Source organism: Flavobacterium sp. Arc3, from assembly GCF_041431375.1.
Lineage (GTDB): Bacteria > Bacteroidota > Bacteroidia > Flavobacteriales > Flavobacteriaceae > Flavobacterium.
On the sequence record NZ_JASMRI010000031.1, the window covers coordinates 1 to 44,836 of the forward strand.

Annotated in this window: 45 protein-coding genes, 3 tRNA genes and 1 pseudogene; 36 read left to right on the forward strand and 13 right to left on the reverse strand. The window is 33.4% G+C overall.

Annotation, left to right across the window (positions count from 1 at the left end; translation table 11 throughout):
* The first annotated feature begins 363 nt into the window (after nt 1-363).
* The gene (locus QO200_RS17285) at nt 364-906 is read left to right on the forward strand and encodes a hypothetical protein (protein WP_371542676.1); all 543 of its coding nucleotides are present in this window, start codon (nt 364-366) and stop codon (nt 904-906) included.
* Nucleotides 907-1,163: 257 nt separating this feature from the next.
* Nucleotides 1,164-4,487, forward strand: coding sequence for a reverse transcriptase domain-containing protein (locus QO200_RS17290; protein WP_371542678.1), 3,324 nt, complete (start codon nt 1,164-1,166; stop codon nt 4,485-4,487).
* A gap of 787 nt (nt 4,488-5,274) precedes the next feature.
* On the opposite strand, the pseudogene QO200_RS17295 reads toward QO200_RS17290, so the two are convergent.
* Nucleotides 5,275-5,655: pseudogene (locus QO200_RS17295) on the reverse strand (transposase); the annotation flags it as partial.
* A gap of 222 nt (nt 5,656-5,877) precedes the next feature.
* On the opposite strand from QO200_RS17295, the gene QO200_RS17300 reads away from it, so the two are divergent.
* Complete coding sequence (locus QO200_RS17300) at nt 5,878-6,951, forward strand: serine hydrolase domain-containing protein (protein ID WP_371542681.1); 1,074 nt, start codon at nt 5,878-5,880, stop codon at nt 6,949-6,951.
* 164 nt (nt 6,952-7,115) lie between these two features.
* Nucleotides 7,116-7,667: a peptide-methionine (S)-S-oxide reductase gene (locus QO200_RS17305; protein ID WP_371542684.1), complete on the forward strand. Its 552-nt coding sequence runs from the start codon at nt 7,116-7,118 to the stop codon at nt 7,665-7,667.
* Nucleotides 7,668-7,766: 99 nt separating this feature from the next.
* On the opposite strand, the gene QO200_RS17310 is transcribed toward QO200_RS17305, so the two are convergent.
* The gene (locus tag QO200_RS17310; RefSeq protein ID WP_371542687.1) at nt 7,767-8,642 is read right to left on the reverse strand and encodes an EamA family transporter; all 876 of its coding nucleotides are present in this window, start codon (nt 8,640-8,642) and stop codon (nt 7,767-7,769) included.
* A gap of 808 nt (nt 8,643-9,450) precedes the next feature.
* Between QO200_RS17310 and QO200_RS17315 the strand changes: the two genes are divergently transcribed.
* The 9 genes from QO200_RS17315 (at nt 9,451) to QO200_RS17355 (ending at nt 17,039) form a co-directional block, all read left to right on the forward strand.
* The gene (locus QO200_RS17315; RefSeq protein WP_371542689.1) at nt 9,451-9,831 is read left to right on the forward strand and encodes a hypothetical protein; all 381 of its coding nucleotides are present in this window, start codon (nt 9,451-9,453) and stop codon (nt 9,829-9,831) included.
* Between the two features lie 163 nt (nt 9,832-9,994).
* Nucleotides 9,995-10,465: a hypothetical protein gene (locus QO200_RS17320; protein WP_371542691.1), complete on the forward strand. Its 471-nt coding sequence runs from the start codon at nt 9,995-9,997 to the stop codon at nt 10,463-10,465.
* Nucleotides 10,466-10,818: 353 nt separating this feature from the next.
* Nucleotides 10,819-11,325: a hypothetical protein gene (locus tag QO200_RS17325; protein WP_371542694.1), complete on the forward strand. Its 507-nt coding sequence runs from the start codon at nt 10,819-10,821 to the stop codon at nt 11,323-11,325.
* 529 nt (nt 11,326-11,854) lie between these two features.
* Nucleotides 11,855-12,037, forward strand: coding sequence for a hypothetical protein (locus QO200_RS17330; protein ID WP_371542696.1), 183 nt, complete (start codon nt 11,855-11,857; stop codon nt 12,035-12,037).
* A gap of 408 nt (nt 12,038-12,445) precedes the next feature.
* On the forward strand, nt 12,446-13,546 hold the full coding sequence (locus tag QO200_RS17335) for a histidinol-phosphate transaminase (RefSeq protein ID WP_371542698.1): 1,101 nt from the start codon (nt 12,446-12,448) through the stop codon (nt 13,544-13,546).
* Between the two features lie 41 nt (nt 13,547-13,587).
* Nucleotides 13,588-14,562 carry an alpha/beta hydrolase family protein gene (locus QO200_RS17340; protein WP_371542701.1) on the forward strand — a complete coding sequence of 325 codons (975 nt, stop codon included), beginning with the start codon at nt 13,588-13,590 and terminating at the stop codon, nt 14,560-14,562.
* A gap of 809 nt (nt 14,563-15,371) precedes the next feature.
* Entirely contained in the window at nt 15,372-15,560 is a 189-nt protein-coding gene (locus QO200_RS17345; protein ID WP_371542703.1) for a hypothetical protein, read from the forward strand.
* Nucleotides 15,561-15,874: 314 nt separating this feature from the next.
* A complete protein-coding gene (locus QO200_RS17350; protein WP_371542706.1) occupies nt 15,875-16,555 on the forward strand; it encodes a hypothetical protein in 681 nt (226 codons plus the stop codon).
* Nucleotides 16,556-16,820: 265 nt separating this feature from the next.
* Complete coding sequence (locus QO200_RS17355) at nt 16,821-17,039, forward strand: hypothetical protein (protein WP_371542709.1); 219 nt, start codon at nt 16,821-16,823, stop codon at nt 17,037-17,039.
* A gap of 579 nt (nt 17,040-17,618) precedes the next feature.
* Here QO200_RS17355 and QO200_RS17360 read toward each other — a convergent pair.
* Nucleotides 17,619-18,230 (reverse strand): PAS domain-containing protein, encoded by a 612-nt coding sequence (locus tag QO200_RS17360; RefSeq protein ID WP_371542712.1) that lies wholly within the window; start codon nt 18,228-18,230, stop codon nt 17,619-17,621.
* 106 nt (nt 18,231-18,336) lie between these two features.
* Here QO200_RS17360 and QO200_RS17365 point away from each other — a divergent pair, with 106 nt between their 5' ends.
* A complete protein-coding gene (locus QO200_RS17365; protein ID WP_371542714.1) occupies nt 18,337-18,603 on the forward strand; it encodes a tyrosine-type recombinase/integrase in 267 nt (88 codons plus the stop codon).
* 250 nt (nt 18,604-18,853) lie between these two features.
* On the opposite strand, the gene QO200_RS17370 is transcribed toward QO200_RS17365, so the two are convergent.
* Nucleotides 18,854-19,078, reverse strand: a complete 225-nt coding sequence (locus tag QO200_RS17370; RefSeq protein ID WP_371542717.1) for a hypothetical protein — start codon at nt 19,076-19,078, stop codon at nt 18,854-18,856.
* A complete protein-coding gene (locus QO200_RS17375; protein ID WP_371542718.1) occupies nt 19,060-19,908 on the reverse strand; it encodes an IS110 family transposase in 849 nt (282 codons plus the stop codon). Before QO200_RS17375 ends, QO200_RS17370 begins: the two co-directional genes overlap by 19 nt.
* 978 nt (nt 19,909-20,886) lie before the next feature.
* Between QO200_RS17375 and katG the strand changes: the two genes are divergently transcribed.
* The 3 genes from katG to QO200_RS17390 all read left to right on the forward strand — a co-directional run bounded on the left by katG (nt 20,887) and on the right by QO200_RS17390 (nt 24,880).
* Nucleotides 20,887-23,184, forward strand: a complete 2,298-nt coding sequence (gene katG / locus QO200_RS17380; RefSeq protein ID WP_371542721.1) for a catalase/peroxidase HPI — start codon at nt 20,887-20,889, stop codon at nt 23,182-23,184.
* 314 nt (nt 23,185-23,498) lie between these two features.
* Nucleotides 23,499-24,110, forward strand: coding sequence for a class I SAM-dependent methyltransferase (locus QO200_RS17385; protein WP_371542724.1), 612 nt, complete (start codon nt 23,499-23,501; stop codon nt 24,108-24,110).
* Nucleotides 24,111-24,232: 122 nt separating this feature from the next.
* Nucleotides 24,233-24,880 carry a carboxymuconolactone decarboxylase family protein gene (locus QO200_RS17390; RefSeq protein ID WP_371542726.1) on the forward strand — a complete coding sequence of 216 codons (648 nt, stop codon included), beginning with the start codon at nt 24,233-24,235 and terminating at the stop codon, nt 24,878-24,880.
* Between the two features lie 194 nt (nt 24,881-25,074).
* Here QO200_RS17390 and QO200_RS17395 read toward each other — a convergent pair whose 3' ends face one another.
* On the reverse strand, nt 25,075-25,386 hold the full coding sequence (locus QO200_RS17395) for a winged helix-turn-helix transcriptional regulator (protein WP_371542729.1): 312 nt from the start codon (nt 25,384-25,386) through the stop codon (nt 25,075-25,077).
* A gap of 120 nt (nt 25,387-25,506) precedes the next feature.
* Between QO200_RS17395 and QO200_RS17400 the strand changes: the two genes are divergently transcribed.
* From QO200_RS17400 to QO200_RS17415, 4 genes are all read left to right on the forward strand, one after another.
* Nucleotides 25,507-26,019, forward strand: coding sequence for a VOC family protein (locus QO200_RS17400; RefSeq protein ID WP_371542731.1), 513 nt, complete (start codon nt 25,507-25,509; stop codon nt 26,017-26,019).
* Nucleotides 26,020-26,064: 45 nt separating this feature from the next.
* Nucleotides 26,065-27,150, forward strand: coding sequence for an L-dopachrome tautomerase-related protein (locus tag QO200_RS17405; protein ID WP_371542733.1), 1,086 nt, complete (start codon nt 26,065-26,067; stop codon nt 27,148-27,150).
* Between the two features lie 426 nt (nt 27,151-27,576).
* Complete coding sequence (locus tag QO200_RS17410) at nt 27,577-28,890, forward strand: M16 family metallopeptidase (RefSeq protein WP_371542736.1); 1,314 nt, start codon at nt 27,577-27,579, stop codon at nt 28,888-28,890.
* A 4-nt stretch (nt 28,891-28,894) separates the two neighbouring features.
* On the forward strand, nt 28,895-30,295 hold the full coding sequence (locus QO200_RS17415; protein WP_371542738.1) for a M16 family metallopeptidase: 1,401 nt from the start codon (nt 28,895-28,897) through the stop codon (nt 30,293-30,295).
* A gap of 237 nt (nt 30,296-30,532) precedes the next feature.
* Here QO200_RS17415 and QO200_RS17420 read toward each other — a convergent pair whose 3' ends face one another.
* Together QO200_RS17420 and QO200_RS17425 are read right to left on the reverse strand one after the other, a co-directional pair.
* The gene (locus QO200_RS17420) at nt 30,533-30,997 is read right to left on the reverse strand and encodes a hypothetical protein (protein WP_371542740.1); all 465 of its coding nucleotides are present in this window, start codon (nt 30,995-30,997) and stop codon (nt 30,533-30,535) included.
* A gap of 109 nt (nt 30,998-31,106) precedes the next feature.
* A complete protein-coding gene (locus QO200_RS17425; RefSeq protein WP_371542743.1) occupies nt 31,107-31,946 on the reverse strand; it encodes an alpha/beta hydrolase in 840 nt (279 codons plus the stop codon).
* 263 nt (nt 31,947-32,209) lie between these two features.
* Between QO200_RS17425 and QO200_RS17430 the strand changes: the two genes are divergently transcribed.
* From QO200_RS17430 to QO200_RS17465, 8 genes are all read left to right on the forward strand, one after another.
* Nucleotides 32,210-32,764, forward strand: coding sequence for an RBBP9/YdeN family alpha/beta hydrolase (locus QO200_RS17430; RefSeq protein WP_371542746.1), 555 nt, complete (start codon nt 32,210-32,212; stop codon nt 32,762-32,764).
* A 567-nt stretch (nt 32,765-33,331) separates the two neighbouring features.
* Nucleotides 33,332-34,075 (forward strand): hypothetical protein, encoded by a 744-nt coding sequence (locus QO200_RS17435; RefSeq protein ID WP_371542748.1) that lies wholly within the window; start codon nt 33,332-33,334, stop codon nt 34,073-34,075.
* A gap of 54 nt (nt 34,076-34,129) precedes the next feature.
* Nucleotides 34,130-34,477: a DUF1622 domain-containing protein gene (locus tag QO200_RS17440; protein ID WP_371542751.1), complete on the forward strand. Its 348-nt coding sequence runs from the start codon at nt 34,130-34,132 to the stop codon at nt 34,475-34,477.
* Nucleotides 34,478-34,499: 22 nt separating this feature from the next.
* Nucleotides 34,500-34,919, forward strand: a complete 420-nt coding sequence (locus tag QO200_RS17445) for a DUF1003 domain-containing protein (protein ID WP_371542754.1) — start codon at nt 34,500-34,502, stop codon at nt 34,917-34,919.
* A 375-nt stretch (nt 34,920-35,294) separates the two neighbouring features.
* Nucleotides 35,295-35,861, forward strand: coding sequence for a ferritin-like domain-containing protein (locus QO200_RS17450; protein ID WP_371542757.1), 567 nt, complete (start codon nt 35,295-35,297; stop codon nt 35,859-35,861).
* A gap of 227 nt (nt 35,862-36,088) precedes the next feature.
* Nucleotides 36,089-36,376, forward strand: a complete 288-nt coding sequence (locus QO200_RS17455) for a rhodanese-like domain-containing protein (RefSeq protein WP_371542760.1) — start codon at nt 36,089-36,091, stop codon at nt 36,374-36,376.
* Nucleotide 36,377: 1 nt separating this feature from the next.
* The gene (locus QO200_RS17460) at nt 36,378-36,689 is read left to right on the forward strand and encodes a rhodanese-like domain-containing protein (protein WP_371542763.1); all 312 of its coding nucleotides are present in this window, start codon (nt 36,378-36,380) and stop codon (nt 36,687-36,689) included.
* Complete coding sequence (locus tag QO200_RS17465) at nt 36,689-36,937, forward strand: hypothetical protein (protein WP_371542766.1); 249 nt, start codon at nt 36,689-36,691, stop codon at nt 36,935-36,937. The genes QO200_RS17460 and QO200_RS17465 overlap by 1 nt, the downstream gene beginning before the upstream one ends.
* 223 nt (nt 36,938-37,160) lie before the next feature.
* On the opposite strand, the gene QO200_RS17470 is transcribed toward QO200_RS17465, so the two are convergent.
* The 3 genes from QO200_RS17470 to QO200_RS17480 all read right to left on the reverse strand — a co-directional run bounded on the left by QO200_RS17470 (nt 37,161) and on the right by QO200_RS17480 (nt 39,464).
* Entirely contained in the window at nt 37,161-38,255 is a 1,095-nt protein-coding gene (locus tag QO200_RS17470; protein ID WP_371542768.1) for an alkene reductase, read from the reverse strand.
* A 21-nt stretch (nt 38,256-38,276) separates the two neighbouring features.
* Complete coding sequence (locus tag QO200_RS17475; RefSeq protein WP_371542771.1) at nt 38,277-38,792, reverse strand: hypothetical protein; 516 nt, start codon at nt 38,790-38,792, stop codon at nt 38,277-38,279.
* A gap of 90 nt (nt 38,793-38,882) precedes the next feature.
* Nucleotides 38,883-39,464 (reverse strand): Crp/Fnr family transcriptional regulator, encoded by a 582-nt coding sequence (locus tag QO200_RS17480; protein WP_371542774.1) that lies wholly within the window; start codon nt 39,462-39,464, stop codon nt 38,883-38,885.
* A gap of 205 nt (nt 39,465-39,669) precedes the next feature.
* Here QO200_RS17480 and QO200_RS17485 point away from each other — a divergent pair, with 205 nt between their 5' ends.
* A complete protein-coding gene (locus QO200_RS17485; protein WP_371542776.1) occupies nt 39,670-40,518 on the forward strand; it encodes a transketolase in 849 nt (282 codons plus the stop codon).
* A gap of 35 nt (nt 40,519-40,553) precedes the next feature.
* Complete coding sequence (locus QO200_RS17490) at nt 40,554-41,507, forward strand: transketolase family protein (RefSeq protein ID WP_371542779.1); 954 nt, start codon at nt 40,554-40,556, stop codon at nt 41,505-41,507.
* Nucleotides 41,508-41,582: 75 nt separating this feature from the next.
* Here QO200_RS17490 and QO200_RS17495 read toward each other — a convergent pair whose 3' ends face one another.
* A complete protein-coding gene (locus QO200_RS17495) occupies nt 41,583-42,602 on the reverse strand; it encodes an FKBP-type peptidyl-prolyl cis-trans isomerase (RefSeq protein ID WP_371542782.1) in 1,020 nt (339 codons plus the stop codon).
* 78 nt (nt 42,603-42,680) lie between these two features.
* On the opposite strand from QO200_RS17495, the gene QO200_RS17500 reads away from it, so the two are divergent.
* Nucleotides 42,681-43,073 (forward strand): RNA-binding S4 domain-containing protein, encoded by a 393-nt coding sequence (locus tag QO200_RS17500; protein ID WP_371542785.1) that lies wholly within the window; start codon nt 42,681-42,683, stop codon nt 43,071-43,073.
* A gap of 46 nt (nt 43,074-43,119) precedes the next feature.
* On the forward strand, nt 43,120-43,623 hold the full coding sequence (locus tag QO200_RS17505) for a phosphoribosyltransferase domain-containing protein (RefSeq protein WP_371542787.1): 504 nt from the start codon (nt 43,120-43,122) through the stop codon (nt 43,621-43,623).
* On the opposite strand, the gene QO200_RS17510 is transcribed toward QO200_RS17505, so the two are convergent.
* Nucleotides 43,615-44,133 carry a shikimate kinase gene (locus QO200_RS17510; protein ID WP_371542791.1) on the reverse strand — a complete coding sequence of 173 codons (519 nt, stop codon included), beginning with the start codon at nt 44,131-44,133 and terminating at the stop codon, nt 43,615-43,617. The two genes, QO200_RS17505 and QO200_RS17510, sit on opposite strands and share 9 nt — an antisense overlap.
* Nucleotides 44,134-44,262: 129 nt before the next feature.
* Here QO200_RS17510 and QO200_RS17515 point away from each other — a divergent pair.
* From QO200_RS17515 to QO200_RS17525, 3 genes are all read left to right on the forward strand, one after another.
* Nucleotides 44,263-44,335, forward strand: a tRNA-Lys gene (locus QO200_RS17515).
* A 43-nt stretch (nt 44,336-44,378) separates the two neighbouring features.
* Nucleotides 44,379-44,451: transfer RNA gene (locus tag QO200_RS17520), tRNA-Lys, on the forward strand.
* A 43-nt stretch (nt 44,452-44,494) separates the two neighbouring features.
* Nucleotides 44,495-44,577 (forward strand) — tRNA-Leu (locus QO200_RS17525).
* Nucleotides 44,578-44,836: the final 259 nt, after the last annotated feature.

Below are 44,836 nucleotides of genomic sequence, written 5' to 3' on the forward strand. Positions count from 1 at the left end.
ATAGAAAAGGCGTCTTGTAATTGCATAATCTTCGTTTTTAGTACTCTCAAAGTTATGCTTTTACATTGATGCTTTGAGCTAGCTGGAATTTAGTGGAATTATCGTTTCGCATCAAGTTTTCGTTAAACCGAAAATTGAGCGGTTACGATTTTCCAGCCATCTCAAAGTGGCATAACGTTACCAGACACCTTTGAAAAACGTTGCCTGAAAAAAGACCTGAAAAACTTTGATTTATCAAAGAAATGTAAGGAACAGTTAGTATTCTAACATTCGATAAAAAAAAATTGTAGCGGGGGAAATTAGCCGAACAGATACCCAAAAAAGATAGTAGGCAATCAAATTTATAACTCAAATTATATAAAAATGAAAATCAATAAAATTTTATTCATTGCAACTTTATTAGTTACGTTTGCTTCAAATGCTCAAATAGACAAAGGAAATTGGATGATGGGTGGTACTGCAGGATTTGGAAGTTATAAAACAATAGCCGGTGGAAGTAGCAGTGAATCTTCAACTTCTTTAGGAATTGCACCAAATATTGGATACTTTTTCATTGACAAACTTGCTATCGGAACGGCTGGGCAATTCACTTATCATTTTCCAAAGAAAGATGGTACCCGCACCATTAGTTCAAATAATATAGCCCCATTTATTAGATACTACTTTTTACAGAAAGAAAAGGAAATAAATATTTTTTCAGAAGTACGGTATGAAATTATGAGAATGAATCATAGTGATTATAAGGCAGATACATTTTTAATTAAAGCTGGGACTGTGTTTTTCGTGAATAGTAGTGTTGGTATTGAAGTTGCATTAAATTATTCAACTCAAAAAACTACTCAAAACTTTGACAATCGAGGCATATTTTTAAATGTAGGCTTTCAAATACATTTAGAGAGAGAATGAAAAAATTGAAAACGTAAAACATAAATTCTTATTATTTGGAAAAACTACCAAAAAAAAGAGAAAATTATCAACCTAAAAAGAAACCCATAAAAGGCATCTGGTAACAGCTGTTTTGATATAGCTGGAATTTAGTGGAATTACCGTTTCGCTTCAAGTTTTCATTAAGCCGAAAACTGAGCGGTTACGAACTTCCAGCCATCTCAAAGCAGCGGGGCGTTGGGCTTCATACAGAAATACTACCTTAAAAAAAGAAAAATATGAGTTTTGAATTAGGAGAAATTAAAGATGCTTACAAAAGATTAAAAACTTATATATACTACGACAATACTGATATTATATTAAGAAGAAAATTAGTCGAATTTGAAACTAATTTAACTAAAGATTTCAATTCAATTTTTCGAGCAAGCGAAAAACCTTACCGAACAGATGATGAATTTGATATATTTAAAAATGATTTTGGAATCCCTCAGTCAGTCGAAAGTAAATTACAAATTTTCACAAATGAATTAAATAGTTATAATAATTCAAGTGAATTTTTTGATTTTTTTTTGAACAAAATTGATGCAAATTTTTATCCAAAGAAGTATGATCAAATTGAAAAAACAGACAATTTCATCACCAATAAGAGAGTAGAAAAAGAGTATCCAATAAAAAGACTTACAGCATTTATAGATGCACCAATCGAAATACATCTAATATCTATTCTTTGGACTATCAAATATGGAGTTCATATAGATTCTAAACTTAGTAATAATTGTATAGGCAATAGATTACTATTAAGCAAAGACAAGAAAAATATTGTTCACGGTTCTGGTTTGTTCAAACCTTATTTTAAACAATACCAAAAATGGAGGGATGATTCTGTGAATGTTGCACAAGAATTAATAAAAAACGAAAGAGATGTTCTTTTTCTAAATTTAGATATTAAAGATTATTTTCATTCAGTTAGAGTTTCTAATGATCTGATTTACAAAGAAAGTAAAACTCATTATACTAATGGTCATACAAATTTAAATAGACTGTTCTTAAAAATTCATCATATTTACACAGAAAAACTATCCACGGAATATAAACAACCATATGATTTCTCAAAAGAATTAAAACGTAATGAAAACAATGAGCTTCTTGAGTTTATATTACCTATTGGTCTTTTATCTTCCTTTGTACTTGCAAATGATTATTTGAAAGATTTTGATAAAAGAATTATTGAAAAATACAAGCCTGCATATTATGGAAGATACGTAGATGATATATTGCTTGTTCTTGCAGACCCAAATCCAAATTCACATAAAGAAGAAGAAAATGAAGATTTTAAATTTTCGTTTAAAGAATATAAAGCGGGAATTAAAAAGAAATACAATGAACAAGAAAATATACATTACAAAATTTCATTTGAAGAAAAAGATTTAAATGAAATTGAAAAATATGTTATATCCAATCTTAGCCCATTAATTAATCTTGTTGATTCTCCTTTTTCAGATGACTTTAGTAATTCAAATGGAAGGATGTTTAAACTAAATGGCAAAAAATCTTTGTTTTGCCAAAGTGAAAAAACACTACTTTATTACTTTGATTCAGAGGAATCAGATATGGTAATAAATAAGCTAAAAAAAGAATTAGAAGAAAGGACAAGTGAGTTTAGAGATTTACCAAATCATAATAATTCTTTAAGTGAATTTGAATCTAGTGCTTATCATTTAGAATATAATGGAACGGAAGGCAAAATTAAAACGCTACAAGATTATAAAGAGAATAGATATGGTTTAACTTTATTTCTTTCAAATCAAATATTTAGTTCTTTAAATCACGAACGAAATATTTCTGAAAAAGAAAAAAATCAAGTACTAAAATTTTTTAAAGGTTCTACTTGCCTCGAGTTTTATCGATTATGGGAGCGTATTTTTACTTATTTCTTGGTTAACAAAGAACCACAATCCTATATTGATTTTTATATCCATTGTGCTGAACAAATAGATAATATTGGTAAAAAGGATATTGACTTTATAGAAAACACAAAAGTACAATATTTGAATGTTCAAGAATCAATGGCAGAATATTTAGATTGCGCACACGAATTGACAATATCACTAAACCCTATGTTTCTTAGCCAAAATAGAGATATAGAACGCCATTTTGAATTTAAAACTAATGAATTATCTAATTCTTTGTTGGTCTATTTTATGTCTAATAAGGAGGTAACGAAATCGAGTTCAGTATGGCGAAATAGATTTAGAGAGACAAATATGATAAGACATCAATATGTCTCTACTCCATTGTTAAATTATACAAAAAATTCCAAAAAAGGTTATAGTAATTTACTAAATCTTAAATTTGACGTTGAATCATTTGAATTAGATGATGAATTAATAAAAAACTCTCCTAGACCAATAAAATATTGGGAATGTTGCTTTGCATCAACTTTTACTGAATTATCTAAATTTAATAACTCAAAAACCAACAAACAAGACGAATATCATTACACAGATATATTAGGTCCCAAAATAACTAATGAAAAAGATGATTTAGAGCAAACCATAAAGTTAAAAGAAGAATATTATTTGGATTATGCTTTTGAAATATATTTGAAAGGTAATTCTAATCATTTGCCTCATTACGTTTTAGAAGATAAGAAATTAAAATCTAATTTTTTTAACATTGTAAATAGAGATAAAAATTTAGATAATAAAAATCAAATAAAGGAATTCCGATTTGATTCAAAGGATAAAATAAAAGAGCCTAGCATATCTTTTGCAAATACGGAAGTAATTGAAAGTAATATTGTCGGTGGAGTTAGAAATGAACCTAATTTATCAATAGAAAGATATCAACGTCTTGCATCAATTTTAAATCAAGCAAGAAAAGAGAATTCTGATATGATATTGTTTCCTGAATTTTTTATTCCCGTTAATTTGCTTTCAAGCTTAGTTAGATATTCACAAAGAAACCAAACATTAATCATAACTGGATTAGAGCACATAATTTCCAATAAAACTGCATTTAATTTTGTTGCAACTATAATTCCCATTGAGGTTAATGGTATTAAGGATGCAACAGTTGTATTTAGGCTTAAAAATCACTATGCTCCCGTAGAGGAATTTCTAATTACTCAGAATCATTTAACCGTTCCTAAACCTAGCATAAGTAGATACGATATTTTCAATTGGAAGAACTTTTATTTCTCAGTATTTTATTGCTTTGAATTAGCCGATTTAGAACATAGGAGTTTATTACGTAGCAAAATTGATTTATTAATTGCACTTGAATGGAATAAAGATACTCCGTACTTCTCAAACATAATCGAGGCTAGCTCAAGAGATTTACATTGTTATGTTGCTCAAGTCAATACAAGTCAGTTTGGCGATACTAGATTAACTCAGCCAACAGAAACTGCTAGAAAAGATTTATTAAGATTAAAAGGTGGGATGAATGATGCTATATTGGTTTCTAAATTAAATATCCCTCAACTAAGAGAATTTCAACGCAAAAGATTTAATGCATCAAATAAAAACTTTAAGCCTTTACCTCCAAATTTTTCAGTTGAAGAAGTATTAAAAAGGATTAGAAATGAAAATATAACATAAAGTACGAAAGCCCAACAGCTGTTTTGATATAGTGGGGTTTTAGTGGAATTTCCGTCTCGCATCAACTTTTCTGCAAAGCAGAAAGTTGAAAGGTTACGAATTCCCCACCATCTCAAAGCAGCGACACGTTGTGGTTCAATTTGGTATAAATCGAGAAAACGGAATCTGCTCCAATTGAAAACCAAATTTGCTTAATAATCGAAATGTTGAAACCAAAAATTTGTCGGTAATTAATAACGCTGAAACCAAACTTTGCGGAAGTTGGAAACGCTGAAAAGCCAAACTTTGCGTAATTTCAAAACGCTGAAAAAACCAAACTTTGCGGAAGTTGGAAACGCGGAAAAGCCAAACTTTGCGGAATTTCAAAACGCTGAAAAAACCAAACTTTGCGGAAGTTGGAAATGCTGAAAAGCCAAACTTTGTCGAAAATTCGAAATGCTGAAAAACCAAACTTTGCCGAATCTTGAAACGTTGAAAAGCCAAACTTTGTCGGAAAAGAGAAATGCTGAAAAAACGAACTTTGCGGAATTACGAAGCGCTTAAAATCATTGTTTGTGCAAAAAATCGAAACCACAACACTGGTTTTGTGTGATTGCGAGTTTAGTAGTAAATTCACGTTTACGTTTCGCAAGAAATTTTATCTTTAACAGAAAATAACCGGTTACGAACTTCCAGCCATCTCAAAGTGGCATAACGTCAGGCTGTGAAAAAACCTCCTTTTCCCTTAATTTCACAAATAATACATACTCATAAACGGCAATATAGTCGTTCTACTGCAAGCTGTTTTTTAGGCAGCAAATTGTAGCTCATTTTTAATAATGGCTTTATAAACCCTAAAATAGTTCGTTATACAGACAAAACAAGCTTTTGCTTTGTAGGGGTAGTTCCATTTTTTGAGTTTGGCAATTAAATCAGCCACGCCCAGTATATTGACCGAGCGTTTTATGTTGTATACCAGCATAATTAAACTGTGTTCCCCATTTACTTTTTCGAGTCCCGTTAAATTAGTGTGATTATAACCCCATTGTCTTTTTATAGTACCGAATATATGTTCGTTTATCTCTTGTCGTGTTCGGTATAACTGTGGGTTTTCCTGATAGCGTTTGTTATTTTCTTCGACACCTTGCGCGTACTCGCTCCGATCGATTTCTCTTCCTGCTGGTCTAGCGGTACAAAGGTGTTTTCCGGTAAAATAGTGACTTCTAAACTAGTAAAAAATAGCTGGTTGCGAGGAGTTCCTGTGATGTGTTGCATCATTAAATATACAACTTTTCTTGCTTTAATATTCTAAATATACATTATATTTGAAAGAACATAACGGCGGTTTTTTCACAGACTGACGTTGGCAGTAATTGTACCGCATAGTCAAGAACTTAACTAATAAAAAAACATGAAAAAAATAACGTTTTTACTTACCTTTTTTGCATTAAGTAATTTTACTTATTCACAAGTCGACAAAGTTGATGATGTAATAAAAAACATAATGCAAAAAAATAGAATTGTTGGTTTGCAATTAGCAGTAATTAAAGATAATGTGATTGTTAAAACAAGTTATTACGGACTAGCATCAGTTGAAGATTCGATTGCAGTTGATAGCCAAACTATTTTTAGCATCAATTCTATTACTAAATCATTTACAGGAGTAGCTATTATGCAATTAGTAGAAAATGGTAAATTAAATCTTGACGAACCTATTTCAAAATATTTGGATAAGCTCCCTAAAACTTGGCAAAATATTACTGTAAAACAAATAGTGACCCATAAATCGGGGCTTCCTGAAATTTGGGACTCACAAGGAAATTTGTTATCTGAAAATAGTGAAACTTTATTACAAAAAATAAAAGAATTGCCTCTTATTTTTAAACCTGGTAAAGAATTTAGAGACAGTCAAGCGAATTACCTACTGCTTGGAATGCTTATTGAAAAAATAAGTGGACAGTCATTTGAAAAATTCATTACTGAAAACCAGTATAAAAAAGCGGGAATGAAGAATTCCATCAAAGCTGGGATAGGCGATTTTTACAAGATAATTAAGCACTCCGCAAAGCCCTATTCTTATTTTAGAAATAATATTCTAACCAATGTGTATCAACCGATACCTTCAAATTTGTATCCAGCCGGTGGAATCTATTCAACGGCAACTGAAATGGCACAATGGGTAATCGCATTACAAAGTAATCAATTAATTAATGCCGAAAATCTAAATACGCTTTGGACTCCAATCCGATTAGATAATGGAGAAATATATCAAGAAAACGGTTTTCTGAATCAGAGTTCGATTGGTTTTTATTCCTCTTCAAGAGAAAAAAATCCTATAATTGCTTCGCTCGGTGGTAATAGAAATGCTTTATACATTTATCCAAAAAATAATATTTCAGTAGTGATTTTGACAAATTTAGTGGGTTCTCGTCCTGAAAATTTTATAGAAGAAATTGCGAATTTATATTTGGCGGAGAAAAAATAACGGCGGTTTTTTCACAGACTGACGTTAGCCGCAATTCCTCTCTTCTCCAAAAAAAATAATTACTTTAAGGAAACGCTTTTGCGGAAAAATTTGAATAATTTGAAAATCAATAAACAAAAAACTGATTTTCATAACATTAAAAAAAACGTTACTCAGAATTAAAAATGACAAAAAAAGAACAATTAATTGAACAAATAGTATCAATGGAAACGATATATATTGCAGGAGGCTGCCTTTGGGGTGTACAAGAGTTCTTAAAACACCTACCTGGCGTACTTGAGACCCAAGCCGGCAGAGCTAATGGCTTTACGAAATCTACTAAAACAGCCTATGATGGTTATGCCGAATGTGTCAAAACAACCTTTGACTCTAAGGTTGTTTCAATTGAAGATTTAATTCATTACTTTTTAGAAATCATTGACCCATATAGTATCAACCAACAAGGAAACGATATAGGAGAAAAATATCGCACAGGTGTCTACTGCGATAATCAAAATCACTTGCTAAAGGCAAAAAATTGCATTAGGAAAGTAGAACAGACACTAAATCATAAAAATAAAACAATAAAAGAGATAGCTATTGAAGTGCTTCCTTTAACAAATTTTATCCCAAGTGACGCAGAACATCAAGATAGATTAACCTTACACCCAAAAGACTACTCTTATTGCCACATTCCTTTAGACTTACTGTATAAGTATAAAAAAAGTAGCAACTAATATTTAGATAGGTGTCTAGAATTTCGTCAAGACTGTAATTTAAACTAAGAATAGAAAAGCCAATCTTAAGCAGCCTTCCTATTCCTAATTAACAAGAACTTAGCTATTCTTATATGTATTTCTTTTATTTACGTATTCATTAAGCGCAAGAGAAGCGAAAATAAGACTACCACCAATTAAAATCTTCTTAATATCTGCCTCTTTATTCCATATAACAAGGTTGACAATTAATCCTACTGGAATTAACGCATTATTCATAATCGCTAACGAGCCTGTATTTACCTTAGTAACACCTTTGTTCCAAAAAAAATAACCTGCACCTGAAGCCACAGCTCCCAGGTATATTATTATTGCCCACTGAACTGATGTAGTTGGCATCTTTTCTGTTGAGCCAAGAATGGAAAAAGCAATTAGTGCTACTAAAAACGCACCAATAAAGAACAATCCAAAAATAGTATGCTTAGGTGTACTTTCTAATTCAGGTGTAGATTTTAATAAATACTTGTAAGCAACTTGACCAACAGCAAAGCAAAGGTTAGCACCTTGCGTGATTAAAAAACCTAAAAATACGTTTTCACTAATGCTTGAGTATTGAATATAAGCAGCTCCTAAAACAGCTATTAAAGCAGTAAGTAGATGTCTTTTATGAAATCGCTTACTTAAAATGTCATTTAATAAAGTAATGTAAATTGGTGTTAATACACTAAAAAGTAACACTTCAGGCACAGTAAGAAATCTAAACGACTGAAAGTAAAAACAATACATCAAACCTAATTGAACCGAACCAATTGCGGTAAGTCTGAAAATTGTTTCTGCTTTAATTCCCTTCAGCCTTAAAAAAGGCAAAAATATCATTGTAGCGATACCTATACGCATCAATACTAAAAACCATGCATCAACATACCCAGAAAGATATACACCAATTAAGCTGAACGAAAAAGCCCAGATAATAGTAACGCCAAATAAATACCTCATAAATTAATCATACATCACTTAAAATAAAAATTCTTTACTTAAAAACGAATGTATAAAATTATCTAAATAAAGACAATGAACTTTAATTAATACTTTAGTTACAATTAACAAAGCGCTAAAAAAAGAGTCTCTATTGAATGTGATGATAGAACAAATAAAGTTTTTTTTCAAGGTACTAATAAGTACATTGCTCTATGGTTAATAAGTCACATTTTGACCAAATAACTAATTGTAGTAATACACCTAGCTGCGCTAAGTCTCTTGACTTTGAGCTCTTTTAAAAATCAACTTCTAAGATACAATCACAATTAAGTCTTCAGACTTTAAAACTATGTATTGCTGCTTTTACTTTACAAAACCATTCCAATATAAAACCTCTAAAAGTCAGGAGACTTTATATCGTTTCCACTTAAATCAAATTACAAAAATTACGCAAAGTCAGGAGACTTTGCGCAGCACTTTAGAGCACTCCCCTGCAGCCTGCTTCATCATTCCTCTTTGCCGCTGCAGGTCAAGCTGTCCGTTGCAATCTTTTATTCCGCTTCGCTTGGTAAAAGGATTTCCACTGCCGTCCTTCACGCGGAACGAAGTGCTCGGCAATATAAAGCTTTTTGACGATTTATAAGATAAATAGCATATATTTGATATTGACTAAAGTCTGACTCTAGTAAGACCTATCCGCCCTAAATTGGGGCAATAGGTCTGATTTTATAAGACCTATATAAGAGTTAGCAATAATATTAACTAAAAAAAATGAAAAAAAATACACTTCAATCAATTACCATTTAAAAACTGGACATCAATTTTAATGTTAATTTCATTGGTTTTTATCATTATCGGTAGTTTTGAAATTATTGACTTTGAATATAAAAAAACTAATAAAATTTTAGCTTCAATTGGTTTTCTTTCCCAAGCTATATACTACAGTAAAATGTTTTGGTATAAAAATTATGTCGAATGGAATAAAATCGGGATGAATCTAAAAATAAACAGAATAATTGCGGAATCGATTAAATTTACTGATGTCCAAAAATTAGAATTAGACAAAAATAATTTAATAATAATTCAGAAATCAGGACGCAACAAAATATTTGAAATAAATAATATCGAAATTAGTGATTTGGAAAAACTTCTGAAAATAATTAGACAAAATAGCGGAATTGAAAGCAGTGAATTCTCTACAAATTGAAAAAAACAATAAAATACTATTGCTAACCGCCATTTGAGCTAGCTCGAATTTAGTGGAATTACCGTTTCGCATCACGTTTTCGTTAAGCCGAAAATTGAGTGCTTACGAACGCCCCACCATTTCAAAGTGGCATAACTTTGTACGAAACCAGACACCAGAAACTATGAAAAGAAAATCGTTCCTCTTAATTTTATTAGTTGTTAGTTTACCTGGATGTAGTAAATCAAACAGTCTTGAAAAAAAATTCTTCAATAGTTCTCACGATTGTTGGGTTGTTTACAGTCAAAACCAACCTAGTTATACATTTTGGAAGTTTAACAACAATAAAACTTCAGATAACTTATCAAGAGATGAAAGTGGTACTTTGGAAACTTTTAATATTGATGGCGATTTAGTAATTGGGCCAAAAAAATGGCAAGTTAGCTCTGATAGTATACTTAGTTGGGGAATGCATAAATATGACGTAATAAATGCAAATAAAAATTTAATTGTTTTAATGTATGAGGAAAATGAAACCCATAAGCAAGAACATATTTTTTTAGTAAAAGAGAATAAGTCTACATTGCGAAAAGGCGCTTATTATTTCGAACAAAAAAGGCTGAAAAATCCGCAAAAATATATCTCTAGTAATTAACTGGCTACGTACATCACTTGCTACAATAGATTTGGGCATTTGGCTTAACGGGAAAATGATTTTGTATTTTAGAGTTTTGTGACAACCGAAAGACAAATCTTAATTTAACCCCTAATCACTTGTAGCAATGGAACGTTAGGGGTAATGGCAACAGAGAAATTCCGGTGGAATTTACGCTGGCTTTTTTCATAGGTTTATGACTAAAACTGTGATTTAGAAAAGTGAAGTCTTGCAAAATAGAAAACTAAAAGTTACATTTTCTAGCAGAAGGTGAAAAAGCAAAACCGACAAACGAACCTTGCGAACGCTTTAAAGTTAGCAGAAATTTTAACACAACATTACAAATAAAAACAATGAAACAAATTTTACTTTTTTCCTTATTATTTTTAGGAAATTTAATGTCTGCTCAAAAAAAATATGATCAATTTTATATAAATAATAAAAATGATACTATCAAATGTGAAATTATTAATTTCTCCAATAAAAGGGTAAATGTAATTGCAAACGGAGCAAAAATGCGTTTGAGTCCAAAGCTAATTAAATCTTTTTCATCATATACCTCTAATGGATATAGAACCTTTACTATTTTAAAAAATGATTTAAATAACTTCTATGAAGCAAATATTATAGGAAAAATATCATTTTATAAAGTTTATACAAGTAATGGCTATAATGGAATTTTACCCGTGATGGTTAAAAATGATAAAATTGTTTATTTAAATGTATTAAATCCAAGAAATAGAATTGCAGAATTAATAAGTGATTGCCCAAGTCTTTTAAAAGATTGGAATGAAACAGAAAATTATAAAACATCTGATAAGGAAAAAATTGTAAATGCATATAATCGTGATTGTGAATAAAAAAAATTCTGCTAACAGCCATTGAGCTAGCTGGAGTTTAGTGCAATTACCGTTTCGCCTCAAGTTTTCGTTAAGCCGAAAATTGAGCGGTTACGAACTTTCGGCCATCTCAAAGTGGCATAATGTCAGGCTTTGAAAAAACCTCCTTTTCTCACAATTTCACAAATAATACATACTCATAAACGGCAATATAGTCGTTCTACTGCTAGCTATTTTTTAGGCAGCAAATTATCGCTCATTTTTAATACTGTCTTTAGAAAGTCTAAAATAGTTCGTTATACAAACAAAACAAGCTTTTGCTTTGTAGGGTGAGTTCCGTTTTTTGAGTTTGGCAATTAAATCAGCCACGCCCAGTATATTGATCGAGCGATTGATGTTGTATACTTTAACCCCAAACCTCGCGAAGCCTGGGAGACGTTGCCATTCATTGCGGAACGCTTTTTAACTGAAACGTAAACATTTACATTTTGTAACATTTAACTATAATTAGTACACTAATAAAAAAACCATAATCTAATAAAGTAATAATATGAAAACTCAAGAAAGCGAATTTTTTATTGATAAAATGATTTTGAAGTACCAATCCCTGTCAAAAAAGGAAAAATCAATTATTAATTTATGTTTAGGTGTGTTATTAGTTTTATTCATAATCGGAAAAATCTACAATGGTGGAGAAGTTATCGGAGAGTTTTTATATAACATTAGTCATTAAATTTTACAGAATTTAAAGCTTGTTTAACAACTGAAATCTGAATTGAAAAACCAAAACCGAATTGAATACGGAAATTAAGCTGTTGCGGAATTACTCACTCAAACGGAATTGAAAATACTTGCTGATTCAAAAACGGACAAAACGCAATCAAAAGCAAATCTAAAATTGGAATTTGATTAAATAATTTTAACTCTGAAAAATCAACGAAATGGCAACAGCAATTTTGAGCTAGCTGAAGTTTAGTGCAATTACCGTTTCGCATCAAGTTTTCGATAAGCTGAAAAATGAGTGATTACGAATTTTCAGCCATCGTAAAGTGGCGAAACCTGTATGCTGCTTTGCCCAGCTACAAACGCAAATCAGTATTAAATAGAAACTTTAAATTTACAATATTTAAAAAAATACACTATGAGTAATAGACGAAATTGGTTAAAGCAAACAAGTTTAGGTATTGTAGGTTTAGGTATTATTCCGTTTGAGAGTTTTGCAATTCCAATAAACGAAAATAGCATTAACGAAAAAAATATAAGTCTAATTCAGTTAAGGTCAAACGAAAATCCTTATGGCCCATCAGTTTTGGCTAGTAAAGCAATGAGAGATAGTGTGAGTGTCAGCAATCGCTATGATTGGGATTTGTTAGACGAACTAATAAAAAAAATTGCCCAAAAACATCATTTAACTTATCAAAACATATTATTAGGTGCCGGCTCTTCTGAAATTTTAAATTTAGTTGCTTTGTTTTGCTCAAAAAAATCAGGAAATTTAATTATTGCAGAAACTACGTTTGATTATTGGACAATAACAGCGGAAAATGCAGGTCTTAAAAAAATTGCAATCCCATTAACAGCAGATAAAAAACATGATTTATCTGCAATGTTAAATGCAATTGACACTGATACGAAAATGATTTATATATGTAATCCTAATAATCCAACTGGGACTATTTGTGCAAGTGAAGAACTTCTAAATTTCATAAATGAAGCCACAAAAAGAACGAAAGTTTTAGTAGATGAGGCTTACCTAGATTTTACCGACCAACCCTCACTTGCAAATCTTGTAACGGAGAATAAAAACTTAATTATTGCCAAAACCTTTTCTAAAATATATGCCTTAGCAGGTTCACGTATTGGATATGCAATAGCACATCCTGATACCATTAAGGAAATAAGTCAATTGCAATTTACCGCAAATGGTAGTGTAAGTGTTGTCTCGGCTTCAGGAGCTTTAGCATCATTAAAGGATGATAAATTTGTAACAGATACGATTACATTTAACAATGAAGTAAGAAAATATACGGTTGATCAATTAGAGAATTTAAAAATACGTTGTATTCCGTCGCACGCAAACTTTGTCTATTTTTCATTAGAGAATTACAACAAAGACTTTTTTGAGCAATTAAAAAAGAATAATATTCAAGGAACTAAAATTTATGAAGAAAAGGGGAAATGGTCGAGAATTACAATTGGCACAATGAAAGAAATGAAACAATTTATTAAAGCATTAGAGTAAATATAAAAAACAGCATACAAACGCCGTTTAGCAATAAAACTATGAAATACATTAAAACATTAATCATTTTATTAGTCTTCACTAACTGTAAGGCTCAAGAAACTAAGATTCTTCTCAAACAAAAATTAATTTCTAATTTATCTAATACACCAATATATCAACATCTAACAGAAAATGTAGACGGTCAAATTAAATGGAAAGAAAATTTTAAATATTTAGATAGTATTGAAATTTTCAGCATAACATATTTAAGTGATGGCTTGAAAATAAATGGTCTTTTAGTAAAACCTAAAAAAGATGGGAAATATCCTTGTATAATTTATAATCGTGGCGGTAATAGTGATTTTGGAGCTTTAGTAATTGCCAACGGAGCAATTACTCTTGGTCAAATTGCAAAAGAAGGTTATGTTGTAATCGCAAGTCAATATAGAGGAAATGCAGGAAGTGAAGGAAAAGAAGAATTTGGAGGCAAAGATGTAAATGATATTACTATACTTCCAAAAGTATTAAAAGAAATAAAAGAAGCTGATACTGAAAAAATTGGAATGTATGGCTGGAGTCGTGGAGGAATGATGACATATATTGCTTTAACAAAAATGAAAGAGATAAAAGTAGCTGTCGTTGGAGGAGCAGTTTCAGATATTTTTAGCTCAATTAAAGACAGACCCGAAATGGAAACTGATGTTCTATCAGAATTAATTCCCAATTATGCAGAAAACAAAGAAATAGAATTAGAGAAAAGGTCTGCTATCAAATGGGCAGACAAATTCCCAAAAAATATTCCGATTTTAATGATGCATGGAAATTCTGATTGGAGAGTTAAACCAACACAAAGTTTAAACCTTTCTTTAGAATTTGAAAAAAACAGAATTCCTTATAGACTAATAATGTTTGAAGGTGGTGATCATGGAGTTTCGGAACACGAAAAAGAAGTAAATGAACAAGTAATAAATTGGTTTGATAGGTATTTAAAGAATAATGAACCATTGCCAAATATGGAATATCACGGAAGATAAAAACGGCGTACAACAGCTGCGTTGATATCATGTGTGATTTTGTGGAATTACCTATTCGCATCCTATTTTCTGCAAAGCTAAAAAATGAAAGGTTACGAACCACATACCATCTCAAAGCAGCAAGACGTCAAACTGTCTAAAAACTTAAAACAAGTCTCTGAGATTTTTATATTTGAGATTTTTCATAGATAGGATTCCAAATACAAAATGTAAAAGCATAGGTTATTAGACAAACTGAAGTTGCAGTAATATTCACCAATCCTGCATAAATTCTAAACAGTTATATATCAAAACGACAAAGTAATTAAACGTTACAGCAAACCCTTAAAATTAAAAATTTCAGTCGAGTCGAATACTGATAAATACGCCACTAACTTTAGACCTAAATAGTGACTACCATTTTAGTAGTGCCATTGGTACTAAAAATGTTGCCAACCGAAGATGAGAACGCTCAACTCGTTTTAATAATGGGATTACAGATACCTCTACAATTAGAATTTTAACACCCGAAAAACGCTGTCTTTTATAAACTTTGTGATTCCCATAACCATAACACACAAATACAACCATAAACTCAGCCAAAACCTTAATAAAAAAAGAATTTGCCTAGGAGAGGTATTTATAACAACAATATTAATGTTACATGTATCTATGTTACCATCTTTAAACCTTTTGAAGTAGTGTTTATTTAAGAAAAAGCTTAACAAGGTATGAAAGTGTTAAAGTTAATATCTTGATTTTAAGACAGTATTAATAAAGTCCCCGCATTTAAATTGTAAACTGCGGATTAATAATTAAAACACTTATATATGAGTACAACATATTTGAATACCAAGTCAAGAGGATTAACCAAAACAGTAGCTGAATTCTCCAAACAAGATGGTCAGAGCAACAGTGAGTACCGTCAATTTATCAAAGAACAAGTGCTGGAGCATAGAAAAGAAGGAATGGACGTATTCAAATCCCCAAGACCAGGAGATGACCGAAACAACGAATAACTTCCTATCCTCAATGGAAAATGGAGTAAATAAAAAAGAAGTAAAAGGCTATTTAGGAAATCTAAATAGCCTTTTATCAATTTATTTAAAAAAGCAATAAAAACCATAAAGTATGACAATTAAATACCTACGAAACTAAAGCTAACACAGTATATAATTTATTGCTAGTCCTCACCTACTTGCGAATCCTGAAGCGAGGGGATGCTGGAATTTACTATCTGTGATTTATTTACTAAATTAGTTGCTTCAATGCGTAACAAAAAATATACCTAACGTTGTACTTCATTATGAAAACACTTAAAAATTAATAAATCATGAAACATCTTATTACAGCATTTGTTTTTGCAGGAATTTTGATTTCTTGTAATTCATCAGACAAAACAAAAAAGGAAAAACAGGAATCCTCTGCAATGGAATCTGAAACAAAAAGTACATCAAATGATATCAATAAACAATTAAAGAATATTGATACTGATGAAGCTTTAATTGCAACAGCATTAATGGCTGCTCCCAAAGAAAGCAGATCCAAATGTAAAGTTATTGGATATAATATGGCAGGTGAATTTGTTACGCTCAAAGAAGGAGATAATGAATTTATTATTCTTGCAGATAATCCCAATCAGGATGGATTTAGTGCCGCATGTTATCATAAAGACCTCGAACCCTTTATGGCGAGAGGAAGAGCTTTAAGGGCAGAAGGAAAGACAGAACAAGAAGTCTTTGCTATCCGTGAAGCAGAGATGAAATCAGGTCAACTTAAAATAACACCTGGGTTGACGCTACAAATCTACTACGGGGCAAAGACAGTGTATGACCCTGCAGCCTCAAAAGTTGAAGGTGCGCAACTTCGCTATGTGGTATATTTACCTTGGGCCACATCAAAATCTACTGGTTTGCCAGAGGTCCCAATGGCTTCAAATCATCCTTGGATTATGAATTCCGGAACACATAAAGCGCACATTATGATTTCACCTTTACCAGAAGGTAGAGAGTAGTCTTGATGAGGAACTATAAGTAATGATATCGCTGATAAAAACAGAACTAAAAAAGAGGAGATAAGCCCCCCCCCCCAAGATAATTTATTGCAAGTTCTAGCTTACTTACTCTACAAGCCAAGCGAAATGGTTGACAGCAATGCGGTCCCGGGAGCTATCTGGCCTATTCGGTCTGTATTTACTAAATTAGGTACTTAAAACACGTAAAAAACCATATACCAAACGTTGGCAACAATTAAAGAAATTTAAACTAAAAATTCAACAGATGGAAAAAATATGGATAATAGCACTATCCCTTTTTTTAATAATCACTTTTGTTTTTTGGAGGGGTACTAGTGCTCATTTCAAAAAAGAATATGGTAAAAAGAGTTGGGAACTATGGGGGACGAGGACTTTTTATTGGCAAGGTGCATTATTAATCAGTGGAAGTATTACAATTCTACTACTGTTTGTTTTTAAATGGGCAAATGTATTGTCTTTTTAGAAGCCTAAAAAACAACTAAGCCGCCAAGACCGTGTTCCTACCTTCGCCGCCTTACGAATCCTTTTGTTCAGCTATAGCTAGCACTAATTTTCTATATTTACTTAGTACTCTTTTTTTTTAAAAGTAATGAGTAGCAATTATAAATTCCACAATGCAGAGTGTTTGTACGTTAAGAGCGCTACAGTTGTAGCATTATCATTAGATGTATTTACCCATAATGATTACCAAAATTTATTAATTGAGTAAATGATGTATCTGATCAAAAAAATAAAGGATTAGAAATTCATACTTGGTGTATTTGCGTTTTAGTGAAATTAAAAAAATTATCGTGTTTTAGTCAATCGCAAATACACTGCTTTAAATTCCCCAACCTAGCAAATTGCCAGACCGTCAAACTGTCTAAAGACCCTTTTAAGAATTATGAGTTACTGCGTTTAATAATAAATGAGTTGAAAAAAAGAACATTGAATCAATCATTACACTCAACCCAATACAGGATGTTTCATAATAACTCAGTTATCAATCCATACAGTTTAATGGTAATTCTACCTAAGAGCCAGAATTATTAAGAAGATTCAATTAGGATCTGCCAATCTTTATAATACTTCTAATAACGTCATCAAGTTGGTTGCAGCTTGCCAATATCATGTCACAAATATTACTGTTATTACTATCTAATAGCGTTTTGTCTAAAAGACCGGTAAGTCCGATTATATTACTTAGCGGCGCCCTAATAAGATGTGATTGTTGAAAAATGATTGTTGCCAAGATATTACTGTTTTTTTCAATCTCTTCTTTTGCCTTTTTTAAATGTAATTCTTCAGCAATATATTTTGTTATATTATATCCTATGCAGTATATCCCGACAGGTTTTTTTTGGTCATCAAACATGGCTTTATATTCCCACTGAGTATATACATAACCCCCATTTCCATCGTGTTTCCTAATTGTCGCCGGAAATAATTTGGTCGGGTTCTCAAAACATTTAGCAGCAACTTCGACGCAAGTATTCATATCGTCGGGATGCATTGTGATATGATAGGGTTGTCCTACAAAATTGCTGTTCACATGTAAAAATGCGTTAGCGTAATTTTCGTTTACATAAGAGTAATTACCATCCATAGCAGTAGTTACCAAATAAAATAAAGCCGAATCATTCAGTAATCCTCTAGTTTCTTCGAAATGTTTCATAACCCATTTTTCTATGCCATAAATATAACAATAAATCCTACAAAGAGCCTCTTTTTAATTCAAAATTAGGCTATCAGCCGATGAGGGCTATTTGCGGGAGAACCATATGGCACTCGGCAGTGTGAAGACAGTGATACGTGATGCCCTAAAAAAGTCAGGTTTAACTAAAAAAGCCACCATTCATACTTTACAGTATAGTTTTACTACCTATTTATTAGAGAGCGACACTGATATATATTACATTGAGGAATTACTAGCACATAGCAGCAGTAAAACGACTGAAATATGCACCGTTGTAAGTACCAAAAGCCTACAACAAATAAAAAGTCCATCTGATGATTCTTACTATTTTATTTATACATTAGTACAATAATTAGCAGCAACTATTATGGCACAAAGCCAACCTAAATTGGATGCATTGGAGATTCTGTGTTGATTTACAATTAAAATATTAATTTATTTTTGTTTTTTCAAAAAAAAGACTCCGAGCAATCTTTAAAATTATTGTTTTATTTATTCTTATAACCCAATATTTTTTATTTTGGGTTTATTACACTTAAAGTTGCTTTTCTTTCTTAATTTTGCCGTTCTAAGGCGGTCAAGAGCCAGCCTGTATAGCGTGTTTATGCCATCTGTGCAGGCACGCTATTTTTTTGCTCCATTCTCTTGGTTTCATATTCTTTGTCATAAGGACGCTTATTCTTGAATATAGTATAAACCATTTCCAAAAGCTTTCTCTGAACCGCTATCAAAGCTTTCATTTTGATTCCTTGCCTAGAGACTATCCTTGTGTATAAATCTCTGAAATTATCATCCCATTTTACTGCAGCTAGTGCTGGTAAATGCATTGCATTGCTTTGCGCAAGTATCTATTTCCGCTTTTTGATATTCGAGGTTTTCCTTTTACCGATGTTCCGGATTGTTTTTCTTTAACATCAAGTCCTGCATAACTTGTCAATTGTCTCTTGCTTCGTATGAGTTCAAAACCATTAGTTTCCGCCAAAATAATAACAGCGGTTAGCTCACCTATACCAGGTATTGTACAGATATTCTCGATCTCGCTTTTTAAAACTACGTCCTTATTTACCCAGTTTTCAATCTCTTTTTTTATCTCTTTCTCTTGTCCACTTAAGAACTTAATTCGAGTGCTAATCCGCAATATACTACTCTCATTAGGCTCAGCTTCTGATTGTTCTGCATGAAGGTGATTTTTCACCATTGTTCTTTCAAACACTATCTGATCACGTTCACGAGTAAGCTGTTGCAGATTCCTATAGATATTCTTTGGACGATGCCATAAATCTAATTTTCTTTCTAACCCAAATTGTGCAATGGCTTCAGAGCAGGTTTTGTCTGTAACGGTTTTATTATCTAAAGTCCGCATATAGTTGCTGATTTTATTGGGTAAAACAACGCAAACTTCACACTCTTTTTCATCTAAAAAATAAGCGAATTTTTGATGGTAAACACCTGTAGCTTCCATGACAAATCGAACCTTTATTTTGTCATTTGTTAACTTTTTTACCCATTCTAAAAGTCCTAAAAAGCCTTTCTCATTATTTCTAAAAACTTTAAAGGCATACAATTCAATTGATAAATCTTCGACCATTCTACCTAGAGTAACTACCAATTCTTTCTGAGCTACATCAATTCCCAATACTTGTTTTAATACTTTCATTCTTAAACTTTAAGGTTGTTTATAAAGTAAAGAATCTCCCTTCGCCTTTTCTCCTGGTTGGATATTCTGGATATTAAGTCTTGCTTAATTCCTTACATTCTGTTCAGACTCTAAAAGATAAAAAAGAATGAGGTGCTATCTATCGGACAATATACTTCTTGAGTTATTTAGCCATCGGTGTACTCTCATTCTTCTTACTCTAAGATTACAAATTTAACGATTCCTTTTCTGAAAGTTATGACTTTACAAACATAGGAGCTATCGGGAGAGTTTTGGCTAATGCCACGATACCAAGCAGATGGACCATACTGATCAAAAAACATAAACCGGTATAAATGAGCTTTTAACCCTATTGTAATACGCATAGATATAGATTGTAAGAATGATATTGATGTAAAGTCAATAGCCTTGAAGTTAACTATTTTCTGTAGCGGCATCGGCGGACAGAACTCGTCTTTCTAATAAAAAAAACATTGTAAACTACTAAAAAACAATATGTTGTATTAAATTAAGCGGATATATCTTCCTGTTAAAAACCCAACTTTCTTAACGTTTGTTCAACTATTTTCGCTACTTTTGAGAGTAATAAAACGCAGATTTTTCACGGACTGAAATTGACAGTCAGTCAAAAAATAAAGCTGATTTCAATACTGCTGTTTTATTAAATGATTTGTTTTTATTACATCTCTTTTTTAATTCTTGAAGCAATTGCTGTTTTATCAAATGATGATCAACAAATGATCCGCTTATTCTCCCTGAAATTGCGCTATGGAATACTGTAAGTAATACTAATCGATTTCTTAAAATGAAACCTATTTCACATCTATAAATATTATTGAATAAATAAATTATATAGATTTTACTTATAATTAAATCAGATATGAAAATTAAAGATTGTAATTTAGTAATGCGATTTAGGCTAACTTTGGTAACGCAAGAAGACAACAACGAAAATATAAATCTATAAAACTTTTAAACATGGAAAATAATAATAATAATAATAATAATAATAATAATAATCCAGACCCATCCAACGGTCAAGGTAAATGCCCTGTAAATCATGAACAGCTTCCATTAAATGAAGGCGCTACTATTGTTGAAACAAACCATGATGCATCAGCAGGTAAATGCCCAGTAATGCATGGCGGAAATACCTCTACCAAATCAAATGTTATGGATTGGTGGCCTAATGCACTTAATCTTGATATATTGAGTCAACATGATACTAAAACAAATCCTTTAGGACAAGAATTTAATTATCACGAAGAACTTAAGAAATTAGATATTGAAGCCTTAAAAAAAGATATGCATGCTTTAATGACGGATAGTCAAGAATGGTGGCCTGCAGATTGGGGACACTATGGAGGTTTGATGATACGTCTTTCTTGGCATTCTACTGGATCGTACCGTATTTCTGATGGTCGCGGAGGTGGTGGCGCAGGAAATCAACGTTTTGCACCTTTAAACTCTTGGCCAGACAATGTTAGTTTAGACAAAGCAAGAAGATTGCTATGGCCTATTAAGAAAAAATACGGTAATAAAGTGAGTTGGGCCGATTTAATTGTTTTGGCTGGTACAATTGCTTATGCTGATATGGGATTAACAACCTTTGGTTTTGCATTTGGACGTGAAGATATTTGGCACCCAGAAATAGATACGTATTGGGGAGCTGAAAAAGAATGGTTAGCGCCTAGTGATGAGCGTTATACTAATGTAGAGGATCCAAAGACAATGGAAAACCCTTTAGCTTCTGTACAAATGGGACTAATTTATGTGAATCCAGAAGGAGTTAACGGAAAACCAGATCCTCTAAAAACTGCTGCTCAAATACGTGAAACGTTTGAACGTATGGCGATGAATGATGAAGAAACAGTTGCTTTAACTGCAGGTGGACATACAGTAGGTAAATGTCACGGTAATGGTGATGCCAGTATTTTAGGACCAAATCCTGAAGCTGCTGGTGTAGAAGAACAAGGATTAGGATGGCACAACCCCAATAAATCAGGTAAAGGTCGCTATACGGTAACGAGTGGAATTGAGGGAGCATGGACTACAAACCCTACTAAATGGGACAATGGTTATTTTGAGATGTTATTCAAACATGAATGGCAGTCTGTTAAAAGTCCTGCAGGCGCATTTCAATGGGAACCCGTAACTATTAACGAAGAAGACAGACCGGTAGATGTTGAAGATCCAAGTATTCGACAAAACCCGATAATGACTGACGCTGATATGGCTATGAAAGTAGATCCTATTTATAAAGAGATCTCATTGAAGTTCATGAACGACCAAGCTTATTTCTCAGAAACTTTTGCTCGCGCTTGGTTTAAGTTAACGCATAGAGATATGGGACCAAAAGTAAGATACTTTGGTACAGACGTACCACAAGAAGATTTAATATGGCAAGATCCTATTCCAGCAGGAACGACAGGGTATGACGTAGCCGCAGTAAAAGCCAAAATTGCTGCATCAGGATTATCTATTCCTGAAATGGTAAATACCGCTTGGGATAGCGCGCGTACTTTCCGTGGATCTGATATGCGTGGTGGTGCTAATGGTGCCCGTATTCGTTTAGCTCCTCAAAAAGATTGGGAAGGAAATGAACCACAACGTTTAGCCTATGTTTTATCTGTTCTTGAACCTATTGCAGCTGAGTTTGGTATTAGTATAGCAGATACAATTGTTTTAGCGGGTAATCTAGGTATTGAGCAAGCTGCAAAAGCCGCAGGTGTTGCCGTATCTGTTCCTTTTTCACCAGGTCGTGGAGACGCTACTGATGAAATGACTGATGCTGATTCTTTTGATCCATTAGAGCCTTTAGCTGATGGCTACCGTAACTATAGTAAAAAAGATTACATTGTAAGTTCAGAAGAATTAATGCTGGATCGCACACAATTAATGGGATTAACAGCTCCAGAAATGACCGTACTTGTTGGTGGTATGAGAATGTTAGGTACGAATTATGGCAATACAAAACATGGCGTTTTTACCAATACAATAGGTGCTTTGACTAATGATTTCTTTATCAACCTAACTGATATGCGCAACACTTGGAAACCAACAGAAAAAGGACTTTATGAAATTTGCGATCGCAAAACAGGATTAGTAAAATGGACCGCTACCAGTATGGATTTAGTATTTGGATCCAATTCTATTTTACGTTCTTACTCTGAAGTTTATGCACAAGACGACAACAAAGAAAAATTTGTACACGACTTTGTAAAAGCTTGGGCAAAAGTTATGGATGCTGATCGTTTCGATATAAAATTAAAATAGAATACTTATAGCTAATACTATAATCAATAGCGGTTTCGGTTCTATATCGAAACCGCTATTTTATTTATTTAGATACCTTTATTTGGAAATACAAAAGACATAAATAATATACAGAAAGAAAAATAAGAGTTTATTGCCGTTTTAAAAATAGATTCAACCGAATAAAGCGTATTGTCAATAATAAAAATTAGCTAAATAATTGCAAGTATAAAGTCTACAACACTAAAATTCATTAATTTTAAACATCTGAAAAGTGCGATTTTAAATCTGCCACTTTCATAGCCTAAGACGACACCAACAAATATAAAATAAAGATGGAATCGAAACAAAAAGATTACTTTGCTAATAAAGCAGAAGGGTTTGACGGAGAAAAATCCGTAACTCAAAATGTAGATAATATTGCTCAAACGATCATAGATAGCCTATCCTTTTCAAAAGAGATGCACATTATGGATTTTGGCTCTGGTACTGGATTGCTTTTGTCTCAAATTGCTCCATACGTAGGTGAAATTACAGCAATCGATATATCTGCCTCTATGACTGCAGTTTTAAAATCAAAAATCAGCGAAATAGACTGCAAGCTTCAAATAATGGAGCTGGATTTAACAAAGGAAACTCTTGACACAAAATTTGACGCTATCATTTCGTCTATGACTATTCACCATATAGAGAATGTGCAAGAGATATTCAATAAATTTTATTCACTACTTAATGAAAATGGAACCATTGCCATTGCCGACCTTGACAAAGAGGATGGTTCTTTCCATACAGAGGATACTGGGGTATTTCATACTGGATTTGATAGAAACGAATTTTTAAGTTTTGCAAAAAATGCTGGTTTTAGAGACTTGCAGATTCAAACTGCTAGCGTAATGGATAAACCAACAGGCCAGTATCCGGTTTTCTTACTAACCGCTAAAAAATAAATAGCATTAAAAATTTATTGCTACACGACAACAACTATGCTTCATGCTAAAGAGTATTATATTCGAAAGCGTAGCGTTCATGCAAAGAAAGCGAGAAGCAAATGAACAATAGAAATAAGAAAATGAAAAGTGAGCTAACATTACCGCAATCCATTAGTTCAAGAACTGAATTTAAACGTAAATTCAGTTTACGGGAAATGTACCTTGCTGCTGTTTATGCTCCTAGGGCAATGCTAACGCTAAATAAAAACAACAAAACTAAATTAGTAGACAAAAACTTTATCAAACGTTTACAGTTGGCCGTAACCGAAGTAAGTGGATGCGCCATATGCTCCTATGGTCATGCTAAAATGGCTTTGCGCCAAGGCATGGGTAACGAAGAGATCAACAGCTTTTTAAGTGGCGGAGATGGTTTCATTAAGATTGAAGAAGCAAAAGCAATCATGTTTGCCCAATATTTTGCCGAAGCAAAAGGCTATCCAAAGAAATACGCTTACGATTCTATTGTAGAAGAATACGGAAAAGAAAAAGCCCAAATTATACTTTCGGCCGCTCAAATGATGCTTGCAGGAAATATGTACGGAATTCCCCTGAGTGCACTTCAATCCAGATTCAAAGGAAAACCATACAAAGACAGTTCATTATTTTACGAATTAAAAATGCTAATTCTAGGCCTCCTTCTCTTGCCTATAGCAATTATTCATGGATTCCTTAGATATCTCAGTGGTTTACCGAACGAACGGTTTGACAAAAGTACTGATGATGAATAGGATAAAATTTTAATGATTAAGAATAAAGAGGTACTTAAAATATTCAAGTAGAAGGTAACTGAATTCTATCGACTTTATAAGTACAACTATATTCCTGAAGTGTAAAACATGAAGTAGTAATTACAGAGCCGTACCAAGTGGAATTATAAGGCAATCTATGTACATTATTTCATCACTAAAAATAAACTTCTAAATCAATTGGCATTATCTTCAATACCCCAGGTATCCAAGCTTCGTAGAATATTTTCAAGGGATCGTCCTCTCTCGCTCAATTTATATTCCACTTTTGGAGGAACTACTGGAAAAACTTTTCTGGAAATAAGGCCGTCCGATTCTAATTCTCTTACGGTTTGGGTAAACATTTTATTTGAAATACCGGATATTTTCTTTTGTAACAATCCAGAACGTAAACCGCCATCCAATAAATGAAATAAAATCAAAGGTTTCCATTTAGTCCCTATTAAACTCATTGTATAATTCAGAGGACAATATTTTTTTTCGCTCATTTTAAAATATAAAACATTGATAATCCATATTTTACTCTTTTTAGTAACTATAATACTTTATGGTTAGTACTTGCTGTTTATGCAAATATAGCCTAAATTTGTAATCTAATACTATAACATATGACAACTAATACAAATTATCCAAAATCATTTTCTCATATCGGGATTACTGTTCCTAATATAAAAGAGGCTGTTAAATTCTACTCAGAAGTAATGGGCTGGTACATAATTATGGAACCATCTACAGTAAAGAAAGAAAAGGAAACGGCTATTGGCCAAATGTGTATTGACGTTTTTGGCGAAGATTGGGAAGAATTTGAAATTGCACATTTAGCAACTTCAGACGGCATTGGAATCGAATTATTCTCTTTCCCTCACGGAGTCAAGGAAGCGCCTGAATTCAATCCTTTCAATACGGGGCTATTTCATTTTTGTGTACAAGATCCAAATATTGAAGACCTCATCGAAAAAATTGTATCTTACGGTGGTAAACAAAGAATGCCTATTAGAGAATATTATCCAAATGAGAAGCCTTTTAAAATGTGTTACGTACAAGATCCTTTTGGAATTGTTTTCGAAATATACACGCACAGTTATGAACTGACTTATTCTTCTGGAGCCTACACGAAATAAAAAGGTTTAATAAGCTTATATTTGACCTTTAAAAACGCAACTAAAATGAAAAAAAGCCTTTATCTACTCTCTCTTTTTATAGTAGTAATTTCCTGTAAAGAGACGACAATCAAGAAAACAGAAACTGAAGTCCCACAACATACAGATAGTCTTACAACACAAGTGCAACAAGTCGCTGAATTCGTAGGGCAGCAAGTTACGGGTGTTACTGTGAGCAATACGGGGAAAATTTTCGTAAACTTTCCTAGATGGAGAAAAGGGGTTAAGAATTCGGTTGTTGAAATTACTAAAGACAATCAGCAAAATGCCTATCCGAATAAAGAATGGAATTCATGGGAAATTGGTGATGCAGTTGAAGAGCAAAAATTTATTGGCGTACAATCTGTTGTTGCTTTCGAAAATAAACTATATGTCTTAGACACCCGTAGTCCTCTATTTGGAAACGTTTTAGACGCACCCAGAATTTTTGTATTTAATCTTGATGATAACAAATTAGAGAAAACCTATCTATTACAAAAAGACAGCTACTATCCTAATTCTTACATTAACGATTTACGCGTTGATATAAAAAACAATAAAATCTATTGTACTGATTCTGGCAGAGCCGGATTGATTGTATTAGATATAACTTCTGGAAAATCTACTAGAGTTTTAGACAATCATTTTTCAACAAAAGCGGAGCAATCCTATTTGACTTTCGATAATAAAAAATGGGAGAATACGATTAATTCTGACGGAATTGCATTAGACACCAAGAATGACCTACTCTACTTTCATACACTAACAGGCTATAGTTTATACTCAGTACCTACAAAGGTATTAGCTAATGGAACTAATAAAGAAATAGAAAAATCAGTAAAATTAGTAGCTAAAACCTCAGCTCCAGACGGAATGATACTTGACGAAAATGGCACATTATATTTTGCTGATTTAGAAAATAACAAAATTATGTACCGAAAAAAAGATGGCAGCATTCATACCCTAGTTGAAGGAGATGAAATTAGATGGGCTGATACGTTTAGTATTTATAACAACTACTTGTATTTCACAAACTCAAGGATTAATGAGGTTACAGCCGATATTTCCAACATGACTTTTACTTTGAATAAAATCGAATTGTCTAACAATTAAGAAAAGGAAAAAGCGACTTTCTGCTAAAAAAACTCCAAAAGAAGACTGTATTTAAGGTAACTTAAATACAGTCTTCTTTGTTTGTTAATTACTTGATTGCTGTGTATTCGACACTCCAATTGCATTAGAAAATACCAATAACATCGCTGTCAATAAACTGCCTGATGATGATCCCGAAGATAATTTAAAACTCAATCTATTCGAAGCTAATCAAAGATGAGGTAAATTAGCATCCTAATTTTACTACAAAGCAACTTTTTTCATCATATAAATGTAACAAATAATTAAACCGGCCGACTTATTACTATTAATTAAATTCCATTTTGAAAACTGAAATCAGCATTGTTCTAAAAGGATAACTCGCAATTTTCAATATAAAAAGGGAGGAAACTAATTTAATTTTAATCAAATATTAATTTACACCGTATGAAAAAGATAATGCTACCGCTTTTTCTTTTGCTCTCCTTAGCAGGACAAGCACAAATAAAAGCAGACGACGTAAACACTTTTACCCTGAAAAATGGAATGAAAATACTGGTAGTGGAAGACTTCTCAATCCCAAATGCAAATATGTATTTGTTTTACAAGGTAGGAAGCCGGAACGAATACCAAGGAATTACTGGTCTATCCCATTTTTTTGAACATATGATGTTTAATGGTGCAAAAAAATATGGTCCAAAATTATTTGACCAAACAATGGAATTTAATGGCGGGGCAAATAATGCCTATACTACTGAAAATGTTACGGTATACACGAACTGGTTTCCTACATCTGCTGCATCGGTTATATTTGATCTTGAAGGAGATCGAATATCCAGTTTGAGTATTGATCCTACGATGGTAGAAAGTGAAAGAGACGTAGTATTAAGCGAGCGTCGTACTGGTCTTGAAAATTCTCCTTGGCGTTTGTTGTCGCAATCCCTTCAGGCAACCGCTTTTCAAGAACACCCCTACCACTGGCCTGTTATGGGATATGAAGATGATATGAAGAATTGGACGCAACAAGACTTAGAACGGTATTTTAAAACATATTATGCGCCAAATAACTGCGTTGTTGTAGTAAGTGGCGCGATCAAAACTGAAGCGGTAAAACTATTAGCAGAGAAATACCTGGAACCAATTCCTGCTCAACCAGCTCCTCCAAAAGTTCATATTGTAGAACCTGCACAAACTGGAGAACGAAGAATAACTGTTCAAAAAGAAGTTGCTACCCCCTATCTTATGATTGGTTATCATACTCCTGAAACCAAACACGATGATTATTATGCTTTAAATATTCTTAGCTCAGTTCTTTCAAGCGGCAAATCATCCCGATTATATGCTTCGCTTGTAGACAAAAAACAACTGGCTACCCAAGTTTTTACTGATTATGGCGATAGCTTTGATCCTGGTCTTTTCAATGTATATGCTGTAGCCAATAAAAATGTGGATGAAGTAGATTTGGAAAATGCAATATATGCTGAGATTGAAAAAATAAAAAAGGATGGAATTACCGAAACGGAACTGCAAAAAATAAAAAACCAAAAACTAATGGAATTTTACGACCAAGTAGAAACCATAGACGGAAAATCAAATAATATAGGTACTTATGAAGTATTTTTTGGTGACTATCGAAAAATGTTTGATGCTCCAGCTAATTACAATAAAATAAAAATCGCTGATGTGCAGCGTGTTGCCAATGCCTATTTTACAAAAAGTAACCGAACAGTAGGAGTATTAAAAACAAATGTAGAAAACTAATCGTATGGAAAGTATTAACCAAAAAGTCATAATGATCTGTTTGCTTGTGATAACACAAATAAGCCTGTCAGCACAAAGTTATAAATTACCTAGTTACTCTACATTTAAATTACCAAATGGCCTCACTGTTTTTCTAATGGAACAACATGATGTACCCGTAATCAGTCTATCTACCATTATCCCCGCAGGTGCAATTTATGACAAAGACAAAGCAGGACTTGCATCATTGACTGCGACAGCTTTGAAACATGGTACTAAAAATTTCACAAAAGCAAAGTTAGATGAAGAACTCGATTTCATTGGCGCAGCCGTAAATACCTATTCTTCAAAAGAATACTCCGGAATTTCCTCCCATTTTGCAGCCAAGGACAAAGACAAGGTTCTCTCTATAATTAAAGAAATATTGCTCAATCCTGTTTTTGACCCTGCTGAATTTGAAAAAGAAAAAAGTAGGCTATTGGTAAAGCTTGAACAACAAAAAGAAAGCCCGCAATCTGTGATAGGATCGTACTTTGAATCAATGCTTTACGGAGATCACGTTTATGGGAATATAATAACGGGCACTACGTCAACTGTAAGTAAATTAACCGTAAATGATCTCAGTACTTTTTATAAAACGAAATACAAACCTGACCATGCTGCCATAAGCGTAGTGGGTGATTTTTCTAGCAAGGAAATGAAAACCGCATTAACTGCTATGTTCTTAAAATGGGAAAAGACGCTAAAAGAAGAAGAAAGTCCTGCATCAAAAGCAATTAGCATTCCAAAAGAAAACAAAGTATTGCTAGTCAATAAGGACGATGCTAGAGAAACCACATTTTTCATTGGCTCTCCCGGTATAAGTAGAAACAATCCGGATTATGTTGCTATTGAAGTAGTCAACACTCTTTTTGGTGGGAGATTTACATCGATGTTAAATGATGAGTTGCGTGTAAACTCTGGTTTGACCTATGGAGCCAGTAGTCAATTTAAGGCATTAAAAAATGGTGGTTCCTTTGTTATCAGCACTTTTACAGACGTAAAAACTACAGAAGCAGCCATTGATAAGGCTCTCGAAGTCCTCACTAAATTACATGAAAATGGTATTAATGAAAAAGCGTTGAGCTCTGCCAAAAATTACGTCAAAGGACAGTTTCCCCCACAATACGAAACGACCTCACAACAAGCCTATTTATTGACTCAAATGTTCTGGTATGATTTTGATAAAAGTTTCATTGACGATTTTGAAAAAAATGTTGACAACTTAGACTTGGCGAAAGCCAACCAAATCATTGCTAAATATTTCCCCAAAGACAAGCTACAGTTTGTGCTGATAGGAAAAGCAGATGAGATTAAAAACATTGCAAAAAAATATGGTACAGTAACCCAAGTAGAAATAAAGGACGACCCTAAGGAAAATCTTTAATTACTATCCAAGCGGAAATTTTATTTCCGCTTTTATTATTTTTAATAACTACTTAATAAAACTCAAAACGGCAATTCCTGATAAATAAATGCACTATTATTAAAAGTGTTTTTTTGTCAAAATTACCGGAGTATAGTTTAATAAATAATTACAAAAAGACCGCTCTTAAATTAATTTAATAGCGGTCTTTTTTATCGAATTGATTGCTATTCCTTTTAGTCCAATATTCAAATTGCATTAAAAAATCCCCAATCTTACCTTTGGAGTAGTCACTCCTATTTGCGTATTTACTCTCGTTCTGTTGGATCTGTTTTCATAACGTGGCTCACTATATCCATAGTAATAATGGCCTGCATATTGATACCAATAGTCACTGTGATGACAATGATTATCACAATGATCATGGTGCGCTGCATACCCTTCTTTTTTACCTTGAAGGTAAGCTCGGTGCGCTCTTCTGTCGTTTTTCTTTAATTCCTTTTCGTACTTTTTTTGTTCCTCCCAGAAAGCACGTTCTTCCGTTTTGCTTTTTGCTTCAAACTGTTGTTCGTATAGCGCGTCTTCTAAACCTCTGTGTTCATAATAGGATACACTATGTTTTGTTTCTACTTCGGTATCATTAGTAACTCTAGCCTTTTGCGCATTCGCATTGGGTAAGAAAGAAAAAATAATTAGTATTAATAGGGCTTTAACTGTTTTCATAATTTTAAAATTAGTGTTATTACAATAGTATCTCATTGGTAACTTCAATAGTAAGACAACTGCAAACTAGTTTACCCTACCTTACTATTCACTAATTATTAAAAAATATTTATTTCATCTCACTTTTAATAAAGCCAATAACCTCATCAAAACGATCACTCCACGGATAAAAGTACTGCGTAACCATAGGAACATGTTTTTTATCCAATCGTACCGATTGAACTCCTGGCTGAAAGGTATGCAAGGCATCAATAAAACGCTTATTGGTTGTTTTTATGGATGTGTACGTTTTATCACCAACATAAATTAAGAAAGGAGGTGTGTTTTTATTCAAAAAATAAATGGGCGAGGCATCTTGCCATTTAGTGGGCGAAGTACCCCATGTCGCTATATAATTGTGATCCATAGTAGGTGGATTTTCCTCTAAATAATGTTTCATATCTAATCCAGCGGCATCGTTCAAGATTATTCCGGAAATACTTTTAGGATCAATTCCGTACTTCGGATTCATAACGGCTAATGCGCCCAAATGACCTCCTGCTGAATGTCCAGTTACAAAGACTGCGTTAGGGTTACCCTTGTATTTACTGATACTGTCTTTCGTCCATTGAATCACGGAAGCAATTTGCTTGGTCATCCCGTCATAATCCATATCTGGACTCAAAGTATAATCTGGAATAACAGTTACTACTCCTTTCCGTGCAAAGTTCCTGCCTAACAAATCATACGTCCCCTTTCGCCCACTATTCCAGTAACCTCCATGTACAAATATCAGCACGGGAAGTTGTTTTGCTTTTGAATTTCTGGGAACAAAAACATTCAATCTCGGTGTGGCTATTGTGCTTTCTTTTGAAGTTTCTAAATAAGAAGCATCTTTTATTTTTTTTGAGGCACAACTCCCCAACAAAACACTATTAAGGAGAATTAGAATCGCAATTTTATAACGCATGTTTTTTTTTTACAAATATATAAATTAAAGAAAAAGCAGCCGCAATTATTACTAAAAGCTATCGTGCCATTTTCCTACCAATGAAATTAAACAATATCATAACAGAAGGAAGTGGAATTGATTAGCTTTGTAACGGCACGTAATAATTTAAAATGAATGATAGATTCGCAGTTACTATTGCGAACACCATTAGCAAAGTGAATCAGAAATGAGAAAATAATTTTTCTTCAATTCAAACTTGCACTTTAATAAAAAAGAAAAACATGAAGCACACTATATTAATCGTTCCCGGATTAGGAGACTCAGGAGAGACACATTGGCAAAACTATTGGTTACAGCATTTTGAAAATTCCAAAAAAGTGATTCAGAATGATTGGGACAACCCCATTTTAAAAGATTGGTTGGAGAGCCTCAACACTTCAATCGAATCTACGGAAGGCGAAATTATTATTGTTGCGCATAGTCTTGCCTGCTCACTGATTAGTCATTGGTCAAAAGAAAATAAAGTACATAAAATAGTGGGAGCCCTACTTGTTGCACCAGCAGATGTAGATTGTCCCGAACATACACCCGAGGAAACCCGTAATTTCTCACCAATCCCTTTAGTAAAACTAGATTATCCTTCGATTGTAATTACAAGTTCTAATGATCCTTATATTTCAGTAGAAAGAGCCGCATTTCTAGCGGAAAAATGGGGAAGTTCTTTTTTAAATATTGGCGAGAAAGGACATCTCAATTCAGAGTCAAAATTAGAATACTGGGAGGAAGGACAAGAAATCCTACAATCGCTATTGGAGAGAATAAAAGGAAATCATTAATTTTATAACGCATTTTCCTTTTTTCGAAAATTAAAATAACGAGAAAATTATCTACGTATTCTTGAATTGTATTTTTAACCATCAGTTGTTTTACCTATGTTGAGAATACTAAAAACAGCACAATCACTAGAAAATAGAATTGGGTTAAATCCTCGGGCGGCATTGATAGAAGTACAGCAACGCCATAGTCAAACGTAAAATCAATTCGATTAGAAATCTCAAACACAAAAATAAAAAAGTATGTAAATGAGTTTTTAGTTCTTGTATCCTCCTACTCTATTCAAATTGGCACTGCCATTTTTGCACGAGAAAGAGAGTTAGTTGTATACTAAAATGATTCAAAATAATCTGTTGCAAGAAATTATAATCAATTGCCCCTTACCGACGAATGTTACGACTCCTACCTTAATAGAAAAAAGAATAAAGCTGTTTTCTATACTTATTCCAACCAATAAAACGACTCAAACATTATTTACTCCTCTGTGCAAGCAAACGAAGTTTACTATATATTTACCTGTCAAATAGATTCATTTTGTCTCTGCTTTCAAGCGCAACATTATTTAGCATATGGAAAGAATAAATAAAGTAGCACAAGTCACGCTACTGTTTTGGTTAATGAAAATTATCGCAACAACCTTAGGCGAAACTCTAGGTGATTATATTGCTCAAACACTAGATCTTGGCTATACAGTTGCTTTAGTTGTTACGCTACTTTTCTTTGTTGTAGCCCTGTCCGTTCAATTGTTTACAAAAAAATACATTCCTGTTTTCTATTGGCTCGTCATCATTGCGACAACAACGCTGGGAACAGAAATATCTGATTTCATTGATCGAAGTTTACACTTAGGTTATACTGTTGGTAGTTTGATTTTGTTTTGTTGTTTAGCGCTAACATTACTACTCTGGCATAAAAAGTTCAAAAATTTAAATGTCTATCCTATTATAGACAGAGACAAGGAAATTTATTATTGGTTGGCCATCCTTTTTTCGAACAGCTTAGGAACTGCTTTTGGAGATTATTTAAGTGATGTAGTTGGGCTGACTTATTTAAACGGAGCACTTGTTACAGCAGCTGTAATTCTGATTGTGGTAGCCTTACATTATGCTACAAAAATAAACCATATTCTGCTCTTTTGGGTTGCTTTCATTTTCACAAGACCTTTTGGAGCCACCTTCGGAGACTTTTTGACGAAACCAATTGCAAAAGGAGGATTAGACTTAGGGACTTTAGCAGCCTCAATAGTTTCGCTTTTATTAATGACAACACTTATAATTATTGCTCATAGAAAAGGAAATACTGAAAGTACTTAGCCAAAGATAAATTACTCAAACCTTTTTGATAACAGAATTTAATTAGTAAGCAAAATGGAAAATATCAAAATATTTATAAACTACATCGCAGCAGCTATTGAAATCATAGGATGTATTACTATTTTTATAGGCGTTCTTTATTCCCTGGGAAAATCACTTTTATTATTTTTCAAAAAAGAACCGGAACCCTTTATTGAATTGAGACAAACTCTGGGAAAATCAATACTTTTGGGACTAGAAATACTGATTGCCGCAGATATAATTGCCACAGTAGTTGCAGAGCCTACACTCGAATCCGTATCTATTTTAGGCCTAATTGTATTTATCAGAACCATCATGAGTTTATCGTTGCAAGTCGAACTTGAAGGTAAATTTCCATGGCAAAAAAATTTAAATAAATAACCCTTAAGCAAATGAACATAACATGTTAGCAAAAAAAAATTGGCACCAAAAACATTTTGACAACTTAGGATTTGGGAGCCGCCTAGCCGATTCTGTGGCTAAAAGTATGGGGTCTTGGAAATTCATAATTATACAAACCGTTTTAGTCGTTCTATGGATGACCTTAAACTTAGTTGCTTTTATGAAGCATTGGGATGTCTATCCTTTTATTTTGCTTAATCTGCTGTTCTCTACACAAGCGGCTTATGCAGCTCCGATTATCATGATGTCTCAAAACAGACAAAACGAAAGAGACCGGGCTCAAGCACAAGCAGATTATCAGACTAATCTTGATGCCAAACTAGAAATAGAAGCACTGACATCTAAACTGAATAGCATTGAAGTCGACAAATTAGATAAAATAATAAGATTGTTAGAACAAATGGAAAGACAGCCTAAATAAAGGATGAAATCATACATCTCAATTTAAGTTTTTCTTGATTTTCACTTTATAAAACTAAATTAATAATAAGTTCATTTAGCCCGAAACAATTAGGGTATAAATGAGCTTATTATTTTTACAATATTTAAAACCAAAGCCTTCCTTTTAATAACTCAAGCTGTTTGTTACTCTTTTCACTCTGGTAGTAACCAAAAAAGAGTGCTAAAATTTACCTCTAAAAAAATCCCTATTGTTATTATTAAGTAACCCCTTATTATTTTTAGTTAAAAACATCCATTTAAATGATATTTAGTTTATTAACTGTTTTTTACCAATTATTTTTTTTAATTTTAATATAAGCAAAAAGCAAATTATTAATATTTAAAATCAATTATTATGGCAACTACAACAGGAAAAAAAGTAGAAACTACAAAGGTAAAAGCAAATTCAGCTCATGGATTGAGAGATTTATTTGAAGTAGGATTGAAAGATATTTATTATGCAGAAAAAATTTTGAGTAAAACACTTCCTAAAATGGCAAAAAATGCCTCAACTCCAGAATTAGCTACTACTCTAAATAAACACTTGACCGAAACGAACGAACACATTTCCCGATTGAAAAAAATATTTGAAGTTACCGGCATTAAACCCGAGGCTAAAAAATGTGCAGCGATGGAAGGAATTCTAAAAGAGAGTGATGAGATGATTAAGAAAACAGATTTAGGTAACGTTCGTGACGCTAGTTTAATTGCCTCTGAACAAAAGGTGAAACATTATGAAATTGCAACTTATGGTACTTTACATGCCTTTGCAAAAACAATGGGAGAAAACAAAGCAGCAGATTTGTTAGCTATGACGCTTGATGAAGAGAAAAAAGCGGATGCTGGATTAACTAAGCTTGCAATGGCTTCCATTAACAACAATGCTTTTAAGGCAGATGCACTTACCAATCCAAGGATGTAATTATATTAAATGAATTATCTAAGAAGCCTGTTCCGTACAGGCTTTTTTTATGAATACGATCTTAGCGATAGTCAATTGAACGTTAAATATTTGCTTGTGTAACAAAAGTTACTGACAAACCTTTTCCTTTGTGTTACTTTTGTTTTATCAAGTAGGAGCACACGATACATACGATTGAATAAAAGTGCTCTTTTTGAGCGTAATTTTAACTTTATAAATTAAACAAGATGAGCGTAGAAAAAATAATCAAAGAAAACGAAGGAACTATTGTAGATGTTCGTTCATATGGTGAATTTATGGGAGGTAATGTAGTTGATTCCATCAACATTCCGCTTAATGAGATACCAGAAAGAGTAGAAGAATTAAAAAAACTGAAAGCCCCTTTAGTGTTATGTTGCGCCTCAGGAAATAGAAGCGGACAAGCACAACATTTTCTTTCCCAACTTGGAGTAGAGTGTTACAATGGAGGATCTTGGTTAGACGTAAATTTTTATAAATCACAAGCAACAAAATAAGATGATAAACACATTAAAAAAAATATTTGGCATCGGACCAAAAGTAGATTACGCCGATTTAGTAAAACAAGGAGCTGTAATTCTAGATGTTCGTAGTCCGGGAGAATACAAACAGGGACATATCAAAGGTTCAATCAATGCTCCATTGAATGATCTTTCGAGACATATTCCAAAATTAAAAAAGGATGCTACTATCATTACTTGCTGTGCATCAGGGATGCGAAGTGCTTCGGCAAAAAGTATTTTAAAATCGAGTGGTTTTGCGCAAGTACATAACGGCGGAGGCTGGAGTAGTTTACAAAACAAAATATAATGAATTTACAAAACCTATTAACTGATTGGCATTTTATGCGTTTTGTCCGTCTTGCTCTTGGCGTTTATATCGGTGTACAAGCGTTTCAAACCCAAAGCATTCTTTCAGGACTTTTAGCTAGTTTTCTATTATACCAAGTTGTTACAAATTCTGGCTGTGGTGGAGTTAATGGCTGCTCAGTACCCATGAAGAAAAAGAATAACGACGCCGTTGAAGATGTCGAATATGAAGAAATAACAGCAAAATAAATTAGCTGCATGAAAAAAGCCGGCTACTCCCGAAAAAAACAATCGTGAGAGGCCAACTAAAATTACAGCATATAAAATATATGCATATAAAAAGCCCCAAATAGGGGCTTTTTAAATTATTAGGGTTCAACAATTTATATTGAAACAATACCTCTATTGCATCATTAGCATTGAATAATAAAAACGGCTATCCCATTCACAAATTAAATTCTATTCAATTAGATTAAGCGTCCATTTTTGGATAATCATTGTATCCCTTAGCTGTAAAAGTATAAAAAGTACTTTGGTCAGCAGCATTTAGCGGAGCGTCTTTCTCGAAGCGTGCAACTAAATCAGGATTGGCAATAAATGGAACTCCATAGGCTACCATATCTGCATAGCCATCTTCGATTACTTGGTTTCCAGATTCTTTAGTAAACCCTTTGTTAATCATTAATAACCCTTTGTATATAGGTCTGAAATGTTTAGCAATTTCAGTCACGGCATAAGGCACTTCGCTTACATCCGTAAATGGTTCCGAAAAATGCACATAGGCTAATCCATAATCATTTAAGCGGTTTACAATATATTCGTGGGTAGGAATCGTGTCTTGATCAACCGTCATTCCCTGCACTCCATGCATAGAAGGGTTTAGACGAACACCTACTCTAGAATACTCTATAACACCTTTTAAAGCATCTAGAGTTTCGAATAAAATACGGGCTTTATTTTCGATACTACCACCGTATTCATCAGTACGTGTGTTAGATGTTCCATTAAAAAATTGGTGAAACAAGTATCCGTTTGACGCATGTAATTCTACTCCGTCAAAACCGGCTTCAACCGCATTTGCTGTGCTATTTTTAAAATCTAAAATAGTCTCTTTAATTTCTTTTACCGTCATCTCTTTTGGAGTTACAGTATCAATAAAACCACTTTCTACATATGCTTTTGCCTCTGGATTAATTGCTGAAGGTGCATGAGGTAACTCACCATTATGCAAGTCAGGATGTGACAATCTTCCAGTATGCCACAGTTGCACAAATATTTTTCCGCCTTTGTCATGAACCGCTTGAGTCACTTGTTTCCAACTTTCTGTTTGTTCGGCACTGTATATACCAGGAACATTGATAAAACCCACAGCTTTTGTACTCACCACAGTACCTTCAGTAATTAGTAAACCTGCATCAGCACGATCAGCGTAATAAATAGCCATCTGCTGTGTTGCTAAATTACCTACATTACCTGCACGGCTTCTAGTCATAGGCGCCATCGCCATACGATTATTAAAAGTAGTTGTATTAAATTTATAGGGACGTAATAAAAGGGAATTACTCATATTGTTATTATTTATATTGTATTAATTTAGTTGAGATAAGTAAGTAGTAAAGCCACATCCTTCAAAAATACCTGAAACGACATCCAAAGCTTTTGAGTTATGGCCTTCCAAAAGAAATTCTTTCTCTGCATCTTCATCTGTAGAGATATTGATGATTTCTACTATTTTAGAATGAGGAAAAATCAAATCAAAGTTTAATTGGTTTTTTATTGAGGTCGTAAACTCATCTTCATTTTCTATAACAATGATGATTTTTGCAGTAGCGACTTCTTTTATTTTTTCAACAACAGCATGGTCGTGGATACAAAAACCAGAAAGAATAATAAGATCTGCTTCCCAACTGGCATTTACAGCACAATCCATTTTCTCAATATAAGCGTGGCGATTTTGTACCAATAGGCTTTCATGAAGATCTGAAAGTGCTTGTTGATTTTTATCAAATAATAAAAGCTGATACTGTTCCGACAACTCTTTAAGTAGCGAAAAATTTCTTTTCTCAGCAGCACCAATAACGGCGATAGTTCTTATGTTTTGCATCCTTCTTGTTTTTACTGTTGCAAAATTACAGTAAGAGACTGCTTGGTTCCATTGAGGTAGAACAAGAAATGCCATTGATCTAAATCAATTTTATTTTCGAAGAGTAATTTGTTTTCGCACTCGGCTTAGTGTTTCTGGGGTGAGACCAAGGTAGGAAGCAATCATATGTTGGGGTACGCGCGCTATAATATTAGGGTGTGCAATGGTGAGTTTAGTGTATTTTTCTTCGGCAGTTGCAGTTAAGGCAGAGTTTACTCTTCCCTGCAAAGCAATATAGGCGTTTTGCAATAAAAGTCTTTGGTAGCGTTCAAATGCCGGTAGCGCATCCATTAATTCCTGTCTTGCAGTCGCAGTTAACAACAACAGTTCTGAATCTTCGATAGCTTCTATCGTATAGGTTGAATGTCCTCCCATTAAAAAGCTCGATAAATCTGTAATCCACCAGCCTTCAAAAGCAAACTGCACGATGTGTTCATGTCCTTTTGCATCAGTAGTATACGAACGTAAAATTCCTTTTTCAATAAAAGCATTGTAGGTACACACATCCCCTTCTAACAGTAAAGTTTGTTTTTTTCTTATTTTTTTTGGAATAAAAAAAGTCTTACACAAATCAAACTCTGCTGCGGTCAGTGTCACTTTATCACCAATACTTTTTGCTAATTGTTCATACATATCCGCAAGGTAATAATTACAGCATCAATTTAAAAAACCAACTGTTAAAAAGGAATAAATAGTAAAAACTAAATTCACAAAAAAGAACGTTGCGACCTTAAATTGCTGCCAATTGTATTACAAAGAGCTCTAACAAAATCAAAAATCATTTGTCTTACGGCAAAATAAAAATTACCTTTGGCTCAGTTTAACTTTTACACACAAAATGAAGCCTAACACACAACAATTAAGCGATTTAACTATCCAAGTCAGAAGAGACATTCTTCGAATGGTACATGCCGTAAACTCTGGTCACCCAGGAGGATCTCTTGGCTGTACTGAATTTCTGGTAACTTTATACCAAAACCTAATGGAACGCAAAGAAGGTTTTGATATGGACGGAATAGGAGAAGATCTTTTCTTCCTTTCAAACGGTCATATCTCTCCAGTTTTTTACAGCGTTTTGGCAAGAAGCGGTTATTTTCCAGTTTCGGAATTAGCTACTTTCCGTCTAATTAACTCAAGACTACAAGGACACCCAACTACTCACGATGGTTTACCTGGAGTTAGAATCGCATCTGGTTCACTTGGACAAGGTTTATCTGTAGGGATTGGAGCTGCACAAGCAAAAAAACTAAACAATGACAACCATTTAATCTACACTTTACATGGTGATGGTGAATTGCAAGAAGGTCAAAACTGGGAAGCAATCATGTATGCATCTGCTAAAAAAGTAGATAACCTTATTGCTACTATTGACCTTAACGGAAAACAAATTGACGGAACTACTGATGAAGTTCTAGCAATGGGAAGTATCCGCGCTAAATTTGAAGCTTTTGATTGGGTAGTGATTGACATAGTAAAAGGAAATGACATCGAAGCTATTATTGCAGGTATGACAGATGCTAAATCAAGAACAGGAAAAGGAAAGCCAGTTTGTGTATTATTGCATACTGAAATGGGTAACGGAGTTGACTTTATGATGCATACTCATGCATGGCACGGGAAAGCACCTAATGATGCACAACTACAAACTGCATTTGCTCAAAATCCAGAAACCTTAGGTGATTACTAATAAGTAAAAAGATACTGAAATAAATTCAGCATAAAATGAAAAAATATACAAATACAGGAAGTAAAGATACTCGTTCAGGTTTTGGAGCGGGAATGACTGAATTAGGTCAAAAAAATGAAAATGTGGTTGCCCTTTGTGCTGATTTAATTGGATCATTAAAATTTGATGATTTCAAGAAAAATTATCCAGAGCGTTTTTTCCAAATCGGAATTGCTGAAGCAAACATGATTGGTATTGCAGCCGGATTAACTATTGGAGGTAAAATTCCTTTTACAGGAACATTTGCTAACTTTTCTACAGGAAGAGTATATGACCAAATTCGTCAATCAGTTGCTTACTCTGAGAAAAATGTAAAAATCTGTGCTTCACACGCTGGTTTGACATTAGGCGAAGATGGTGCAACACACCAAATTCTTGAAGATATTGGTTTAATGAAAATGTTACCAGGAATGACTGTAATCAATACTTGTGATTACAACCAAACAAAAGCAGCTACTTTAGCGCTTGCTGACCTTCACGGCCCAGCTTATTTGCGTTTTGGACGTCCTGTTGTACCTAACTTTATGCCAGCTGACGAACCATTTGTAATAGGGAAAGCAATCCTACTAAGCGAAGGAACTGATGTAACAATTGTAGCTACTGGACACTTAGTTTGGGAAGCACTTGTTGCTGCTGAAGCATTAGAAGCAAAAGGAATCTCTGCAGAAGTAATTAACATACATACTATCAAACCATTAGACGAAGAAGCTATTCTAAAATCTTTGGCTAAAACAAAATGTATCGTTACTGCCGAAGAGCACAACATACTTGGAGGACTTGGAGAAAGTATCTCAAGAGTACTAGCATTGAACCAGCCTGCTCCACAAGAGTTTGTTGCAGTTAACGATAGCTTTGGAGAATCTGGAACACCTGAACAATTAATGGAAAAATACAAATTAAACAATCAAGCAATTGTTGAAGCTGTAGAAAGAGTTATTAAAAGAAAATAATTCCCAAACATATATCCAAAAAAAAATCCCATTCGCTTAGCGAATGGGATTTTTTTGTTTTCAGTCTATACTTAATTAATGACAGCTTTTATCTAAATATTTTTTGATTCTTGCTGGATTAGTAGTGTTACCATCACAACTAGGGATAGAAGCAAAAGGATAAACGACACCATTATTTGTAATTTCAATTTTTGTACCGTAACCGTCACCATCGTCATCAACATCTAGAAAGTTTGGGATACCGTCGCCGTCTGTATCATCAGGATTTACTGCATTGGTCGGTAACTCGCTTGTAGTCCACATATAACCATCTCCGTCTAAATCTTCTAAGTAAGACTTGATACCATCTGGATCAGCTACAGCAACACCGTTAACCAATTTATATTCTTGATCCAATCTTTCTAATGCATATAATTTAAAGCTAAAAATTAAAGGCGAATAAGCAGGAATACCACTCACAGAGTTAAAATATGCTAATCCAGAAGGAATAAACATAATTCCCGCTCCAAAATTATTATATGATACTGTACCATCATCTTTTGCAGTATAGCTACCCATTCTAAATTGTGGAAATATTTCTTTCCAACCTCTAATTGTACTAAACAGACTTAACATTTGTTGTGGGTACTTCACTTCTTCGAACATTGTTGCACTTAAAGTAGTAACACTTGATGCTACGGTCTCTTCTAAATAATCTCCTCTATATGAGGTTAAAACTCCATCTACATTTGTAGGTTTTTCTCCCACACCTTCTCGCAATACTAAATAATACAGTTTATAAGTAATATCATGAAGTTTAACATCTCTACTCAACAATTTAGGAAAGGTTGCTTTGTCTTTATAAGACATAATCGAAGGTTGACTTCCGCCATCAGGAATCTTAGTAAAAACGACATCTTGATCATCAGGAGAACCAGGATTATTCGTAACCGTAATGTAATAGGTATTCAAATATTCTTCAATATTAGTAATATCACTAGCATATTGTACTGAATACTCTCTAGCAGGAGTTATTTCAGTACTATCATTCTTCGAACATGAAAATAATGAGAGGGTTGTAATTGATAAAATAAAATAATACTTAAATTTGTTCATTATAGCTGATTTTTAAGTGCGCAAGATACAATATTGATTGATTTTTGTAAACTATTTAACTCTGATTTTAGAATTTTTATGAGAATAGATAAATATTTATGGTGTGTCCGATATTACAAGACTAGAAATATGGTAACAGAAGCATGTAAAAAAAATCATGTTACTGTAAATGGTCATGTTGCGAAACCATCAAAGGAGGTTTTTCCTACTGATAAAATCACCTTCAGAAAAGACCAAATAACACAAATTATTACGGTTTTAGACATTCCAGAAAGCCGTTTAGGAGCAAAACTGGTTGATATGTACAGAAGGAATGATACTCCTGCGGAGTCATATCAGCATCTCGAACTATTAAAACTATCAAAAGAACACTATCGAAAAAATGGTACTGGAAGACCTACCAAAAAAGACAGAAGAGATATTGATGAGTTTGGAAACGAGATAAAAACCGACGAAGAGGAAGAGCACTAGTTTTAAAGCTATTACTCTTCATAAACTAAACTTTAAACTAAAAAAAATGAGCAAAAATATCATTTTAACGAATCAAGAAATTGAACATAAAATAAAGAGAATAGCCTACCAGATCTACGAGACATTTGTAGAGGAAGAGGAAGTTATTCTTGCAGGAATAGCAAGTAACGGATTTGTTTTTGCCGAAAAAATCGCTCAAGAACTGCAAAAAATTTCCACTTTAAAAGTTTCGCTATGCGAAGTTAAAATCAACAAACTCAACCCAGAGTTGCCAATTCAGACTTCTCTAACAAAAGAAAAGTATGCAAACAAGGGTTTAATACTTGTCGATGACGTTCTAAACTCTGGTACAACCTTAATCTACGCTATAAGACACTTTCTAGACGTTCCTTTGAAAAAATTCAAAACAGCGGTTCTTGTTGATCGAAATCACAAGAAGTATCCAGTAAAGGCTGATTTCAAAGGAATCTCTCTGTCCACCTCCTTGCTGGAGCACGTTCAGGTAGTTTTTGATGAAAACGGAAACAACAGTTATGCGTACCTAAGCTAAAACGGCTAGAATATCCAAAACTGTCTCGTCAATAGTTCGATTATCCACACTAACTACATGTTGTGCCTGATTGTAATAAAAGCTTCTTTCAAAAAGATGCATCGCAATAAACTCCTTCATCTCCTCTTCATTTTTATTGGCGATAAGGGGTCTTTTGCTTTTATTAGCAACCAATCTATTAAATAAGGTCCCAATAGAAGCTTTTAGATAAATAGATTGTACATCGTCACCTTTTAACAATTCGTGATTATTGGCATAGCAAGGAGTTCCTCCGCCTAGACCAATTATCATTTCCCCGGGAGCATTTAATAATTCGACAAATGCTTCATGCTCCATCTTCCTAAATTTGATTTCTCCGTACTGTTCAAAAATAGCATTTATAGACAAACCCGCTTTTTTCTCTATATATGAATCCAAATCGATAAATGGTTGCCCATTGATTTTTGCCAGTGTTTTAGCGATTGTCGACTTACCGCAACCCATATAACCTAATAATATAATTTTCTTCATAGAATAAAACCTTGTAAACTAACACGTTAAAATTTATTGATAAAAAAAGACAAATTTAAAGCAAAAAACTTTGGAAAACATCAAATAAAGTCCTTATATTTGCACCCGCATTCAAGCAATGAAATACAAGACTCGATAGCTCAGTTGGTAGAGCACATCACTTTTAATGATGGGGTCCTGGGTTCGAGCCCCAGTCGGGTCACAAGTTAAGTGATCAACACCTAATATTTCAAATTGAATGCAATGACTCGATAGCTCAGTTGGTAGAGCACATCACTTTTAATGATGGGGTCCTGGGTTCGAGCCCCAGTCGGGTCACTAAAAGGTCGAGTAATTTATTACTTGACCTTTTTTATTTTTAGGCCACGTGGAGAAACGGTAGACTTGCCAGCTTGAGGGGCTGGTGCTCGCAAGGGCGTGTGGGTTCAAATCCCACCGTGGTCACGAATAAATAAAATGCCGGAATTAAATAGTAAAGCTCGCTTTGACTATTTAATTCCGGCATTTTGTTTTCAAAGCGGAGCTTTGTTGGGAACGACGAAGTCAATCCCGACGTTTAGGATATTGATAAGTTCCTGGATCAAGTCGAAAACGGATCAAGTCGAAAACCTGTGGAGCGATAAAAATGGATCAAGTCGAAAACCTGTGGAGCGATAAAAATTAGGCATAAATATTAGTTAGCCTAAAAAGAAAGAATTCCACA

Coding starts and splice junctions, on each gene's coding strand:
- QO200_RS17285 (WP_371542676.1), top strand. CDS start 364: ATGAAAATCAATAAAATTTTATTCATTGCAACTTTATTAGTTACGTTT.
- QO200_RS17290 (WP_371542678.1), top strand. CDS start 1,164: ATGAGTTTTGAATTAGGAGAAATTAAAGATGCTTACAAAAGATTAAAA.
- QO200_RS17300 (WP_371542681.1), top strand. CDS start 5,878: ATGAAAAAAATAACGTTTTTACTTACCTTTTTTGCATTAAGTAATTTT.
- QO200_RS17305 (WP_371542684.1), top strand. CDS start 7,116: ATGACAAAAAAAGAACAATTAATTGAACAAATAGTATCAATGGAAACG.
- QO200_RS17310 (WP_371542687.1), bottom strand. CDS start 8,642: ATGAGGTATTTATTTGGCGTTACTATTATCTGGGCTTTTTCGTTCAGC.
- QO200_RS17315 (WP_371542689.1), top strand. CDS start 9,451: ATGTTAATTTCATTGGTTTTTATCATTATCGGTAGTTTTGAAATTATT.
- QO200_RS17320 (WP_371542691.1), top strand. CDS start 9,995: ATGAAAAGAAAATCGTTCCTCTTAATTTTATTAGTTGTTAGTTTACCT.
- QO200_RS17325 (WP_371542694.1), top strand. CDS start 10,819: ATGAAACAAATTTTACTTTTTTCCTTATTATTTTTAGGAAATTTAATG.
- QO200_RS17330 (WP_371542696.1), top strand. CDS start 11,855: ATGAAAACTCAAGAAAGCGAATTTTTTATTGATAAAATGATTTTGAAG.
- QO200_RS17335 (WP_371542698.1), top strand. CDS start 12,446: ATGAGTAATAGACGAAATTGGTTAAAGCAAACAAGTTTAGGTATTGTA.
- QO200_RS17340 (WP_371542701.1), top strand. CDS start 13,588: ATGAAATACATTAAAACATTAATCATTTTATTAGTCTTCACTAACTGT.
- QO200_RS17345 (WP_371542703.1), top strand. CDS start 15,372: ATGAGTACAACATATTTGAATACCAAGTCAAGAGGATTAACCAAAACA.
- QO200_RS17350 (WP_371542706.1), top strand. CDS start 15,875: ATGAAACATCTTATTACAGCATTTGTTTTTGCAGGAATTTTGATTTCT.
- QO200_RS17355 (WP_371542709.1), top strand. CDS start 16,821: ATGGAAAAAATATGGATAATAGCACTATCCCTTTTTTTAATAATCACT.
- QO200_RS17360 (WP_371542712.1), bottom strand. CDS start 18,230: ATGAAACATTTCGAAGAAACTAGAGGATTACTGAATGATTCGGCTTTA.
- QO200_RS17365 (WP_371542714.1), top strand. CDS start 18,337: ATGGCACTCGGCAGTGTGAAGACAGTGATACGTGATGCCCTAAAAAAG.
- QO200_RS17370 (WP_371542717.1), bottom strand. CDS start 19,078: ATGCATTTACCAGCACTAGCTGCAGTAAAATGGGATGATAATTTCAGA.
- QO200_RS17375 (WP_371542718.1), bottom strand. CDS start 19,908: ATGAAAGTATTAAAACAAGTATTGGGAATTGATGTAGCTCAGAAAGAA.
- katG (WP_371542721.1), top strand. CDS start 20,887: ATGGAAAATAATAATAATAATAATAATAATAATAATAATAATCCAGAC.
- QO200_RS17385 (WP_371542724.1), top strand. CDS start 23,499: ATGGAATCGAAACAAAAAGATTACTTTGCTAATAAAGCAGAAGGGTTT.
- QO200_RS17390 (WP_371542726.1), top strand. CDS start 24,233: ATGAAAAGTGAGCTAACATTACCGCAATCCATTAGTTCAAGAACTGAA.
- QO200_RS17395 (WP_371542729.1), bottom strand. CDS start 25,386: ATGAGCGAAAAAAAATATTGTCCTCTGAATTATACAATGAGTTTAATA.
- QO200_RS17400 (WP_371542731.1), top strand. CDS start 25,507: ATGACAACTAATACAAATTATCCAAAATCATTTTCTCATATCGGGATT.
- QO200_RS17405 (WP_371542733.1), top strand. CDS start 26,065: ATGAAAAAAAGCCTTTATCTACTCTCTCTTTTTATAGTAGTAATTTCC.
- QO200_RS17410 (WP_371542736.1), top strand. CDS start 27,577: ATGAAAAAGATAATGCTACCGCTTTTTCTTTTGCTCTCCTTAGCAGGA.
- QO200_RS17415 (WP_371542738.1), top strand. CDS start 28,895: ATGGAAAGTATTAACCAAAAAGTCATAATGATCTGTTTGCTTGTGATA.
- QO200_RS17420 (WP_371542740.1), bottom strand. CDS start 30,997: ATGAAAACAGTTAAAGCCCTATTAATACTAATTATTTTTTCTTTCTTA.
- QO200_RS17425 (WP_371542743.1), bottom strand. CDS start 31,946: ATGCGTTATAAAATTGCGATTCTAATTCTCCTTAATAGTGTTTTGTTG.
- QO200_RS17430 (WP_371542746.1), top strand. CDS start 32,210: ATGAAGCACACTATATTAATCGTTCCCGGATTAGGAGACTCAGGAGAG.
- QO200_RS17435 (WP_371542748.1), top strand. CDS start 33,332: ATGGAAAGAATAAATAAAGTAGCACAAGTCACGCTACTGTTTTGGTTA.
- QO200_RS17440 (WP_371542751.1), top strand. CDS start 34,130: ATGGAAAATATCAAAATATTTATAAACTACATCGCAGCAGCTATTGAA.
- QO200_RS17445 (WP_371542754.1), top strand. CDS start 34,500: ATGTTAGCAAAAAAAAATTGGCACCAAAAACATTTTGACAACTTAGGA.
- QO200_RS17450 (WP_371542757.1), top strand. CDS start 35,295: ATGGCAACTACAACAGGAAAAAAAGTAGAAACTACAAAGGTAAAAGCA.
- QO200_RS17455 (WP_371542760.1), top strand. CDS start 36,089: ATGAGCGTAGAAAAAATAATCAAAGAAAACGAAGGAACTATTGTAGAT.
- QO200_RS17460 (WP_371542763.1), top strand. CDS start 36,378: ATGATAAACACATTAAAAAAAATATTTGGCATCGGACCAAAAGTAGAT.
- QO200_RS17465 (WP_371542766.1), top strand. CDS start 36,689: ATGAATTTACAAAACCTATTAACTGATTGGCATTTTATGCGTTTTGTC.
- QO200_RS17470 (WP_371542768.1), bottom strand. CDS start 38,255: ATGAGTAATTCCCTTTTATTACGTCCCTATAAATTTAATACAACTACT.
- QO200_RS17475 (WP_371542771.1), bottom strand. CDS start 38,792: ATGCAAAACATAAGAACTATCGCCGTTATTGGTGCTGCTGAGAAAAGA.
- QO200_RS17480 (WP_371542774.1), bottom strand. CDS start 39,464: ATGTATGAACAATTAGCAAAAAGTATTGGTGATAAAGTGACACTGACC.
- QO200_RS17485 (WP_371542776.1), top strand. CDS start 39,670: ATGAAGCCTAACACACAACAATTAAGCGATTTAACTATCCAAGTCAGA.
- QO200_RS17490 (WP_371542779.1), top strand. CDS start 40,554: ATGAAAAAATATACAAATACAGGAAGTAAAGATACTCGTTCAGGTTTT.
- QO200_RS17495 (WP_371542782.1), bottom strand. CDS start 42,602: ATGAACAAATTTAAGTATTATTTTATTTTATCAATTACAACCCTCTCA.
- QO200_RS17500 (WP_371542785.1), top strand. CDS start 42,681: ATGAGAATAGATAAATATTTATGGTGTGTCCGATATTACAAGACTAGA.
- QO200_RS17505 (WP_371542787.1), top strand. CDS start 43,120: ATGAGCAAAAATATCATTTTAACGAATCAAGAAATTGAACATAAAATA.
- QO200_RS17510 (WP_371542791.1), bottom strand. CDS start 44,133: ATGAAGAAAATTATATTATTAGGTTATATGGGTTGCGGTAAGTCGACA.